The sequence below is a fragment of the Pseudomonas sp. WS 5011 genome, assembly GCF_012985775.1.
GTDB lineage: Bacteria > Pseudomonadota > Gammaproteobacteria > Pseudomonadales > Pseudomonadaceae > Aquipseudomonas > Aquipseudomonas peli.
In genome coordinates, this window is record NZ_JAAQXA010000005.1 from 1 (window position 1) to 54,785 (window position 54,785).

The following is a 54,785-nucleotide window of genomic DNA, read 5'->3' on the forward strand; positions in this document are numbered from 1 at the left end:
GAGGAAAAACACGGAGGAAGAAGCCGCATCGTGACCGATGCGGTTAGAATTTAAACCCCGCGCAATCGGGTGAAGCCACCGGTCACGTTGTTAGCGAAATGAGCGGTCACGTTCACCGAAATCCGCATATGTGGATAGCGAATACCATTACGGGTACGCAAAAGGAGATTACAAGACGGCAACTCGTTATCCGCCTGCCCCAAGCAAAAAGCCTCGATGAATCGAACTAACCGCTCAGCGTCATGAAGCCATGACGCGTCAGCGATATTACTGTGCGGTTGCTGCACTCCATCAAGGTCAAGATGATTACTACCTAGCACAAAACGCGCGCCTGACCGGTTGCCCACGTCGACCATCACAGCAACCGCGTCAGAACAGGCAAAGCAATCATCCGCATCCAACCGCGCGACCCAGACTGCCTCAGGCAGGTACTCATCCACCCAATCCAGCAACGCATTGCGGGCTTTGGCTGCAGTGCCGCAGTTAGCAGAAAGCACAACCACTTTCGGATCAGCTAGCAGAGATTCGATGCCTGATTGCCAGTTATCGCTGGAGCCGTCATCAAGGATCACAACCACTGCTCGCCCCTGCTGAACGACCTGCTGTGACAATGCCGAGTTGAGCGCCCTAGGCAGCTTACTGGCCTGGTTGTGCACGCAGATACCGATGACTACCTCAGCGACAATGGCGCTGGCAGATAACTCACCCGAGAAGCGAATTGCGCGCGAACAAAGGATGCGCGAAAGGCTGCGCGGCGCACTAAAGTGCATGGCCCAATTCCTTCAGGTGTTGCAGTATCAAGTCGCGGGGAAGACCGAATAGTTCTTTCGCACGGGCAAAGAAGCGCCGTTCATGTTCCGAAGTCATCCGCCAGCCATGCAGCTGATAGAACCGCGTCAGACCGCTCAGCTTGTCATCTGACCCAACAGAGGAAAGGCAGGCACGCCCACGCTCATGAAACCAATTCACCGTATGGCGCGCAGTGAATGCAGAGCGAAGACCCTCGAGGCTTAACACCCGAATGGCAAGATCGCGGTCATTGCAACTCGCGAGCCCGGGAGTAAAACACCCGGCACGCAGCAATGTAGCGATACGAATGAAGGTATTGGAACCCTGCCACCCAGGATTGCCCACCAGGAAATCGCTCACAAGCAAAGAGCGGATCGGCTCGCGAGGCTGCTCGATGCCATCCACCCAGGCACGGATACCAGAGATCACCAGATCCGGCCAGTCCCCCCGCGCCGCAATGCTCAGGCATCCCGCGAGATGCTCCGAATCCCAGGTGTCATCGTCATCCAGAATGGCCAGGTAATCGTCTGGCCAGTGCTTTGCTATGTAGTCAATGCCCGTGTTCCACGCGTTTGCCGCGCCGGACGGACCTTGATTCATTAACCAATGCGGATCCTCAAGCACCAGATCAATCGTCGCCATGGCATCTGCTGGTTTCAAGCCGCGGTCACAAACGATCACTACGGAGTTTGGCGCCATAGTCTGAGCGCAGACTGATGCCAATGCGCGGCGAAGCAGTCCCATTCTCTCTGGTACGGTGGCAATCAAAACCCTAATCCCTGGCATCAGCGCTCCAAATTCAAGTCAAAACTGCTGTTCGAGGTGATCCTCGCGACAGAGACTCGCAGAAAAGCATACTCCAGACACGTCATGCACTCCGAGGAGCCGGAGCTAAGGGTGCTAATAGGGAGCAGACCGCTAGCAGGTCTAATCACTCAACAGCAGAAAAATCTCGGTGGCACAAAAAGTGGCACAAAATTTCGTCCACAGACAAAACACTCGACCATAAAAAAATCCAGTCACCGCTAAGTGGCTGGATTTTCTAGGGTTTTTTGGTCGGGACGGAGTGATTCGAACACTCGACCCCTAGCACCCCATGCTAGTGCGCTACCGGACTGCGCTACGCCCCGACTAGGCGTGAATCAGTTTTCTTGTACCAGAAAACGTCGCGGACTATACATTAAGCTCCTGAAATGTGGAAACTTTTTTGAATAGGACGACTATTTTCTAAGCACCAACAACACGTCTTCAAGCTCGGTAATCATTTGCTTGATCAGCTGCTTGTACTGCGTGCTGTCATCTTTAGCTTCATCACCCGAAAGACGCTGACGCGCTCCGCCGATGGTAAAGCCTTGGTCGTACAAGAGCGCGCGAATCTGCCGAATCATCAACACATCTTGGCGCTGATAATAGCGTCGATTACCACGCCGCTTAACCGGGTTAAGTTGTGGGAACTCCTGCTCCCAGTAACGCAACACGTGCGGTTTTACAGCACAGAGTTCGCTAACTTCACCGATGGTGAAGTACCGCTTGCCGGGTATGACGGGCAGTTCGTCGTTATGACTTGGTTCCAGCATACGCCTCGACCCTGGCTTTAAGTTTTTGGCCTGGACGGAAAGTCACGACACGGCGGGCCGTAATCGGAATTTCCTCTCCTGTTTTTGGATTGCGACCGGGGCGCTGACGCTTATCGCGCAGATCAAAGTTACCGAACCCCGAGAGCTTGACCTGTTCGTTGAGCTCCAGCGCTTGGCGGATCTCCTCAAAGAACAGCTCCACCAACTCCTTGGCTTCCCGTTTATTCAGGCCCAGCTCTTCATACAGACGTTCCGCCATCTCAGCTTTCGTCAGAGCCCCCATACGCTACTTCCTTAACGTGGCGTTGAACCTTTGTTCCAGGGAGGTGAGAATATTTTGCATTGTGGTGCTCACCTCATCGTCATTAAGAGTGCGCGATGGATGCTGCCAGGTCAAGCCAACGGCAAGGCTTTTTCTATGAGGATCAATACCTTTACCGTGATACACGTCAAATAGCTTGAGGTCGGTCATCCATTCGCCTGCAGCCTCACGAATTGCACCGAGCAAATCCTGCGCAGGCACGTCACGGTCAACCAGCACAGCCAAGTCACGCCGCACTTCGGGGAACTTAGACAACTCCTGAAACTTTGGCATGACGCCTTGAGTGATCTCAGCCAGCACCAACTCAAACATAAAGACGGTTTGATCTAGGCCGAGTGCTTTCGACAGCTCGGGATGCATCGCACCCAAGAAACCGACCACTCGCCCTTCGCGCTCGATACACGCTGTTTGCCCTGGGTGCAGCGCAGCATGTTCACCTGGCACGAAGGTGAAGCTACCGCCCGCTCCTGCACCGGCCAGCAAGGCTTCGACATCGGCTTTCACATCATAGAAGTCGACATCATCTCGACTGTGCGCCCAACCCTCAGCAAGACGACCGCCACAAATTACGCCCGCCAGCATCGGCTCTTGCTTCAAACCTTCGAGCTGCCCAACAAAACGCAAGCCACTTTCGAACAGGCGCACACGCGATTGTTGACGATTCAAGTTGTGTTCAAGTGCCTTGATCAGACCAGGCCACAAGGAAGAGCGCATTGCTGCCATATCGGCAGAAATCGGGTTCGCCAACATCAGCGGCGCAACACCTGGATTGAACAGCTCGAACAACTTGGGATCAATGAAGCTGTAGGTAATCGCTTCCTGATAACCGCGGGCAACCAACAAACGACGCAGTGCAGGCAGGTCGACTGCAGCCTCGGCTTTAGCTTGCGGAGCCAAACGTGCTTGCGGATAGCGAACCGGCAAACGGTTATACCCATACAAACGACCCAACTCCTCAATCAAATCGACTTCGAGACTGATGTCGAAGCGATGACTCGGGACATCGACTAGCCACTCACCAGCGCCTTGAGCGATCACACCGAGCCCCAACGCTGTGAGCAGACGCTCAACTTCAGCGCCCTCCATGTCCATACCCAACATTTGGCTGATGCGTTCGGCTCGCAAGGTAATTGGCGCAATATTGGGCAAGTCGGTGGCACTGGCCACTTCAATGACAGGACCAGCTTCACCACCGACGATATCCAACAGCAGTGCGGTTGCACGCTCCATGGCATGGCGCGCCAGCTGCGAGTCAACACCGCGCTCGAACCGATGCGATGAATCAGTGTGCAGCCCATAGGAACGGGCTTTGCCAGCTACCGCAATGGTGTCGAAGAAAGCACTTTCCAAGAACAGATCATGCGTTTTAGCGCTTACACCGCTATGTTCACCGCCCATTACACCGGCAATAGCCAAAGCGCGATTATGGTCAGCAATCACCAGGGTGTCTGCTCGCAGGCTGACTTCTTGCCCATCCAGCAGAACCAGCTTTTCACCCTCTTCTGCCATACGCACGCGGATACCACCATTGATCTCAGCAAGATCAAAAGCATGCATAGGCTGACCGAGCTCAAGCATTACGTAGTTTGTAATATCAACGACAGCATCAATGCTACGAATATCGGAGCGACGCAGACGCTCGACCATCCACAGCGGCGTAGGCTGGGACAAGTCGACGTTGCGCACAACCCGCCCCAAGTAGCGCGGGCATGCTTGAGGGACCAAGACATCAACCGAGCGTACTTCGTCATGGGAAGCCGCAACCGGAGCGACAGACACAGGTGCCACAGTCGCGCCGTAGATCGCGCCCACTTCACGAGCCAAGCCGGCCAGCGACAGACAATCACCACGATTTGGGGTCAAGCCGATTTCGATGCTGGCATCGTCCAAGCCCAGATAAATACGTATGTCTTGACCAACAGGTGCATCCGCCGCCAGCTCCATGAGCCCACTGTTGTCATCACTGACCTGCAGCTCGGAAGCCGAACAGAGCATCCCCTGAGACTCCACGCCACGCAACTTGGCCTGTTTGATCTTGAAATCACCAGGCAACTCAGCGCCGATCATGGCGAAGGGAATTTTGATACCGGCGCGAGCGTTTGGCGCACCACAAACGACTTGGAATGTTTCATTGCCGTTACTGACTTGGCAGACACGCAGCTTGTCAGCATCAGGGTGCTGTTCAGCGCTAAGAATCTCGCCCACCACAACGCCACTGAACTGACCTGCCACAGGCGTAACCGCATCGACTTCCAGACCGACCATCGATAGGCGGGCCACCAACTCATCGCGCGCAACATCCGGATTTACCCAGCTACGCAGCCATTGTTCACTGAATTTCATACTGTCTGTTCTCCTGAATCAATTCGATTACGGAATGCGAGGGCGCTAGCGAAATTGCGCCAGGAACCGCAGGTCGTTATCAAAGAACAGCCGTAGATCGTTAACGCCGTAACGCAGCATGGCCAGACGCTCAACCCCCATGCCGAAGGCGAAGCCGGAGTATTTCTCTGGATCAATGCCAGACATGCGCAGCACATTCGGGTGCACCATGCCGCAGCCCATGACTTCCAGCCAACCGGTCTGCTTGCACACGCGGCAGCCTTTGCCGCTGCACATCACACACTGCATATCGACTTCAGCCGATGGTTCGGTGAAGGGGAAGAATGAGGGACGGAAACGTACGCCCAGCGGCTTCTCGAAGAACACTCGAAGGAACTCTTCGATGGTGCCCTTGAGGTCAGCAAAGCTCACACCTTCATCGACCAGCAGGCCTTCTACCTGGTGGAACATCGGCGAATGAGTGATATCGGAATCGCAGCGATAAACACGGCCGGGGCAAACGATGCGGATCGGCGGCTGCTGCGATTCCATGGTGCGCACCTGGACCGGAGAGGTGTGGGTGCGCAGCAACATATTCGCATTGAAATAAAAGGTGTCATGCATCGCCCGAGCCGGGTGATGGCCCGGGATATTGAGTGCTTCAAAGTTGTGATAGTCGTTTTCCACTTCCGGGCCTTCGGCAATGCCGTAGCCAATACGGGTGAAAAACCGCTCAACGCGTTCCAGCGTCCGGGTGACTGGATGCAGACCACCAGAAGTCTGACCACGACCTGGCAGTGTCACGTCGATTTTTTCGGCGGCGAGCTTGGCGCTCAGCGCGGCCTGTTCCAGAGTTGCCTTACGGCTGTTCAGCGCATCCTGAACCTGATCCTTGGCGGCATTGATCAATGCACCGGCTTGCGGGCGTTCTTCTGCCGACAGATTGCCCAGGGTCTTCATCACCTGAGTCAATTCGCCTTTCTTGCCCAGATAGTGAACCCGCAGTTGTTCCAGGGCATTCACATCGTCGGTGTGGCTAACGGCCTCAAGCGCTTGCGAGACCAGCACATCCAGATTTTCCATTTACAGACTCCAGATACGAAATAGGGGAAGAGCTTGAAGGCTCTTCCCCTATTGGTGACGTTTAGCACCGGGCGAGCCCGGTGATTGTCGGGGACTTAAGCCAGTACGGCTTTCGCTTTCTCGACAATCGCAGCAAACGCCGCTTTTTCGTTCACTGCCAGATCAGCCAGAACCTTACGATCGATCTCGATGGACGCTTTTTTCAGGCCGGCAATGAAACGGCTGTAGGACAGACCGTTAACACGAGCACCAGCGTTGATACGAGCGATCCACAGAGCGCGGAACTGACGTTTTTTCTGGCGACGGTCGCGGTAGGCGTACTGGCCTGCCTTGATCACCGCTTGCTTGGCAACACGGAATACGCGTGAGCGTGCGCCGTAGTAGCCTTTAGCGAGTTTCAGAATTTTTTTGTGACGCTTGCGAGCGATAACGCCGCGCTTAACACGAGCCATGAGTAATTTCCTCTATCTTGACCGATTAACGAACGCGCAGCATGCGCGCCACTTTTGCTACGTCAGACGGATGCACCATGGTGCTACCGCGCAGTTGACGCTTACGCTTAGTGGACATCTTGGTCAGGATGTGGCTCTTGAAAGCGTGCTTGTGCTTGAAGCCGTTAGCGGTTTTGAGAAAACGCTTGGCTGCACCACTCTTAGTTTTCATCTTTGGCATGTTCGGATACTCCGCATTCAGTTGATAAACATAACCGCAAGGCCTGCCGTGCCCTGGTGGTTATTTCTTCTTTTTGGGGGCGATGACCATTATCAGCTGGCGTCCTTCCATCTTTGGATGCTGTTCAACGGTGCCGTATTCAGCAAGGTCACCTTCAACCCGCTTCAACAACTCCATACCCAGCTCCTGATGCGCCATCTCACGGCCGCGGAATCGAAGCGATACCTTGGCCCTGTCCCCATCACTAAGGAAACGTACCAGGTTGCGTAGTTTTACCTGGTAATCCCCTTCCTCCGTCCCTGGACGAAACTTAATTTCTTTAACCTGAATCTGCTTCTGGTTTTTCTTTGCAGCAGCAATCTGCTTCTTCTTTTCGAAGATCGATTTACCGTAGTCCATCAGCTTGCAAACAGGTGGCACTGCATCGGCAGAAATCTCTACCAGATCCAGCTTGGCCTCTTCGGCCTTAAGAAGCGCGTCTTCAATTGACACAATCCCAAGCTGCTCACCTTCAGCGCCAATTAACCGAACCTCGCGTGCCGAGATATTCTCGTTGATCGGGGCCTTCGGTGCAGCTCGTTTATCTTGTCTCATTTCACGCTTAATAATGATTACTCCAAATCTTGGCGACCACGCCGGGAAACCGCCTGCGCAAGAAATTCAGCGAATTGAGTGACGGGCATTGAGCCCAGATCAGCACCTTCACGGGTACGCACGGCGACAGTTTTCGTCTCAACCTCCCGATCTCCGATGACCAAGAGATAAGGAACCTTGAGCAAAGTATGCTCGCGGATTTTAAAGCCTATCTTCTCGTTCCTCAAGTCAGACTTGGCACGAAATCCGCTTTGATTGAGCGTTTTTTCTACTTCGAGGGCAAAATCGGCCTGTTTATCCGTGATATTCATCACCACAGCCTGAGTCGGCGCCAACCAAGCAGGGAACGCCCCTTCGTAGTGCTCGATCAAAATCCCGATGAATCGCTCGAACGAACCGAGAATCGCACGGTGCAACATAACCGGCACTTTACGGCTGTTGTCTTCGGAAACGTAGCTCGCTTCCAGGCGCTGCGGCATGTTCGGATCGTACTGCAGCGTACCGCACTGCCAGGCGCGACCCAGGCAATCAAGCAGTGTGAACTCGATCTTCGGACCGTAGAAGGCACCCTCGCCCGGCAGGTACTCCCAAGGCAGGCCGGCTTCATTCAGCGCATTGGCCAGCGCCTCTTCGGCGCGATCCCAGAACGCATCATCACCCACACGCTTGGCTGGGCGCGTGGAGAGCTTCATCTTGACGTCGCTGAAACCGAAGTCAGCGTAAACCTGCAAGGTCAGCTTGATGAAATCCGCCGCTTCTTTCTTGACCTGCTCCTCTGTACAGAAGATGTGCGCATCATCCTGCGTGAAACCACGCACACGCATGATGCCATGCAGGGCACCAGAGGCCTCATTGCGGTGACAGGAGCCAAACTCAGCCAGACGCAGCGGCAGCTCGCGGTAGCTCTTGAGCCCCTGATTGAATATCTGTACGTGACACGGGCAGTTCATCGGTTTAATTGCGTAATCGCGACTTTCCGACTGAGTGGTGAACATGTTGTCGGCGTAATTACCCCAGTGCCCGGATTTCTCCCACAGCACACGGTCAACCACCTGCGGCGTGCGCACCTCCTGATAGCCATTCTCGCGCTGCACGCCACGCATATACTGCTCAAGCACCTGATAAATGGTCCAACCATTCGGATGCCAGAACACCATGCCCGGCGCTTCTTCCTGGGTATGGAACAGATCGAGGCGCTTACCGATCTTGCGATGATCACGCTTCTCGGCCTCTTCGATTCGTTGGATATAAGCCGCCAACTGCTTCTTATCAGCCCAGGCCGTGCCATACACGCGCTGCAACTGCTCGTTCTTGGCATCGCCGCGCCAATAAGCACCGGACAATTTGGTCAGCTTGAACGCTTTGAGGAAGCGCGTATTCGGCACGTGCGGACCGCGGCACATGTCGACGTATTCTTCGTGGTAGTACAGACCCATAGCCTGTTCATCCGGCATGTCTTCAACCAGACGCAGCTTGTACTCTTCACCACGAGCGGTGAAGACATCAATAACTTCAGCACGTGGCGTCACTTTCTTAATGACGTCGTAGTCCTTCTCGATTAGCTGCTGCATGCGCTGCTCGATTGCTGCCACATCATCTAGAGTAAAAGGACGCTCAGAGGCGATGTCGTAGTAGAAACCTTCGTCAATGACCGGACCGATCACCATCTTGGCAGTGGGAAACAGCTGCTTGACCGCATGACCAATCAAATGCGCGCAGGAGTGGCGAATGATTTCCAGGCCTTCCTGATCTTTTGGCGTAATGATTTGCAGAGTTGCGTCGCTATCAATCAGATCACAGGCATCAACCAACTTGCCATTGACCTTGCCAGCTACCGTGGCCTTAGCCAGGCCAGCACCAATAGATTGCGCCACCTCGAGTACGGATACCGGGTGATCGAACGAACGCTGACTGCCGTCGGGAAGAGTAATGATGGGCATGGCGCCTCCTCTCCTAGTGGTGACCTCTACCAAAGGCCACATGGGTTGGGATGAGCCAGTAAGCGATGCGGCGGTAAACCTGCCTTACAATGGCAGGAGCTTTTCAGCCAACCAAAACCGAACCGGGGTCACTGGAGGTTTGAAACAACGATTAACCGCACGAATGCTTGCAGAAAGCCGGACTTGCTGGCAAGAACCCAATAAAAAAGGGCCGCCTAAGCGACCCTTCTTCTACCAAATTTGGTAGGCACGATTGGACTCGAACCAACGACCCCCACCATGTCAAGGTGGTGCTCTAACCAACTGAGCTACGTGCCTACGATGGGTGCGCATTCTACGGCCGCGCAAAAAACTGTCAACCTATTTTTTTACGCTAACTGTCTGAATAACTGAATTTTTTACTGTTCTACAGCGCGTTTAATATTTCGCACAGGCCACTAGCCGGGCATTTTCAACTCAGGTAGCATCTGCCCATTCGTAAAAAATAAAGAACAGAGGTTGCAAAATGGCGCACACAGCTTATCCACAATCCTATTACGCGGCCTCCGCCAATCCGGTACCGGAGCGCCCAGAATTGAATGGTGAAGTCGAGACTGACGTGTGCATCGTCGGCGCGGGCTACACCGGTCTATCCACCGCCATCGCCCTGCTTGAGAGTGGCTTCAAGGTCAGCATCGTCGAGGCGGCCAAGGTCGGTTTTGGCGCATCGGGTCGTAATGGCGGACAGATCGTTAACAGCTACAGCCGCGATATCGACGTAATCGAACGCAGTGTCGGCCCCAAGCAGGCGAAACTGCTGGGCGATATGGCGTTCGAAGGCGGCCGTATCATTCGCGAGCGCATCGCCAAGTACAACATCCAGTGCGACCTCAAGGACGGTGGTGTCTTCGCTGCTAACACCCCGAAGCACATGAAACACCTGGAATCGCAGAAAAAGCTTTGGGAACGCTACGGCCATACTCAGTTGGAACTGATGGACGCCAAGCGCATCCGTGAAGTGGTGGACAGCGACGCCTATGTCGGCGGCATGCTCGACATGAGTGGCGGCCACATACACCCGCTCAATCTGGCCCTGGGTGAAGCGGCTGCCGTTGAGTCGCTGGGCGGCGTGATCTATGAACAATCCCCCGCTATCCGCATTGACCGCGGCGCCAACCCTGTTGTGCACACGCCTAACGGCCGGATCAAAGCCAAGTTCGTGGTCGTCGCCGGTAACGCCTATCTGGGCAACCTGATTCCAGAGCTGTCGGCCAAGTCGATGCCGTGCGGCACCCAGGTGATCACCACCGAACCCCTGTCCGCTGAGCTGGCGAAAAGCTTGCTGCCGCAGGATTACTGCGTCGAAGATTGCAACTACCTGCTCGACTACTACCGCCTGACCAGCGACAAGCGCCTGATCTTCGGCGGCGGCGTGGTCTACGGCGCACGCGATCCGGCGAACATCGAGGCGATTATTCGCCCGAAAATGCTTAAAGCCTTCCCACAGCTGAAGGATGTGAAGATCGACTACGCCTGGACCGGCAACTTCCTGCTGACCTTGTCGCGCCTACCGCAGGTCGGCCGCCTGGGTGACAACATCTACTACTCGCAGGGCTGCAGCGGCCACGGCGTGACCTACACACACTTAGCCGGCAAAGTGCTGGCTGAAGCCCTGCGCGGCCAAGCAGAACGCTTCGACGCCTTCGCCGATCTGCCGCATTACCCCTTCCCCGGCGGCCGCCTGTTCCAAGTGCCATTCAGCGCTCTGGGTGCCTGGTACTACACCCTGCGTGACAAGCTGGGCGTCTAAAGCACAGCCCGCAAACAGAAACGGCACCTCAAGAGGTGCCGTTTTGCATTCTATCTTTCGACGGTTTTACAACTGTGCATCCGGCCAGACCTGACGCGCCGAGCGCAACGCCCGCTGCGCCGCAGTCGCACGACCTTGCTTTTGCAATTCCTGCGCGGCCGCCATCCACGTCTGTTTGCGTGGTTGCGCAGGCAACTGATCGGTAGGCATGACCAATACAGCCCAGCGCCCCGCCTCACCCCACGCATCGTCGAAGCTGGCAAAGCTGGTGTACCAACGCCGGGTGTTGCCAGAGCGCAGCACCAGTGTGCGCTCACGCTGGTCATAGCCAACCAGCAGCGCAAACTGCGCGCCCGGCCCGCCAAATAAACGATCCTGCATCACCAGCACTGGATGCCCTGCCGACACTTGCTGCATCAGCGCATCCAGGTTGCCAGGCAAGGGGTAGACCAGCAGATCATAAGAGCGAGCCGCCGCTTCAAGGCCGACTTGCGCGCTTTGTCCCTTGGCCAATTGCTGAATGCGCTCATCCACCAGGCCGGGGCTACTGATCACACCATGATGATTGAGTAACGCCGCCAACGCCGAAGGCCCGCCCTGCGCATCACTGAGTTGAAAAAACGGCACATCGGCCAACTCGACCCGCTCGGGCAAGCGCTTGGTCTCAGGCTGCAGCTGCGGCCCACCAGCGCAGGCAGCGAGCAGAAAAAACAGGGCTACTGGTAGAAGCTTTACTACGCGCACAGACTGAAACATCACTCACCCACTGGCTTGTTTGTGGCGCAGAGCATAACGATGAAGTGCCGATGCCCCAACCTATCTGCGCAAAATGCCGAGTTTCCGGCAGACAGTGACCGAGTCATACAAGCAAACGAAAAACCTCTCCAGGCCGATAATCTGCCCGGTATTGCATCCAACGCTGCCTTTAACCGGCACACCATCGAATTACGACCGCCGCCCTTGCGCTCGCCGTCAAACAAACAGCCCCCTATGCCCAATAACTTTGCACCTGCCAGCACGCCTCTAACCGCGCTTTCTCGGCGCTTCTCCGTTTTTGAGGTTCAGAGGCGTCCTCAAAACCTGGGGCGACTCACTATTCACTTTTCTGTGAACTAAGAGCGGCGCAAAGCAAGCACAGTGAAGGTCTACTTTCGGACGCTTTCAGCCATTCACGACTTGCTAAAAACAAGTAAGAACTGCGTGTTATTAATTACCGAAGAACTCACAGCCACAAGCGGACGTGGCATAGCGTAGGCTGATAAAATCACCTGATACTTCTTTACCGGCATCTTCAATGCAGCAATCTACTCCCCTTTCCCGCCGTTTTTCCTGTGCCCCCATGATGGATTGGACGGACCGTCACTGCCGCTTTTTCCTACGCCAGTTGTCCAAGCACGCCTTGCTGTATACCGAGATGGTCACCACAGGGGCGATCCTGCACGGAGATACCGCACGCTTTCTGCGCCACAGCGTGGCGGAGTACCCGCTGGCTCTGCAGCTGGGCGGCAGCGTAGCGGCAGATCTGGCGGCCTGCGCCAAGCAGGGTGAGGCTGTCGGCTACAGCGAAATCAATCTGAACGTAGGCTGCCCCAGCGACCGCGTGCAGAACAACATGATCGGCGCCTGCCTTATGGGTCATCCACAACTGGTCGCCGACTGCGTGAAAGCCATGCAGGATGCGGTGGATATCCCGGTAACGGTGAAGCACCGCATTGGCATCAACGGCCGCGACAGCTATGCCGAGCTGTGCGATTTCGTCGGCACCGTGCGTGATGCAGGCTGTCGCAGTTTTACTGTGCATGCGCGGATCGCCATCCTGGAGGGCCTCTCGCCCAAGGAGAACCGCGAAGTGCCGCCGCTACGCTACGAGGTGGCGGCGCAGCTCAAGCAGGACTTCCCTGAGCTGGAAATCATCCTCAATGGCGGCATCAAGACCCTTGAGGATTGCCAGCAGCACCTGCAAACCTTCGATGGCGTCATGCTGGGCCGCGAGGCGTACCACAACCCTTACCTGCTGGCCCAAGTGGACCAGCAGCTGTTTGGCTCAACGAGCGCAGTGCTGAGTCGTTTTGAGGCCATGCAGAGCATGCGTGGCTATATAGCCGCGCACCTGGCCGAAGGTGGCAGCATGCACCATATCACCCGCCATATGCTCGGCCTGGGCCAGGGCTTTAATGGCGCGCGGCGCTTTCGCCAGCTGCTCTCTGTGGACATTCACAAGACCAACGAACCACTGGCGCTGTTCGATCAAGCGGCGCAATTGCTGCAAGGCCGCTGACTCGGGTAAGGTCGGTGCATCTGCAACGACAAGGCTGTGTCATGACCTCCAAGCTGGATCAACTCAAGCAGTTCACCACAGTGGTCGCCGATACCGGCGACCTCGACGCCATCGCCCGCCTGAAGCCGGTTGATGCCACCACCAACCCTTCCCTGCTGCTTAAAGCCGCTGCCATGCCTGGTTACAGCGCACTGCTGAAAAGCGCAGTGACTGCCGGCAAAGGCGATCTAGGCCTGGCCTGTGACCATTTTGGCGTCGCTGTGGGCGGTGAAATCCTCAAGATCATCCCAGGCCGCATCTCTACCGAGGTGGATGCCCGGCTGTCCTTCGACACCCAGGCCACACGGCAGCGTGCCGAGCGCTTGATTGGTCTGTACGAAGAAGCTGGTATTGGACGTGAACGCGTACTGATCAAGATCGCCTCGACCTGGGAAGGCATCCGCGCCGCCGAGCAGCTGGAAAAGGCTGGTATTCAGTGCAACCTGACGCTGCTGTTCTCTTTCGCCCAAGCTCAGGCCTGTGCCGATGCCGGCGTGTACCTGATTTCGCCCTTCGTCGGGCGTATCTACGACTGGTACAAGAAGGCCGAAGGCCGTGATTTTGTCGGCGCAGAAGACCCCGGCGTGCAGTCGGTTACGCGCATCTACAACTACTACAAAGCCAACGCCTACCAGACCGTGGTGATGGGCGCGAGCTTCCGCAATATCGGCCAGATCGAACAACTGGCTGGCTGTGATCGCCTGACCATCAGCCCCGAGCTGCTGCAGCAACTGGCCGATGATCAGCAACCACTGGCGCGCCTGCTCAGCCCTGGCAAAGCTGCCGAAGCCAAGCAGAGCCTGAGCGAAAGCCAATTCCGCTGGGCGATGAATGAAGACGCCATGGGCACCGAAAAGCTGGCCGAAGGCATTCGTCTGTTTGCCCGCGATCAGGAAAAGCTGGAAAAACTGCTCATCGCTCAAGCCTGAATGGCCTGAAAGCAAACGGGGCGCTCAATGAGCGCCCCGTTTGTTTAGCCACTCGAATCAATGATGCTCGAGGGCATTGACCAGGTCATGGAAGGCTTCGCGGTTGGACTCATTCAACCCCATGAGAATCCGATGGGCTTCCAGCACCTTGGCACGCACCAGCTCTTCAGACTGATCCTGAGACGGCAGGTCGTCCAGACAATCCGGGCATGGCACCGGCGTATCGACAATATTGAAAACCTGATCAAACCCCATCGACTGCAGCAGGCGTGTGATATCGGCGTGCGTCGTTACCACTGTTGGCAACAGGCCAATTTTCTGCCGCGAGAGTATCGACAACTTGGCCAACAGCCCGAGGGTCGTACTGTCGATACTGCGAGTTTCGGTGAGATCAATCACGATGGCTGAGAAATTCAGCGCCGTGAAAATTTTCTCAATGGTTGCATCCAGTGCCGAACACAGCGTCAGGCGCACTTCACCGACAAACTTCAGGATGAAGGTACCGTTTTGTTCGGCAAACTGGATTCGACCGGGGCTTATCCCAGGGTTCATGCAAGGTTCCTGCTTAACACCAGCAAGGCGATATCATCCGGCATATCCCCCAGATTGGCCAGCCCAAAAGCCTTGCGCAAGCCATCCAGGGTTCCGCCCGCAGAACTGATCAGCTGCGGCAACAGCGTTTCCTTGTCTTTCAAGGTATCGCCCGGGAGTAGATCGAGGATGCCGTCGGAGAGCAGCGTCAAGCTGAAGGCCTCCGGCAGTTCAAGTTCCAGATCGTTATATTCGGCCTCGACAAACAGCCCAACCGGCAGGCCGCGGCCTTCCAGGTAACGCGCCTGACCGTCGCTGTAGAGCACCGGCAGCGGTAGATGGCCGCCAATGCTATAGGTCAGACGGTTGTTGGCCTGGTCAATCACACCGCCAAGCATGGTCACGTGCTTGCCCAGCTTGCAGTTGAGCAGACCACGGTTGATATGACCGAGCACTTCAGAGGGCTTGAAATCCGGCAGGTTGCCGCCGCGTCGCGACTCATAGAGCAAGCGTGTGGTCATAAACTTCAACAGCACGGTGATAAATGCCGAAGAAGCGCCATGCCCGGAAACATCGGCCAGATAAAAAGCGATACGGCTGTCATCGACGCGGAAATAGTCGACAAAGTCGCCCGACAGGTACAGCGACGGAATGATCTGATGCGCGAAGCTCAAGCCATCGGCCTGCCACGGCGTCACCGGCAGCATGTTCATCTGCACCTGGCGACCGGCGTTCTGATCCTCCTGCAGCAGGTGCAGACTGGCTTGCAGTTCGCGGTTGGCGGTTTCCAGCTCGTCGCGGTAGCGCTGGTTTTCCAGGCGCAGGTTGGCGCGGTCCAGCGCACGACGCACTGAATGCTCAAGCACAGCGAGATCCGCCAGCGGCTTAATCAGGTAATCGGCAGCGCCTAGACGCAGGGCCTCTACGGCATCGCTCATCACGCCTGCACCGGACACCACGATCACCGGGGTTTCAACCTGCAGGGCGTTGATGCGGCGGATCAGTTCAAGACCGTCGACTTGCGGCATGCGCAGATCGCAGATCACCAGATCCGGCGACTCGGCATGAAAGACTTCCAGCCCCTGCAAGCCATTAGCGGCCTGCAGCACATGAAAACCACTGTCTTCCAAGTAGGCTGCGAGGCTCGCACGCACTACGTCGTCGTCATCGATAATCAGCAGCGTGGCACTGGTTTTGTGCATGAGGTATCCAGGCAAACTGCGCCGGGTATGGGTTGGGTTTAGTGCGTGAGGGCCGGAGCTTACACGCGCGAACTCGGCTTGCTTTAAGGCGCAGACGGTACTCCCATCCGTTATGCGATTCAAGCGTACGCCGGTCGTCGCAACACGACTTTACACCTCAAATCGGCCAAGGTTATAAGAGCTGCAGGACAACCCCCATAACAAGAGGAAAAAGCCCCATGAGTCAGAATGATCGTGCCTACAGTGAGAAACGCGATTACATCCGCATGCGGCTAGAAGCACCTGTGACCCTGCACCACGATGGCAAGGAGATTCCTGCCCTGTGCCTCGACCTTTCCAGCACCGGCATGCAGCTGGAGGCCGAAAGCGCAGTGAAGACGGGCGACAAAGTGCGTGTACACATCGCGTCGGAGCATAACGAACTGCGCGGCCTGGACGCGCAAGCCGAAGTGATGCGCGTCAGCACCCTGGAAGATGGCCGCCAGGCATTAGGCTTGGCGATTATTTCCATGAACTGACACGTTAAAACAACAAAAAGGCGGCCCTCAGTGGCCGCCTTTTTGTTGTTTGCCATTCATGCATGGGCGTTGCAGAGAGCGCTGAGCAATAAGGAACGGCTTCAGGCCGTTTGCATGCACATCAGCGACTCAGAAGTCGTCCTCGACCTCGCCATCGCGTACTTTGAATTCGCGATTCTGCAGATAGGCATTACGAATAAAGATGTACTTGTCGCCGCTGACCATACGCTCGGCTTTTAGCAAGTTGGCCCGCAGGCTCACGGCTTCAACCCCAGTCACCACATTACGGGTCGGGACGTGGTCGATGTGCATCGGCGCAGTCACCATCGAATCAGGAACACGGCCAAACGTATCACGCACGGTACTTGGCCCCAGTAGCGGTAGCACCACGTAAGGGCCACTACTCAGCCCCCAAGCGCCTAGCGTTTGGCCGAAGTCCTCATCGCTACGCTGCAGCCCCATCGGGGTCGCTACGTCGAAGAAACCCAACAGGCCGAAGGTGGTATTGAAGATCAAGCGACCGCTGTCCACGCCGGCGTTATGCAACTTTCCCTGCAACAGATTGTTAGCCAGATTGCGTAAATCCCCGATATTGCGGAAGACATTACTGACACCGTCTTCAACAAGTTGCGGCGCCACAGCCTGATATCCCTGGGCCAATGGTTTGAGGGTATAGGCATCAACGTTGTCGTTGACCTTGAACATAAAGCGGTTGTAGCCCTGCCAAGGGTCTTCTTCGTTGGCTTGCGCCAGTGCAGGCAGCAAGAGCACGCCGGTACAGGCAATCAACAGGCTCAGTCGTTCAATCCAACTCGCACCGGTTACACGCATCACAGTCGCTCCTTGAAAATTCTTAGGCGGCCACAGACCGTCAAATCAGGCCGAGCAGTATAAGGCGGCAGCCCACTAAATAGGCAGCATAGCGGACGATCAAATAGCTGAAAATCTTACTGGCTGTTGCCATACAACTCAGCATTCAGCGACAACACGCAAAGAAATAAAGCCTTCATCTGCTTGTAACCTGGGACCGTTAACCTGGACTAGACCATTTTCAAGGACGGCCCATGCAAACGCCCACCACCTCGCCCGCCTTCAATGCCATTTTGTTTAGCCTGTCCGGCTGCCTGGTGGACTTTGGCGCTCGCACGGCCCCTCTCACCTTGCAACGCCTGTACCCGACCGCGGTAAACCTGTCGAACCTGCCAAACGCTCTGGGTCGCGAACCGGAGCCAGCAGAGTGGCTGACATACCAGCAAGCACTGTGCGAGACCGCACGCGCACATGCTGAAGCCACAGCATCTGCCCTGCCCTTGCTTGAACAGCTGCACCAGCAAGCGGTGCCCTGTGCCTGGTTAGATGAACTGCCGCGCGATGCCAGCATCAGCCTGGCGGGTGCACTCCCAGAATGGCTTCCTGGTTTCCCGCCACACCGCCATCGCCCATGGCCAGCTCCAGATGCCATCTGGCTCAGCCTGATGGCCATGCACGTTGATCAGGTTGAAGGCTGCGTACTTGTCAGTGGTGAACCGCGCCTGCTGCAAGCTGCGCTAAATGCCGGCATCTGGACCATAGGTTTGGCCATCAGTGGCCCATTGTGTGGCCTGGCACTGGCTGACTGGCAAAGCCTGCCAATGGGCGAGCGCGATCGCCTGCGCAGCCAAGCCACCCTGAGTCTTTACCGCCTTGGCGTACACTCGGTCATTGATCAACTCAGTGACCTACCCACCTGCCTGGCGGACCTCAGCCTACGTCGGCACAAAGGTGAAAAACCTTGAAACAGCGCGCTAGGCCTGTATTGCCCGGCGCTTGATCCAAAGCAAGCAAAGCCTTCCGGCTTGGATTAACCTGAATACATGCCGAACCTTTCGCCCCCGCGCAAGGTCAGTCAATCAGTTGATCATCAAAGGGAGAACCTCATGCCTGCAAGCCGCCTGCAGCAACAACTGCAAGACCTGCGCGACCAACTGGCCGAGCAACCACCACTGACTGAAGAAGAACGTGCTGAACTGTTTGTACTGACTCAGGAAATTGAACTGCAGTTAGCCCGCCAGGCTGCAGCTGCCCCTGACGCAACCCTGATCGATGGGGTAAACCTCGCGGTGGAGCGCTTCGAAGCCAGCCACCCGACCCTCGCCGGCACCCTGCGTAATATCGTGCAGAGCCTGGCCAATATGGGTATTTAAACGCATGTAGCACTAACGAAAACCCCAGCACTTAGCTGGGGTTTTGCATTACTGGCGCACCAACCGCTGATTATCTGGGCTGATGGGCCCGCTGCTGCGATAGGGGTTGATATCCAACCCGCCACGGCGCACATAACGCGCATACACCGTCAGGTGCTCAGGCTTGAGCAGGCGCTGCAGGTCGAGAAAGATTCGCTCCACGCACTGCTCGTGAAAATCCGCATGCTGGCGAAAGCTCACTAAGTAAGCCAACAGGCTGGTGTGATCCAGCGCCAAGCCACAGTACTGCACCACCAGCGTGCCCCAATCCGGCTGGCCGGTGACCGGGCAGTTGGATTTGAGCAGGTGACTGTGCAGACTTTCCTCGACCACTCGATCCGTATCGCAGCGCAGCAGCTCAGGCTGCGGCTGCGCATAGCTGCTGATGGCTACATCCAGTTCGTCAATGCAGGTCCCAGGCGCAGCCTGCATACCGTCGGCCGTCACCTCGGCCAGGCTGCGCACACGCACTCCAACCGGTTTGCCGGCAGCTGCCGAGAGGTCCTGTACCAGTACCGTCACCAGTTCGTCAGCGCTACTGAACACTGACTGGTTCAGCGAGTTGAGGTACAGCTTGAAGGATTTCGACTCGATGATATTCGGCGAGTCGGCGGGAATAGCGAACTCGCCCATGGCCACCACCGGTTTGCCCGACGGCAACAGCCAGGACAACTCGAAACAGTTCCAGAAATCCACGCCCTGATACGGCAGCGTCTCGGCGCTCAGGCCCAGCTCGGCCCATTTCGCGGCACGCGGAATCGGGAACAACAAAGACGGGGTGTAAGTAGCGATGTATTCGCTGGATTTGCCCAGAGGCGAATCTTCGGCGGCGGGATGCATGGAGAAAACCTGGCTAGTCGAAATGCAGCGATTGTATACAATTTTTAAAGCAGATTCAGTGCGGCAAGACCGAGGCCGGCCTTGCCGCAGCAGCTTCAGGCCAGCTCAGCTACCACCGCAGCCAGCGCCTGGGCGGGATTGGCAGCCTGGCTAATCGGGCGGCCGATCACGAGATAATCCGAACCTACATCCAACGCCTGACGCGGAGTCAGAATACGGCGCTGGTCATCCTGGGCGCTGCCGGCCGGACGAATCCCCGGCGTCACCAGTTGCAACGCCGGGTAAGCGAGCTTCAACGCTTGCGCTTCCTGAGCCGAACACACCAGGCCATCCAGACCGGCCTGTGCGGCCAACCCAGCCAGCCGCAGCACCTGCGTCTGCGGTTCGAGATCCAGGCCAACGCCCGCAAGGTCTTCGCGCTCCATGCTGGTCAGCACGGTCACCCCGATCAGCAACGGCTTGGCCCCAGCGAGCTTGTCCAAGGTTTCACGGCAAGCCGCCATCATGCGCAGGCCGCCCGAGCAGTGCACATTGACCATCCACACGCCCATCTCGGCCGCTGCCTTAACGGCCATGGCAGTGGTATTGGGGATGTCGTGAAATTTCAGGTCGAGGAACACCTCGAAGCCTTTGCCGGCCAGCACGTTGACGATCTCCGGCCCGCAACGGGTAAACAGCTCTTTGCCCACTTTTACCCGGCACAACTTGGGATCTAGCTGATCAGCCAACGCCAACGCGGCATCACGGGTCGGGAAATCCAGGGCAACGATGATCGGGGTCTGGCAGGCGGACATGGGCGGGCTCTCGGGCAAGACAAATTCGGCGCGCATTGTAGCGGATGCGCCGCAGGCTTGCCGCTCCGGTGATCCGCCCGCGTCGATATGCTAGGACAATGCCTAAACCACAAACGGCTAGCAGCGACTTGGCAGGCGCCACTGCCTCTTATCGAGCGTAAATAGCGTCTGCCCGTTGGTCCACAAGCGCGACTGCGCTCGAACAGCACGCTGTGGACGATTCATAGCCACCGGAACTCAAGCCCATCCGTTCACAGCCTCGGCATGTAGCGTCCACCAATCAGCGCACCAGCGGGTCATCCCAGAATGAACGCTCGCTTTCCTGGATAACATCCGCACGGCTTAAACCCAGATCCTTCAACGCTGCATCATCAAGCATCGCAAGGCGCCGCCTCTGCTCGGCCAACTGCCACCAGCGGGCAAACTGGCGACCAAGCGCACGCAGTATTCCAGTCGGCCGACGGCTCTTTAAGCGCCCAGCACTGGCTATTGCATAACCTTTTTGACCTTTCATCTCGTCGCCCTCCTTGTGGGGTTGGCGACAGTCTCGCGCTCGACATATGATCAATCCAACGAATGTTACTTATGCAATACATCTTGGAGATTGATGTATGGCCAGTTACCCGAGCATCGACAGCGAACTGCTGCGTACCTTTGTCGCGATTGCAGATCACGGTGGTTTTACACGCGCAGCGGAAATGGTCAACCGCACCCAATCAGCGGTCAGCATGCAAATGAAGCGCCTGGAAGAAGACGTGATGCAGCGTCCACTGTTCATTCGCGACGGCCGCCAGTTCAGCCTCACAGCCGAGGGCCAGCTGTTGCTGAGCTATGCACGGCGTATTCTCAAGTTGCACGCCGAGGTGATGAGCAGCATGCGCGAGCCGCATATGGTCGGCACCGTGCGCATCGGCACCCCGGACGACTATGTGATGCGCTTTATGCAGGGCATTTTGGTGCGGTTCGCCCAGTCCTATCCGCTGGTGCAGGTCGAGCTGCACTGCGAACCGTCCTTCCAACTGCTGCAGCGCCAGGACCTCGACTTGACCATCGTCACCCGCGAGCCAGGCACCGAAATCGGCCAGCTGTTGCGCCAGGAACACCTGGCCTGGGCGCAAGCGCGCAACGCCAACCTACATGAGCTAGAAACCCTGCCGCTGGCGATGTTCAACTCGCAGTGTTTCTGCCGTTCCTGGGCCTGCAACGGCCTGGAAGCGCTGGGGCGTAACTTCCGCATTGCCTACACCAGCCCCAGTCTGTCGGCGATCATGGCAGCGGTCAGCGCCGGCCTGGCGATTACCGCCCAGCTGCAAAGCCTGATCACCCCAGACTTGCAAATTATTGGCGAGGCTGAAGGCATGCCGGCCCTGCCCTCTGCCAGCATCGTGCTGCTGCGCAACAGCAATACGCAAACCCAGGTCACCGAGACTCTGGCCGAACAAATCGTCGAAGGTTTCAGACTTTAAGCGCGAGCAATACCGCGCAAAGCAGCAGAAAACCGGCAAATAGGCCGCGCAATACCCGCTCCGGCAACGCATGCGCGAACTTCACCCCCCAGCTGATGCTCAACAACCCGCCCAGCGCCAAAGGGGCGCCCAGCAACCAGTCGACGTGATCATGCGCGGCATAAGTGGCCAGGGTGACCGCAGTGCTCGGCGCCGCCAGCGCCAGAGACAGCCCTTGCGCGACCACCTGGCTGGTGCCGAATACGGTGGTCAACACAGGCGTTGCTAAGACAGCTCCGCCCACACCGAACAACCCACCAAGCAAACCGGCGCCGCTGCCCAATAGCGTCAACCAAGGCCAGGGATAACGCATGCCCACAAACACCATGACAGGCTTGCTGTATAGCCGAGAGAGGTTGTAGGCCGCCAGTAACACCAGGAAGACCACAAACCCCAGGCGCATGCGTTCGGCGTCCACAGTGACTGCCCAGCCCGCCCCCAGTACGGCAAATATCAGGCTGGGCACCGCCAGGGCCAACGCATGCCGCCAGTCGATACGGTTGCGCTGGTGATAACGCCACAGCGCCAACAGCACATTCGGCACCACCATCACCAGCCCCGTACCCTGAGCCAGCTGTTGATCCAGGCCAAACAACACGCCGAGCGCCGGAATGGCGATCAGCCCACCGCCAATCCCAAACAGCCCGCCCAGAGTACCGAGGGCCAGTCCAAGCAGAAGGTTCAAGGCAAAATCAAGCAATGTCATCGGTAGGCTCCAGAGTGAAGTTGCACAGCCTAGTTATTCGACACTAGCCACGAAACGCTCAGCAACGCAAAATGGCTATGCACATAACGCACAGCAGACCTTGACCATGAACCCCGATAGCCTGACCGACCAGCTCAGCCTGTTTCTCGATGTGCTGGAAACCGGCAGCTTTTCCGCCGCAGCCCGGCGCCACCCGCTGACGCCCTCGGCTGTGGCCCGGCGCATCGATGCATTGGAACGTTCGCTGGGCAGCAACCTGTTCAGCCGCAGCACCCATGCCGTACGCGCCACCTCCGCCGGCCTGGCGTTTGCCGAACGAGCCAGACGTATTCTTGCCGAGTTACATCTGGCCCGTGCCGAAGCCGTATCGCTGAGCAGCGCACCGGAAGGGCTGATCCGCATCGACGCCCCGGCACCGTTCGGCCGGCGCCATCTGGCCCCCGCGATAGCCGAGTTCCTGGTCGCCTATCCAGGGCTGGATGTGCAACTTCGCCTGATCGACAGCTTCGTCGACCTGCATGGCACGCACCTGGGTGAGGTCGACCTGGTGCTGCGCATCGGCCCCCTTGCCGACACCCGCCTGGTTGCCACGGCGCTGTCGCCGATGGTTCGGGTCGTCTGCGCCAGCCCTGACTACCTGGCACACCGCGGGGTACCACGCAGCCCCGGCGAACTGATGGAGCATGACGGCCTCGACTGGGACAGCCTGGCACCACCCTACGCCTGGCGCTTTGAACAGGATGGCAAGCTGCAACTGTGCCGCCCCAAGCGCCTGCGCATGACTGCCAACAATGCCGAAGCGCTGTTGTTCAGCGCCCTCGCCGGCTTGGGTATTGCCCATCTGCCAACCTGGTTGATAAGCGACTATTTATTGCGTGGTGAATTACGACCGCTGTTCTGTGAAAACGGCCTGCCGGCGCCCGAACCCAGCGGTATCTACGCCCTGCGTCTGGAGCGTGAAACCGACTCGCGCAGCCGCTTGTTGCTGGAGTTTCTCAAGGCCCGCTTCGGTCCAGTAGCGCCATGGGACCTGGCACTGCAAAGTGGCCTTCAACGTGGCTAAAGGCTGATACAGCAAGCATAAAAAATGATCCGGAATCTAGTTCAGCGTCGCGCAGCGACGACCCAAAGGCTGGCCGCCGTGGATGGCTGGCCATAAAAAAGCCCGACGCTAGGTCGGGCTCTTTCTTCTCGTCATTAAAGCCGATCTTAGACCGGGGCTTTAGCGCGGGATTTGTACTCACCGGTACGGGTATCGATTTCGATCCAGTCGTCGATGTTGCAGAAGTCAGCGACTTTGATCTCGGTGCCGTTGCTCAGCTTGGCTGGCTTCATCACTTTGCCAGAAGTGTCGCCACGGGCGGAGCCTTCGGTGTAGGTGATCTGGCGAACGATGGTGGTCGGCAGGTCAACCGAAACCACTTTACCTTCAAAGAATACGGCTTCGCAGACGTCAGTCATGCCATCGACGATGTAAGGCATTACGCTTTCCAGATCGTCTTTGTTCAGCTCGTACTGGTTGAACTCTTGGTCCATAAAGACGTAGTTCGGCTCGCTGTAGTACGAGTAGGTCACGTCTACGCGATCAAGGATCACCGGCTCCATTTTGTCGTCGGCTTTGTAAACAGTTTCAGTCGAAGAGCCGCTCAGCAGGTTCTTCAGCTTCATTTTAACGATGGCGCTGTTACGACCGGACTTGGTGAATTCGGCCTTCTGGATCAGCCAAGGTTGGCCGTCAATCAGGGCCACACTGTTGGGCTTCATTTCTTGTGCGGTTTTCATACGAATATCCGGGTTTGGATGGAATTACAAAATTCTTGGCCGCGTATCATAGCCAATTTAGGTAAAACTTCACCAGCGCCTCGGCAAGATCAGCCTGAGAAGCCCGTTGCAGACACCACTGTTCGGCGTGCGCCTGCTGCTCGGGCCAGCGTTGCAGCAGCTGACTCCAGCTTTCTTTGACCGATTGACCGGTATTCCAGGCATGCCACAGCTCGACCAAGGCACGCTGCCCATCCGCTGATAAACCCGCTTTATAGTGCGCAAGAAATGCATCGAGCTTTTCCAAGTGGATGTCATCAGCCTGCTGGTAGATGTGCCAGAGCAGCGGCCGGCCAGCCCATTGCGCACGCACAAAGGAGTCCTCGCCGCGCACCGCATTGAAATCACAACTCCACAACAACCGGTCGTACTGATCCTGCTGGATAAACGGCAGCACCTGGATATGCAGCTGACCGCGCTGTTGCATATCGCCAGTGCGCAAGGCTGAGCAATCGAGCCACGTTTGTAGGTCCTGCAGAATGCGCCCTTCCGGCACAAGCAGCTGATTGATCTGGATATCGGCAGCCAGCACGTCCAGCCAGCTGGCCAGCGCGGCGTTCTCATAGGCAAACAGCGAAATCATCCGCGCACCGGGCAATGGCGCTACGCCGATACTGCGCAGAAATACCTCGCGAGCACCGCTGTCCGCCTGAAACGCACGACGCTGCTCAAGCAAATCACGTTCGCGCAACAAACCGCCGCTGCCGGCTGTAAAACCAGGAAAGAAGAAGAACTTCGACAAGCCGTTGGACTGCAGGGATGGCAAACCGTGGCAGCCCTCAACCCACTCCTCGGCACTCAGGTATTCAAGGTTGAGCCAAAGCGGTTTCTGCGCACGCCTTGCCATCGCAGCTATATATGAAGCGGGCAACTCACACGCAAAAGCTTCGATCACCACATCAGCGGGGTCTACGGCCTGCCAATCATCGCCCCACCAACAGACTTCGACGCCCTGCTGGTGTTGTCGAAGTGCAGCTACATCGGCCTGCGGGCACAGCCGCACAAACGCACTCAAATCATCCACCCACAGCCGCACAGCCAAACCATGCTCGGCCACTAACTGTCGAGCCAAGCGCCAGGTCACCCCGATATCACCGTAGTTATCGACAACGCTGCAGAAAATATCCCACGTGGGGCGCATGGGTGGCTCCGTTATGTAGTGCACTCACCTTAAAGACAGCCAAGCCTTCAGCAAATGCCAGAAACGAAAAAGCCCGACACAAGGTCGGGCTTTTCGTCAATCAATCTGGCGGTGAAGGTGGGATTCGAACCCACGATACGATTTCTCGTATACACACTTTCCAGGCGTGCTCCTTCAACCGCTCGGACACTTCACCGGGTATCGACACACATTGCTGTCTGCCGAGGCGCGCAAATGTAGCCGAACAGCCCGCCAAAGGCAAAATCTTTTTTCAAAAGATTCATGTGCTTATGCCAAATGCTGGTCCTTGGGGGAGGACTTAGCGGGATTGGGTTCAAATCGGTGTTGGCCGAACAGAATAAAGCCAAGCGAGACAAACAGGCTGAAAGCAAACAAGCCCAGCACGCCGACAGGGTTTTGGCTACGCGGCTCGGTGGCCAGCCAGAGCAGCCCGAGCAATAGCAGCAAGGCCAATGCAACGCGCCAGCACCTGAAACAGAGGGTTAAACCACGCATAGCGTCATCGCTCATGAATAAAGCGCCGACGGTAGCGGTGCATCCGCACAGCCGACCAATTGCCGATATTGATCAAGGTCATAGCTGAAGCAGCCGCACACGCTGACCAGCCAGTCAGCCATCGTGCTTTACCTGGCCAGTGCGGATGAGTAACGTCTGCTGCACTTCAGCACAAGGAACCCGACCATGAGCGACCTGATCAGCTACCAACTCGACGATGGCATTGCCACCCTGACCCTGTGTAATGGCAAGGTGAATGCCATCTCGCCGGATGTGATCACTGCCTTCAATGCAGCCCTGGATCGCGCCGTACAGGACAAGGCCATCGTTATCATCACCGGCCAGCCGGGCATTCTGTCGGGCGGCTATGACCTCAAAGTGATGACCTCCAGCCCACAGAATGCCATCAATCTAGTGGCTTCCGGCTCCACCCTGGCGCGCCGCATGCTTGCTCACCCCTTTCCGATCATCGTCGCTTGCCCAGGTCATGCGGTCGCCAAGGGTGCCTTTATTTTGCTCTCGTCCGACTACCGTATCGGCGTTGAAGGCGCGTTCAGCATCGGTCTCAACGAAGTGCAGATCGGCATGACCATGCACCACGCTGGCATCGAGCTGGCCCGTGACCGCCTGCGCAAATCAGCCTTCCACCGTTCGGTGATCAATGGCGAGATGTTTGACCCGCAAAGCGCTGTGGATGCTGGTTTCCTCGACAAAGTAGTACCAGCCGAACAGCTGCACGCCACGGCCCTGGCAGTTGCCCAGCAGATGAAGAAAATCAACATGACGGCGCACAAGAACACCAAGCTGAAAGTGCGCAAGGCGCTGCTCGAAGCCCTCGACCAAGCTGTCGAGCTGGACAAACAGCACATGGTGTAAACGCATCGTGCAGCACCAAGAGCCCGGCCTTTGCGCCGGGCTTTTTGCATTTAATGGCTAAACAGTGGCAAACCGGCAAGCAATCTGCCCAGGCTGTATTACTTTTAATGAGTATGGCCAAGGAGCAGAGGCACTCACCAATCGATTCGAAATTGCCGCCGGGAGCGTGTTATGAAGATTGCCCACAAGGTTGGTCTGGCCGCGGCCATCGTGTTGTTCCTCACCACCAGCCTGCTGTCGCTGGCGCAAGTCACCCAGGTTCGCGCCACCCTCCAAAGCCAGGTGGCAGCCAGCATCGCAGAGTCAAGTAATGCACTCGCCAGGCAGATCGAGAACTGGCTCAACGCCAAGCTCAAGCTGATGGATCTGATGGCGCAAAGCATCGACAGCAACTACAGCCCTGAAGAAACCCAGCGCATCGTCAACACACCAATGTTGAAGAACGAATTCATCCTGGTCTTTGGTGCCCTGCAAGGCGATGGCAAGCCGATCAAGAACAGCGATGAATGGAAGCCCGCCCCTGAATGGGATGGTCGTCAACGGCCCTGGTACGCGACGGGTAAAGACGGCACACAAGCCGTACTGACCGAACCCTATGTGGATTCCACTACGGGTGAAATCCTGATTTCTGCCGTTACGCGCATCACCAATGCCGGCGAATTTCTGGGGGTAATGGGCGGTGATATCCGCTTGAAAACTGTGGCCGACGCGGTAAACACGCTGGATTTCAACGGTGCCGGCTACGCGTTTCTACTCACCCGCAATGGCAACATCATTTCCCACCCCAATACTGAGCTGAACGGCAAAAGCTACAGCGAACTATTCGACGGTCAGAGTCCTGCGCTGAACAAGGAGCTGCAGGAAACCAGTGGCGGCGATAAGGACCTGCTGGTGTCTTTCACCCCGCTGCCTAACCTAAAGGGCATGGATTGGTACATCGGCGTGGTGCTGGATAAAGGCATCGTTATGGCCGAAGCCAATGCCCTGAGTTGGCGCGCGGTGATCGGCACCATACTGGGGGTGATCATCAGCCTGATCGTGCTCGGTGTGCTGATGAACAATCTGCTCAAGCCCCTCGACCATCTGCACAACTCTCTGCATGAGGTAAACAGCGGTGAAGGCGACCTGACTCGTCGCCTGCCCGCCACCGGCAACGATGAAATCGCCCTGGTATCCAAGGAGTTCAACAGCTTCCTGCAAAGCCTGCAGAGCTTGATCAGCGAGGTGATGGGCAGTTCCAGGCAGGTGCGTGAAAGCACCACACTGACCTCCAGCGAAGCCAACCAGGCGGCCAATCGCTTGCAGCAACAGCTGCAGGAGCTTGATCAGCTGGCCACCGCCATGCAGGAAATGGCCTCCACCGCCGAAGAAGTGGCGCGTAATGCACAGGCTGCGGCACAAGCCGCGCTGGCGGCCAACGAGGAGACTGAAAATGGCGTACGCGTAGTGTCGCGCTCTACCGAGGCGATCAAACACCTGGCCGATGAAATGGACGAGACCAGCCACGCGATTAACGAATTGGCCAAGCTTAGCCACAACATCGAATCGATCCTGTCGGTGATTACCAGCATTGCCGACCAGACCAACCTGCTTGCCCTTAACGCCGCTATTGAAGCGGCACGCGCCGGTGAATCCGGCCGTGGCTTTGCCGTGGTGGCTGATGAAGTACGCTCGCTGGCCTCACGTACCCAGCAGTCGACCCAGGAAATCCGCCAGATGATCGACCAGCTGCAATCCGGGGTGAAACAGGCCGAATCGCGCATGCAGCAGAGCCGCGACACTGCCAGCAAAACCGCCGAAGAGGCCGGCGCGGCCAACGACATGCTTGGGCGCATCAGCGATGCCATCACCCGTATCAACGACATGAACCTGCAAATCGCCACCGCTGCCGAACAGCAGAGCGCTACTACCGAGGAGATCAACCGCAACACCACCAATATCCGCGACATCAGCCATGAAGTGGCCGCCGGCGCCGAAGAACAGGTGCGTCAGTGCGCCGTGATGGTCGAGCAGGTCGGCCAGCAAGATCATCTGCTCGGGCGTTTCAAGGTCTGAGTTTCCCGACATCGGGCGGCACCTTCGCGTGCTGCCAGCGCTAATCGATAAAGCGATTGGGCATACTCGTCGCGTGGCTCCTTTGCCTGGCCTTGCTTAGCAAGCCCAAGGCACAAGCGCACTGATGTGTATATCAATGATCGCCTGTCGATTCTCTGGAAGCTGCAGCAGATGCGCAGCGAAGACATCTTTGTCAGCAGTGGGCTGAACTGGTTGGTTGAAAGCCCTACTCTGTCCAGTGAACACGGGTCACATGGGCTATACACGTATCAATGAGCAGGCCTAACCCTATAGACAGGACTTTATGCAGCAGCTGGATAAAGCCCTGCTAGCTCTTGAGCAAGATGGCAACATCATCCGCATGGCACAGGGTTACGGCTCGGTTGACCTGCCACATGCCACTGGCAGCGGCTCTAACAATGGCGCAACAAGCGGTAACGACCTCCGATCAGCATCAATTGCCGAAAGCAGTGCACGCCCGTACACTGCGCGCCTTTTTCCTATGACGGGCGTACCAAATGCTTTTTCTTCTGCGCATGCTGGCGATGGGCGTGCACTTTATCCTCGCCGGCATCCTGGGCCTGCTGCTTGGCATCTGCCGCCCGTTCAATCCGGATAACAGCCGCTTGTGCGCACGCCTGTACAGCATTCCAGCGCAGTGGCTATTGCGCTGGAAGTTGAAGACCGATGTACAGCCACTGCTCGACCATCAGCGTTCCTGCGTGATCGTCGCCAACCACCAGTCCAACTATGACCTGTATGTGCTCGGCCGCGTGGTGCCCAAACGCACCGTAAGCATCGGCAAAAAGAGCCTGAAGTGGGTGCCATTCTTTGGTCAACTGTACTGGCTGGCGGGCAATGTCTTGCTCGATCGCGGTAATGCCGTGCGCGCCAAGCAGGCCATGCTCACCACTACTGAGACGCTCAAGCACAAAGACACCTCGATCTGGGTGTTCGCCGAAGGCACCCGCAACCTGGGCAAAGGGCTACTGCCATTCAAGAAAGGCGCGTTTCAGATGGCCATTGCCGCTGGTGTACCGATTATTCCGGTGTGCGTCAGTACCTACGTTAACCACCTGCACCTCAACCGCTGGAACAGCGGCGAAATCATGATTCGCTCACTGCCTGCCATTCCTACGGCAGGCCTGACGCAGGATGATCTGCCACAGCTGATCGACACTTGCCGCACGCAAATGCAACAGTGCATCGACGCCATGGATCAGCAACTCAGCCAACACGCCTGAGACTGCTCGCTGCACCTACATAGCCCAGCCATGTGCTGGGCTTTTTCTTGCCGGCAGTACTTCACATCGTCCACTGGCAGAGACTAAGCCGCTAAGCTGCGTGCTGAGTTCACCACCAATAAGAGAGATTTTATGGGTCGCGTTGTGGCTGCCGCCGTGTACAGCAAGGGCAAAAAAGTCACCACTATCAGCCTCGACGAAGGTAAACCGTGGTCGAAAAAACCGGGGCACTTCGTCTGGATTGGCCTGCATGATCCCTGCTCCGAAGAGCTGACCAGCCTGCAGCAGCAATTCGACCTGCATGAACTGGCGCTGGAAGACGCCCTGCAGCGGCACACCCGGCCCAAGCTGGAAACCTTCGGCGATGCGCTGTTTCTGGTGCTCTACTCGCCCATCCTGGTCAACGACGAACTGACCTTTGTCGAAACCCAGCTGTTCGCTGGCAGCGGTTACATCATCAGCGCCCGTTACGGCGAGTCCGCGCCCTACTCGCAGGTGCGCCAACGCTGCGAGGCGCGCCCGCTGCTGCTCGAGCACGGCGAAGATTTCGTGCTCTATGCCCTGCTCAGCTTCGTGATCGAGAACTACCGCCCGCTGATGGACAGCTACCACAGCGAGCTTGAGGAGGTGGAGCAGCACGTGCTGAAAAACCCGCTGAGCCAGGCCGATGTCGAGCGCATTCAGGGTTTGCGCCGTGATCTGCTCCGCCTGCGTCGCTACATCGGGCCGCTGGCGGAAATCTGCCAGGAGTTGCAGCGCCTAGAGTTTCCCTTTATCGACAAGAACATGCGGCCCTACTTTCGCGACGTGGCGATTCACGTCAACCGCCTGCTGGAAGACCTAACCGCCCTGCGCGAAATGGCTGATCACGCCATCGAAATTGGCTTGCTGCTGGAGTCCTCACGGCAAAGCGTTACCCAGCGCAAGTTCGCCGCCTGGGCCGCGATTCTGGCCTTCCCCACGGCGGTAGCCGGAATCTACGGAATGAACTTCCAAAACATGCCGGAACTGACCTGGCACTACGGCTACTTCGGGGTACTCGGACTGATCACCACCGGTTGTGCTGGACTCTTCATCAGCTTCAAACGCTCCGGCTGGCTGTAATCATCGTCTGGAAGGATTTTTAACGCTGCGCAACGGCGGCCCGCACGGTGGCGCTCATGGATGACACGCCATAAAAAAGCCCGGTCACTGACCGGGCTTTTTTACACAAACGTCGCTTATTCGGCCAAACCGGCACGGCCCTGGGCGACAAAGCGCATCATCCATTCAGCCACGGTGTGGCCCTGATGATCGCGCTGCAGGCTGTCGACGCCCTTGGAGTAGGTCGGCTCACCAATGTGCTGCTGACGCAGATCGAGCAACGCGCGCGAATAGTCATGCACGAACTCGGGGTGGCCCTGGAAGCACAGCACCTGATCACCGATGCAGTAGGAAGCAATCGGGCAGAACTCGCTGCTAGCTAGCAACGTGGCTTTTTCCGGTAGTTGGGTCACTTGGTCTTGATGGCTGATCAGCAGAGTCAGGTCTTCCAGATCTGGGCTCATCCAGGTTGGCTTGTTCGCCATACGGTACTGATGAATGCCCACACCCCAGCCCTGCACCGCCCGCTCAGCCTTGCCGCCCAGCAACAGCGCCAGCAGCTGATGGCCGAAACACACGCCGAGCAGCTTGTCGCCCCGGTTGTAGCGCTCCAGCAGGTAGGTTTTAAGCGTCTGGATCCAGGCATCGCTGCCGAAGGAGTCTGCCTTGCTGCCCGTCACCAGATAGGCATCGTAGCGCTCGCTGTCCGGCGGGTAATGCCCCTCCATCACGTTGTACACCTTGAACTCGGCAGCAATCGGCTGACGGGCGAACAATTGTTCGAACATACGGCCATAACTGTCGTATTGGTCGACCAATTCAGGGCGAAGAACATCGGTTTCCAGGATGCAGATCTGCAGCGGCATATGGGCGGTTACCTAGGGCGCAGGAGGGTTGTTTTTCCAGCGCGCAAGCGTGCCTGCTGACAGGCTGCAAGGCAATAGCCACGGGGCAAACCCGACCAATTACCCGGGTCCTATCAGCGCCCTCGATAGTCACCATAAGCACCATTCACTTCTGTCGATAGCGGTACGCGCAGATGATCTGGCCATCGGGCACTGCGCCCACCCCACCAGAGGACATCAACATGACCAGTTTTTCCGCCATCGCCAGCCTGCTTGCCGCCTCGGCCTTCAACAGCAATACGAGCGCGAGCAACCAACGCCAAGCCGAGAAAGTGCAAGCCGCACAACTCAAGGCCGACCAGAACGCCGCTAGATAACTGCGCCCCGCAATCAGGAGAACGCCATGAGCATCGCCCAATCGCTGAGCAACCAGAACGTCTATGGCGTGACCTACGCCACTGTCGACGGCAGCGGCATCCACTTCGAGTCCGAGCTGGCCATCCAGCTTAGCGACGGCACCTTAACCACCCTGCGCATGCCCACTCACCTGAGCGAGCGTCAGGCTATCCAGCAGCTCGTTTGCGGCCGCCAGGCCTGCTGACAGTTATTGCGCTGGCATCGGGCAGCTGAGGTCGCCTTCTTCACAGACGGCCAGCTGCTCCAGTTCCTTGACCCGTGCGGCAGTCTTTTGCGTCAGGCAACCATTTAGCACCATCGGATAGGCCGAGCCGCCCTCCACCGACGCTGACTCAAACGCGCAGGCCAGGTCGCGGAACTTGATCCAGGCCAGCTGGACGTCTTTGAGTTGCTGCTTCTGCCCATCATCCAGACGCTTGCGGTAATCGCCATAGAGCTGATTTAGGCGCTTGTCCTGAGTGGCGTAGTCCGCCGCCGCGCACTGGTTAAGGGTGAACTGATCCATGGCATTGGCGCAGTCATCCGCCCAAGACGGAGCTACCCAAAAGCCAGCCAGCACTAAAGCGAATACTTTCAAAACCTGCATACAACGCCCCTTATTCGTGTTGACCTGATTTTTAGTCCAACACGTTACTGCTCAGCCAACAGTTTCTGGTTGGCCTTAGCGCAGTATGCTTGCTGACGCTGAGCCTGCGGCATACTTTGCAGAGTGCTAGTACACTGCGCCAAGCTTGTTGTTTGCCGCAGGCGCATACGTGCATCCGCGTCAACTTCTACTAGGTATGCGTAATCGTACCTGGCCTTGTCATACCAGGAGTCGATAGGTTGCTCACTGACCACACAGCGGTACTGTAACTGCACGGTATAGCCCTTCATACGGTGGCTCATAAAGATATGGTGATAACGTGTCCAATCACGCTCACGTATACCCTTCAATCGAGCCTCTTCGCAGACATCAAGCTGGGTAATCTCCGGCTCATAGAGAAACACCACTTGTGCTAGGTTCGAGCCACCGAGATTAGCCAGGGCAACGAGATACACGTGTTCACCATTAGCCTGCGCAGTACCGAGCAATGCCATCAACAGCCCACCGATTAGTCCCTGTTTCATCTTTTTGCTCCTTAAAAACCACAGCCTAAACAAGCCAACTGCAACTGGCTATCAACTAGAACAAAAAAGCCAGCTCATAGAGCTGGCTTCGATGTGTCACAGGCCGTGTTTAGAACAGCTCGTTCTTCGCAGCCTTCTCCAGCAGCAACGCCGGCGGTAGGAAGCGCTCGCCATACTGCTCAGCCAGGTACTGGGCACGGGCGACGAAGTCCTTCACCCCGTACTGGTTAATAAACTGCAACGCCCCACCGGTCCAGGCCGCAAAACCGATGCCGAAGATCGAACCTATGTTGGCGTCAGCAACCGACTTGAGCACACCCTCTTCCACGCAGCGCACGGTTTCGATGGCCTGGATAAACAGAATGCGATCACGTACGTCGATCTGCGAGATCTGCGCATCGCGCTTCTCAAAGCGCGCCTTGAGTTCCGGCCACAGGTGCTTCTTGCCACCCGCCGGGTAATCGTAGAAGCCCGCACCCGCTGCTTTGCCCGGACGTTTGTATTCATTGAGCATCATGTCGATCACGGCAAATGCCGGGTGCTCGGGAATCTGCTTGCCTTCGGCTGCGAGGTCCTTGATGGTCTGCTGACGGATATGGTTCATCAGGCTCATCGACACTTCGTCGCTGATCGCCAGCGGGCCAACCGGCATCCCGGCTTTGCGCGCTTCGTTCTCGATCATCGCCGCGCTCACGCCCTCGCCCAATATGGCCAAGCCTTCGTTGGTGAAGGTGCCAAACACCCGCGAGGTGAAGAAGCCACGGCTGTCGTTGACCACGATCGGGGTCTTCTTGATCTGCATGACGTAGTCGAAGCCGCGCGCCAGGGTTTCGTCGCTGGTGTGCTCGCCCTTGATGATTTCCACCAGCGGCATTTTGTCCACCGGGCTGAAGAAATGCAGGCCGATAAACTTATCCTGCTTCTGCACCGCCGTGGCCAAGCCGGTAATCGGCAGGGTTGAGGTGTTGGAGGCGATCACCGCGTCAGCCAGCGCCGCGCGCTCAGCAGCTGCGGTGACGTTGGCCTTGAGGTCACGATCCTCAAACACGGCTTCGATGATCAGGTCGCAGCCTTCAAAGTCAGCGTCACTGACCGTGGGTTTGATCCGCGCCAGAATGCCATCGCGCTTCTCAGCGCTCATCTGGCCACGGCCAACTTTCTTCTCCAGCAGCTTGGCCGAGTAGTCCTTGCCCTTCTCAGCGGCCTCGATGGAGATGTCCTTGAGCACTACGTCGATACCGGCGACCGCGGACACATAGGCAATACCGGCGCCCATCATGCCTGCTCCGAGCACACCGACCTTCTTGGTCACATAGGGCTCGAAGCCTTGCGGACGGGAGCCGCCGGCGTTGATTTCATTGAGCTGGAACCAGAAGGTGCCAATCATGTTCTTCGCCACCTGGCCGGTGGTCAGCTCGGTGAAGTAGCGTGCTTCAATGATTTGCGCGGTGTCGAAGTCAACCTGCGCGCCCTCAACGGCGGCGCACATGATCTTCTCCGGCGCCGGGAAGCAGCCCTTGGTTTTGTCACGCAGCACGCTCGGGGCGATTGCCAGCATTTGCGCCACATTCGGGCTGGACGGCGTGCCGCCGGGAATCTTGTAGCCTTTCACGTCCCACGGCTGCACAGCGGTCGGGTTGGCGGCAATAAAGGCGCGTGCCTTGGCTAGCAAGTCATCGCTATCGCTGGCCAGTTCATGGATCAGGCCGGCCTTGAGCGCCGCATCGGGACGCACTTTCTTGCCTTCGGCCAGGTACGGCAGGGCTTTTTCCAGGCCGAGGATGCGCACCATGCGCACCACCCCGCCGCCGCCCGGCAGCAGCCCGAGGGTCACTTCCGGCAAACCGAGCTGGATGCTGGAGTTGTTCAGGGCGATACGGTGGTGGCAGGCCAGGGCAATTTCCCAGCCGCCGCCCAGGGCCGCGCCATTGATCGCAGCAACCACCGGCTTGCCGAGGCACTCCAGGCGGCGCAGTTGGCCCTTGATATTGAGGATCATCTGGTAGAAGGCCGGCGCATCGACCTTGGTGACCTTAATCAGTTCATTCAGGTCACCGCCAGCGAAGAAGGTCTTCTTCGCCGAAGTGAGGATGACCCCGGCAATGGAATCCTTCTCGGCCTCCAGGCGGTCAACAATCTTGCCCATGGCTTCGCGGTACACCGCGTTCATGGTGTTGGCGCTCTGGCCAGGCATGTCCATGGTCAGAACGACGATATTGTCCTGGCCTTTTTCGTAACGGATGGCGTCAGTCATTTTTCTTATCTCCGCCTCAAACTCGTTCAATGATGGTGGCGATGCCCATGCCACCACCTACGCACAGGGTGGCCAGGCCGTAGCGCAGCTTGCGCTTCTCCAGCTCGTCGATCAGGGTGCCGAGAATGGCGCAGCCGGTTGCACCCAGCGGGTGGCCCATGGCAATGGAGCCGCCGTTGACATTGACCTTGTCCTCGCTGACGCCCATGTCCTTCATAAACTTCATCACCACCGAGGCAAACGCCTCGTTGACCTCAAACAGGTCGATGTCGTTGACGTTCAACCCGGCCTTGGCCAGCGCCTTGCGCGTGGCCGGCGCCGGGCCGGTGAGCATGATGGTCGGGTCGGTGCTGGTCACGGCAGTGGCGACGATGCGCGCACGCGGCTTCAAGCCCAGTTCTTTGCCTTTGGCCTCGGAGCCGATCAACATCAGGGCAGAGCCATCGACGATGCCGGAACTGTTGCCCGGGGTGTGCACGTGGTTGATCTGCTCAACATGGCTGTAGACGCGCAGCGCGGTGCTGTCGAAGCCCATCTGGCCCATCATCTCGAAGCTTGGCTTGAGCTTGCCCAGGCCTTCGAGGGTGGATTCGCCACGGATAAATTCGTCGTGGTCGAGCAGCACGATGCCGTTCTGATCGGCCACCGGAATCAGCGATTTACTGAATGAGCCGTCTTTGCTGGCGCGGGCGGCTTTTTGCTGCGAGCGCAGGGCAAAGCTGTCGACGTCGGTGCGGCTAAAACCTTCAAGGGTGGCGATCAGATCGGCGCCAATACCCTGCGGAGTGAAGTGGGTGTGCATATTGGTCGCCGGGTCCATCACCCAAGCGCCGCCATCGGAGCCCATGGGAATGCGCGACATCGACTCGACGCCGCCAACCACCACCAGGTCCTCAAAACCGGAACGCACCTTCATCGCACCGAGGTTCACCGCTTCCAGGCCCGAGGCGCAGAAACGGTTGAGTTGCACGCCCGACACGCTGACATCCCAATCAGCGACCATAGCCGCAGTCTTGGCGATGTCCGCGCCCTGATCACCCACCGGCGTTACGCAGCCGAGCACGATGTCATCGACCTGGCTGGTGTCCAGGTTATTGCGCGCTTGCAGCGCCTTGAGCAGGCCGGCGATCAGGTCGACAGGCTTGACGCTGTAAAGCGCGCCGTCCTTCTTGCCCTTGCCGCGGGGCGTGCGCACGGCATCGAAAATATATGCTTCGGTCATGGCGTCCTCAGACCTCCAATGGAGGGTGGCTGATGGCGCAGGTGAGGCCCGCGCCTGTTTTTGTTGAGTGGGACTACCATACGCCGAGCCGAAGTAGTCTCAATGACCGAAGTGCTCAGGCCTATTGACCGCTCAGCTCAGACAAACGGTCAATCACTGGACGAAGGCCCACAAGCGCGTCTAGCTCAAGGGGCGCTTGCCTGTTGCAGGCCGCGCGTCATAACCGCTGGCAACTAGCCCACGCATCTTAGTAATCAAGGCGTCTATAGCCAGGTGCTGCACGCCCCTACAGTTGAACCAAGCCACCGGCAAATAGAGCGCAGGTCGGCTGTAGTAGGCGTCGTCGCCGGGTTTTGCCGGGACGGCTTGAATGATCAACACGAGGCGTGGCGTCGCATCCGCACATTACGCAGGACAGCGACGACCACCCGCAAAAAACAACAAGGCCAACCGCCATGTTCAATCCAGTGAAAATGCGTCAGGCAGGCATGATCGTGTTTGCCACCACCGTCATTCTGATTCTTCCCAACCTGACCCGTTTGGTCAGCTAACCCCCTGATTTCCTGCCCTGCCTGCCACCGTGGAGTGAGCCGGCAGCGGCAGCGCTAACTCAACAAACACGTGCAAAGCAGCGCCTGTGCTAGGGTGATTTCAATCAACCCAAGGAGCACACCATGCGCACCCTATTTGCCACCCTCGGCCTGCTGGTCAGCCTGCCTCTGCTGGCCGGCGAAGCCGAACTCAGCGCCGCCGTTGTCGCCCTGCAATCACCGGAAAGCGTGCTGATCGATGTCCGCACCGCCGAAGAATTCGCCGCTGGCGCACTGCCCGGTGCAGAGCAGATCGAACACGAACAGATCGCCAGCCGCATCAGCGCTCTTGCCCCGGACAAGGACACCCCCATCGTGCTGTATTGCCGCAGCGGCCGCCGCTCCAGCATCGCCGAAGAAAGCCTGCGCGCCATGGGCTACAGCAACCTGATCAACGCGGGCGGCTATGACGAACTGAAACTTGCCCTGGAGTCGCAGGATTGAATAAACGCGCTCTCGGTATCGTCCTGTTCGCCCTCCTACCCTTCAGCCACCTGCATGCCGCTGAACTGACCCTGGAACTGGGCAACGGCAGCCAGCGCCTGAGCAGCGCGCAACTGCTCGCCCACCCGCAGGCGCAAAGCATCGAGATCAGTGACGACGTCAGCTACAAACGCAGCATGCGCTACCGCGCCGTGCCGCTGGCCGCGCTGCTGGAAGGCGTGCAGCCGGGTGATCACCTGCAACTGGTGGCCAGCGACGGCTTTGCCGCCGAACTCTCCGCTGCCCCCGCGCTAAGCCAAACCGGCAGCCAGGCCTGGCTGGCCATCGAAGACCCGGCGCAACCCTGGCCGGCCCTCGGCAACGGCAAACCCAGCGCCGGGCCGTTCTACCTGGTCTGGCAAAACCCCGCCGCCAGCCAGATCGGCCCGGAACAATGGCCCTTCCAGCTCGCCACCATCCGCAAACTGGCCCCGGTGGCGCAGCGCTTTCCGCAACTACTGCCAGCGGCCTACGCTAGCCCGGCGGTGCAGGCCGGCTTTGCCCAGTACCAGAAAAACTGCATGGCCTGTCATCACCTGAATGGCGCAGGCGACTCACAATTCGGCCCCGACCTGAATATTCCGCACAACCCGACCGAGTATTTCAGCGGCGACTTTCTAACCCGCTATATCCGCGATCCACAAAGCTTACGGCGCTGGCCGCAGGGCAAGATGCCGGGATTTTCGGTTGAAGTGTTGAGTGACAAGGAATTGGGGGAGTTGGTTGAGTATTTGCGGCACATGGCGGGGCGCAAAGTGCAGCCTTTGTAGGTGCTGGCTAGCCCGCTAACCAATGTGAATACAAGAACATCGCGGCCAATAACTAGGCGTTCCCACCGCTGCTACAGGTTTCGCAGAGCCCGCCAGTTCGTAGGATGGGTCGGGCCGCGCAGGTTGAGCAACGTGATACTCATCAAATCGTCTGGGTGGCAGGCATCTGCTTTGGCTTTTAGTCAATCCGCACAAAACGTGCAGACGACGCCAAACGCCCCTTCAGGAGGGTGAACAGAATCGTTGTGGAAGGGGTTGAGCGACATGGATGTCGCGAGAGCCGCGATGGGCCAGGGATGGCCCTTCGCGGCGGGCCCCTAGAGCAATGATTCTGTTCACGAACCCTGCCGCAGGCAGGGCCGGATGTCGGGGCTAGACCTTTTGGTTCCTTTTGGGGCAATTGCCAAAAGGGACTCGCCCGTAAGGGGCGAAACCAAAACTAGAGCCGACCGCCAAAACTAAACTGCACAGCGACCGCTAAAAGCGCCAGCAGGCGCAACCGTGACCACCGCTTGGTGGGTTACATGGCGCTCAAGCACCGAGCTGAACCATCAATCTCGGATCAGCGCCACTAACCCACCCTACGAAGCAGGCTTCATTTAATACCGGCGTCCTACGCCATTGAAAAACCCTCTCCCCAACCCTCTCCCGCAAGCGGGCAGAGGGACTTTAAGCGCCTACTGCTGTTGCACTCGCACCAGCGGTGCAACCTCAACCTGCGCATGCATCTGTTCGATGCCGCCACCCCGGCGCATACCACGCACCGGGCAGGCGTCGAGATAATCCAGGCCCACGGCCAACTTCAAATGCCGTTCCGGCTTGGCCAGGCAGTTGGTCACGTCAAAGCTGTACCAGGCGTCGTCCAGCCAGGCTTCGGCCCAGGCGTGGCTGGCCAGATGGTCTTCGCTGTCGGTAAACAAATAGCCCGAGACATAGCGCGCCGGAACGCCCAGGCTGCGCGCGCAGGCGAGGAAGGCGTGAGCGTGATCCTGGCAAACGCCCTTGCCGCCGGCGAAGGCCTCACTGGCGCTGGTTTCCACGGCAGTGCTGCCCGGCTGGTAGCGGATATGCGCATTCAACGCATGCATCAGGTCGATAAGACCGCTGCGGTCCGGGCGGCTGCGGCTCTGCAGTTTGGCGAATTCGCGCAGGGCTTCGTCGGCTTCAGTCAGGCGGGTAAAGCGCAGAAACGGCAAGGCCGACTGGCTTTCGTGTTCGGCTTCGCGCGCTTCGTCGATCTCCACCTGGCCACGGGCGCCGATGACGATGGATTCGTGCGGTTCATCCATGGTCAGCACATGCAGGATATTGCCGTAGGGGTCGAGCTGCGCACGCACCGGGCGCGGCAGGGTCAACTCCCAGCTGAGCACCTGCTGGCGCTCGCTGTCGTGCGGGGTCATGCGCAGGTACTGGATGCTGGTGCGCACCTGGTCTTCATAGTGATAGGTAGTGTCGTGGCTGATTGACAGTCTCATGCGACCTCCAGGTAGGAGCTTTGGATGGCTTGGCCTAGCTGGCGAACCAGCAGGATGAAATCGGTGAGCCAGGCGTGCAGGCCCTCGTCGAGTACTTCTTCGATGCTGGTGTAGCGCAGTCGTGCTTCTAGTTCGGCGGCCAGGCGCTGGGCCGGGCGGCCGTTGTCGCCGGGCAGGCTGGCGAGCATCAGGCTGAGTTCGTCCATGCAGGCGCGCAGCGAGCGCGGTACATCGGCACGTAGCAGCAGCAGTTCGGAGACTTTGCGCGTACCCGGTGAGCCGCGGTAGATCTCGGCAAAGGCCTCGAATGATGACAAAGCACGGAGCAGCGCAGTCCACTGGTAGTAGCTGCGTGCGGGGCGCCCGTCGACTTCGTCGATATCCTCGCCGAGCATTTCATAGCGCGCATCGAGCAGACGCAGGGTGTTGTCAGCGCGCTCGATAAAGGTGCCCAGACGGATAAAGCGGTACGGGTCGCCGCGCATGATGGTGCCGAAGGTGGCGCCACGGAACAGGTGCGAGCGCTCCTTGACCCATTCGCAGAAACGGCTGATGCCGTAGCGACTCAGGCCTTGCTGCGCGATGCCATGGATTTCCAGCCAAGTGGCGTTGATGTTTTCCCACATGTCAGCAGTGATCCGCCCGCGCACGGCGTGGGCGTTGCTGCGCGCGGCCTGCAGGCAGCAGTAGATGCTCGCCGGGTTGGTCGCATCGAGGGCGAAGAAGTGCAGCATGCGTTCGGCGTGCAGCGGGCCGTGACGCTCGAGGTAATCATCCAGGGTGCCGGTAATCAGCAGCGGCAAAGCCAGTTCTTCCAAACCATCGCCGCGCCCGTCCTGCGGCATCAGCGACAGCGAATAGCTGACTTCAAGCATGCGCGCGAGGTTTTCCGCGCGCTCCAGGTAGCGCGACATCCAGTACAGATCAGAGGCAGTTCTTGAAAGCATGGTTAGTCCTCCACCACCCAGGTGTCTTTGGTGCCGCCACCCTGGGACGAGTTGACCACCAGCGAGCCTTCGCGCAGCGCGACGCGGGTAAGGCCGCCGGGGACGATGCGGGTTTCCTTGCCGGACAGGACAAACGGCCGCAGGTCGATATGGCGTGGCGCGATGCCGCGCTCAACAAAGGTCGGGCAGGTCGACAGGCACAGGGTCGGCTGAGCGATATAGGCCTCGGGGCGAGCAATCAGGCGGGCGCGGAAGTCTTCGATCTCGGCTTTGGTGGCTGCCGGACCGACCAGCATGCCGTAGCCGCCGGAGCCTTGGGTTTCCTTGACCACCAGGTGTTCCAGGTTGGCCAGCACGTGAGACAGCTCGGCCGGTTTGCGGCACTGGAAGGTCGGCACGTTCTTCAGGATCGGCTCTTCACTGAGGTAGAAGCGGATCATGTCGTCGACATAGGGGTAGATCGATTTGTCGTCCGCCACCCCGGTGCCGATGGCATTGGCCAGCACCACATTGCCGCTGCGGTAGCAGGCCAGCAGGCCAGGCACGCCGAGCATGGAGTCCGGGTTAAAGGCCAGCGGGTCGAGGAAGGCGTCGTCGAGGCGGCGGTAGACCACGTCCACCTGCTTTGCTCCGGACGTGGTGCGCATAAACAGTTTGTCGTCGCGCACAAACAGGTCGGCGCCTTCGACCAGCTCTACACCCATTTCCCGGGAGAGGAAGGCGTGCTCGAAATAAGCGCTGTTGAAGCGACCCGGCGTCAGCACCACCACATTGGGGTTATCCAGCGGACTGGAGGATTTGAGCGTGTCGAGCAGCAGGTTCGGGTAGTGATCGATCGGCGCCACGCGCTGGGCGGCGAACAGCTCGGGGAACAGACGCATCATCATCTTGCGGTCTTCGAGCATGTAGCTGACGCCGCTCGGGGTGCGCAGGTTGTCTTCCAGCACGTAGTAGCTGCCGTCGCCATCGCGCACCAGGTCGACCCCGGCGATATGGGCGTAGAGGTCGCGGTGCAGGTTGAGGCCCTGCATGGCGATCTGGTAACCCTCGTTGGCCAGCACCTGCTCGGCGGGCACGATGCCGGCCTTGATGATGCGCTGGTCGTGGTAGAGGTCGGCGAGGAACATGTTCAGCGCCTGCACGCGCTGGATACAGCCGCGTTCGACGATGCGCCATTCGCTGGCAGGGATGCTACGCGGGATGATGTCGAACGGGATCAGCCGCTCGGTGCCCTGGTCGTCGCCGTACAAGGTGAAGGTGATACCGGCGCGGTGGAACAGCAAGTCGGCTTCCCGGCGGCGCTGGGCCAGCAGTTCATCCGGCGTATCCGCTAACCAGCGGGCAAACGCTTGGTAGTGCGGGCGGACAGCGCCACTCGCGTCGTACATCTCGTCATAAAAGGTGCGGACCATGCCGTACTCCTTGTCACCCGGACATGGAGACAGCTTTGCAAGGCTCGCGCCATACAATAAAAATGTTTTAAATCAGTAACTTGAGTATTTACGACACAAGCAACGCACCAAGCCAGGGCGCAATCGTGACCGCCGAGTTGCAGGGCGCGCCATTTTAAGGCGGCCAGTCCGTAGGGTGGATAACGCTCTTTTTATCAACCGCACGGCAACCACTGGTGGATGGGAAAGCGTCATCCACCCTAGCCGAGCATCAGAACCCGGCCAATTGCAGCCAGTGGCGATAGAAGCCTTCTGCTACGCGGTTCAGTTCGGCAACTTTGGCGGGCAGTTGGTCGAGCATCTGCGCCCTGCTCTGCTGGCTGGGCTGGCTTTCATCCAGCAGGTGGTGCCAGTCGCCGAGCCACTGGCGCACCAGGGCTTCGTCCATTTCCGGGTGGCCTTGCAGGGCCAAGACTTTATCGCCCCAGGCAAACGCCTGGTTACTGCACCAGGGGCTGCTGAGCAAAGGCTGTGCGCCCTCGGGAATAGCAAAGCTGTCGCCATGCCACTGGAAGATCGGGAACTGCTCAGGCACATGCTGTAACCAGGGGCTGGGCGCCGCCTGGTCAAGACGGGTCAGCGGCTGCCAGCCACTTTCGGTGTAAGGCATGCGGCTGATGTCCGCGCCTAGCGCCTTGGCCAACAGCTGGCCGCCCAGACAGTGGCCGATCAACGGAATATTGCGGCGGATAAAGTGCTGCAGCGCGGCGACCTCGGTGGCCAGCCAGGGCAGCTGATCATTGACGCTCATTGGTCCGCCCATGATGGCCACGGCCTTGGGTCGGTCCAGATCAATGCCGTCCAGCTCACCGAGGTCAGCACGTAACACGGTATAGGGGTGGCCAGCCTGCTCAAGCACCTTGCCCAGGTGGGCCGGCGGGCAGTAATCAATATGGGTAAGAATCAGGATGTCAGTCATGCGCCAAGTCTGAAGCAAAGCACGGGCTGGGGTCGAGGGGCGATTGGCTGGGCGCGCGCAGGCGAGGTAGAAATGAAACGGGCCAGCTTATGGCCGGCCCGTGTTTGGATTGCAGAACCTGTTTACGATCTCGCGAGCTAGAGCCTGTTTTTAACGCAGCAGGGCCGACGCGCAGCAGACCGTAGACAGGTTCTCAGGGCTGCCTTACCTCCTGGGTAACACCCCACCCATCCAGTTTGCCGCCAAGCGGCGCCACGACTGACTCCAGGTCATGCTCGAAGTCGTCGATGCCGTGGTATGTCGCGAACATTACTTTACTGACTTGCAGGTGCCAGACACCGTCATCACGCTCGGTCACCAGGGCGTGTAAAGACTCACCTCGAAATTTGCGGGTGGCCATGCGGGCCCGCTCTTCATCAGGGAAAAGGGCGTAGAACTCGATGGGATGGAAGCTGGCAAAGTCGAAGCCACCCTCCTTCATCCGCCGTAAAACCCCGTTACTGACATCATCGTGCAAGGCTGTGCTCATGAAGTGACCTCCTCAGGCGATGGACAAATTTACAGGACGCTAAAGAACCAACTAGGTGTCGATACTGCAGTGCTACGACCTGGTAAACGCTTTCCCATTGCTACCGCCAGAGCCTCAGCGGTGTTGCGGCACCGATTGCAGTGCCGCCCGAGAATCAAGCGATGTGCTGCTTGATATGTCATAAGCCAGACCTGAAACCAGGGCTGGTCAACGCAGGCTTGTTCAGAGCGAACAAGTCAGAAGCGTTAGTTGCAGACTAGTCCCATCAACGCGCATTTGCCCAGCGAAAGTTGTTTCAGCCATACAGCCAATCCATCAGTCGCGACTAAGCCAGGCCATGATGCGCCGGGTCAGCCAGGCGGGCGTCAGCTGGCCGGACCAGTACAGCAGCTTGAATTGTCGGCTGATAGGCCGGTGTACTGCACGACTATGGCTTTGCGCCAAAGCGGCCTGAGCCACGGCTTCAGCCTCAAGATTGACGCCCAGACGGCGCAATACCGGGGCCTGGAAGCGTTGGTTGTTAAGCATCGGCGTGCTGACAAACGGCGGCATCAGGTCGCCGACGCGGATGCCGTGCTTGGCCCACTCGAGGTCCAGCGCCTCGGTCAGCCCGCGCACGGCGAACTTGGAGGCCGAATAGCTGGCCAGATGCGGCACGCCATATAGCCCGGAGGCCGAGCCCATATTGATCACCTGGGCGTCGGGCGTGGCTTTCAGATAAGGAAAGGCCGCGTGGGTCATATTTAGCAGCCCCTGCACGTTGATCTGCAGAATGCGCGCATGCTCGCTCAATTCGATGTCCTCGAAGTGCCCGCACCGCAGAATCCCCGCGCTGTTGAACAGCAGGCGCAACTGACCGCCATGCAGGGCGCAGAAGTCCGCCAGGGCGACCTTGACTGCCGCCGGGTCGGCCACATCCAGCTCGGCATGCCAGACGTTACCCAACTCACCGGCCAACTGAGTCAGCGCCTGGTGGTTGACATCCAGCAGCCCAACCTGCCAGCCGTGTTGATGAAACAACCTCGCGGTGGCGGCGCCGATCCCTGACGCGGCGCCGGTAATCAGAATATTGTTCACTCAGCAGCCCCGCTCGCGCAGAAAGCTCACCACTTCGGCAAGGGCAAAATCAGCGGCCTTGAGCATGCCCGCGTGGGCCTGGAACACGTGCCACAGGTTCGGATAACGCTGCAGGCGCACATCCACACCCGCCGCCTGGGCCTTGTCGGCAAAGCGCAGGCTGTCGTTACGCAAAATCTCGTCTTCACCGACCTGAATCAATACAGGGGCCAGGCCATGCAGATCAGCAAACTGCGGCGACAAGCCAGGGTCGTCGTGGGCCAAACCCGCCGGGCAATACAGCGCCAGCGCCTGCTCCACCCATTTGCGGTGGATGAGCGGGTCACCGGCTGGCGGCTCGTGCAGCTGCGTACCGGTAAAGTCAGTGACCGGAGAGAAGCACACCAACGCTGCCGGTTGCGGCAGATCCAGATCACGCAAACGCAAACTGGTAATCAGCGCCAAGTTGCCACCGGCCGAATCGCCGCCAATCACGATCTGCTCGGGCGTATACCCCAGCGTCAACAGCTCCTGAAACGCGGCCAACGCATCCTCGCGAGCTGCCGGATATTGATGCTCAGGTGCCAGGCGGTAATCCAGCGCGCACACATCCATCTGTCCGCGTTTGGCCAGGGTCGAGCAGATCGTGCGGTGGGTGTTCGGCCCGCCAATCAGATAAGCCCCGCCATGCAGGTACAGCAGCACCGTGCCGCGACCACTCTGTGGTTTATGCCACTCACAGGATCGCCCGCCCAAGGTGCCGGCGCTACGGGTAACGCCACTCGGCGCCGGGCTGGCTGCTGTCAGCAGGCGCAACACCGCGCGCTGCCCGGCAATCGGCATCGGTGGGCGCACCAGGCTACGAAACAGCAGACGCAGGCCGGTACGCAGCACGCTGCGCAGCAACGCTTGGTCAGCTGCGGGTGCGGTGAATTCAACGGGTGCATTCATAGTCATCGGGCTCCGGTGCGCGGGTCTGCAGGCGATAGGTAAAGGTATAGCCCGGCCAGTTATTGGTGCTTTTGCCGGAGGCGGTTTTGTACCAGCTTGAGCAGCCCTGCTCCCATATCGTTCGATGTGAGCTGGCCTGAATCTGTTGGTTGTAGCGCTGCTGTACTGCGGCTTTTACGTCGACATAGCGGGCGCCTTGCTGGCGCAGCAAATCGATGCAGCCGAGCACATAACGGAACTGACTTTCGAGCATATAAATGATCGAGTTATGCCCCAGGTTGGTATTCGGCCCGTAAAGAATAAACAGATTGGGAAAACCGCTGACGCTGATGCCCTTGTAGGCTTCGGCGCCGTCGCGCCAGGCCTGGTTCAGCTCCTGCCCGTCGAGCCCGCGAATTTGCATCGGCGCGAGAAAATCCGTGGCAGCAAATCCGGTGCCGTAGATCAGTACATCGCACGGGTGCTCGCGGCCATCGGCGGTGATGATGGCGCGCTCGCCGACGCGGCTGATCGCCTCGCTGATAACCGTCACATTGGGCTTCGCCAGGGCCGGGAAGTAGTCATTGCTGATCAGGATGCGCTTGCAGCCCATGGGGTAATTCGGCTGCAGCTGGGTGCGCAGCAGCGGATCACTGATGTGCTGATTAAGGTGGCGTTCGAAGCTGAAGCGAAACAGCTTCATCAGCCACGGCATGCTGATAAACGCCAGGCCGCGCACTTCATGTTGCAGGTACTTGAGGCCGCGGTCGATGCGTTGCAGCCAGGGCAGCCGGCGCATTACCGCTAGCTCCCACGGCCGATAGGCACGATCCGGCTTGGCTAGCACATAGGCCGGCGAGCGCTGAAACAGCTGCAGTTGCGCGACCTTGGACTGGATTTGCGGAACAAACTGGATCGCCGAGGCGCCGGTGCCGATCACCGCCACGCGCTTGCCGGTCAGGTCCAGGTCATGCCGCCAGCGCGCCGAGTGAAAGGCCTCCCCGGCGAACTGCTCAATTCCAGGCAACGCTGGATAGGCCGGCTGGTTGAGCTGACCGCAGGCGCTGATCAGTACCTCGGCGCAGAGTTCTTCGCCAGTGCTCAGGGTTACCCGCCACAGCGCTGCGGCCGCATCGAAAGCGGCAGACGCCACCTCAGCATTGCAACGAATACGCGGCCGCAGCTGGTACTTGGCCACGCAGTGCAGCATGTAGCCATGGATTTCCGCCTGGGGCGCGAACTTGCGGCTCCAGTCGGTTTTCGGCTCGAAGGAAAACGAATACAGGTGCGACGGCACATCGCAGGCCGCCCCCGGGTAGCTGTTGTCACGCCAGGTGCCGCCGACTTCTGCGGCCTTTTCCAGGATCAGAAAATCTTCGATCCCGGCTTTCTGTAACTGGATGGCCATGCCCAGGCCGCCAAAGCCGCTGCCGATAATCAGCACGCGCAACGGGGCCTGGTTCTGGGAAGTGTTGTGCATTGTTATATCCCCAACCGCAAACAGTGCGGATACCAAGATGCTACTTGCCCGGCACGTGAGAGGTTATGGCATAGTCGGCCAATCAGTTGTGACTTTCGGACAAATCCGCGGATAACTGCATGTCGGCCATTCCTTACAGCCTGCCACGGCGCAGCATCACCAGTGTGCAACTGCTGACCCAGCTGGGCCTCGACCATGGTTTGAGTGTCGAACACTGCCTGCGCGACACCGGACTCAGCCCCCTGCAACTGGCCGAGCTGCACAGTGAAATCGAAGGTGCGCAGGAGCTGCAGCTGATCCGCAACTTGATCGAGGCCCTGCCTGGTCGGGATGACCTCGGCCTGCAAGCCGGTTTGCGCTATCAACTGACCACCTATGGCATCTGGGGTTACGCCCTGCTCAGCAGTCAGAGCTTCCGCCAGGCTGCCGACCTCGGACTGCGCTACCTGGATCTGACCTTTGCCTTTAACCGCATCAGCTTGCGTGAAGACGCCGACCAGGCGCATCTGCAGCTGGACGGCAGCCATTTGCCGGATCAGGTGCGCGACTTTCTCCTGCTGCGCGACACCGTGGCAGTGATGGTGATTCAGCGCGAACTGACCGGCAACCGCATGCCACTGGATCGCGTACAACTGAGCATGCCGGCGCCGGCTGACACTGCACGCTTTATCGAGCAATTCGGCCTGCTGCCGGAGTTTGCCTGCGCAGAGAACCGCATCAGCTTTTCCCGTCACCTGCTTGATCTGCCACTGCCCCGCGCCAATCCGCACAGCGCTCAGCTCTGCGAGCAGCAATGCCAGGCCCTGCTGGCCAAACGTCAGGTGCGCAGCGGCCTGGCCGGACAAATTCGTGATCGCCTGCTGAGCACACCGGGACGGCTGGCGGACATGGAAGTCATCGCCTGCGAACTGAACATCAGCAGCCGTACCCTGCGTCGCCGCCTGGAAGAGCAAGGCAGCAGCTTTCGCCAGTTACAGGAAGAAGTGCGTCAGGCCCTGGCCGAGGAATTGCTGGCCATCGCCAGCCTGAGCCAGGAGGAGATTGCCGAACGCCTGGGCTACAGCGAGGTGTCGAATTTCCTGCATGCCTTCAAACGCTGGAAAGGCCTCACGCCTGGGCAGTACCGCCAAGGATTGGTGTGAAAGAGCGACTGACAAGTCGTCGGCGCAGATGGCACTTTGCTATTTCATCCGCCAAATTGGCACTTTCCACCCTCAAGCTGGCGACCATTTGCGCCGATACTGCTGAACAACCTACAGACTGGAGTTTTCATGCGACAGGGTTTCCTTGGGCAGTTCCTGCCACATGATTTGACCGACCAGGCCAGCATCCTGTTGGCCCGCACCCTCGCCTTCAGTGCCCTGTGCAGCGTGGTCATTGGCCTGTACAGCTGCATCAAGTGGGGCCGCCTGGGCAACGATGCATTGATGTATGGCTCGTTGCTGCTGGTGCTCGGCATGCCACTGATGTTGCTGGTACTGCGCAGCGCCATGCTGCCGCTGGCTGTGCCAGCCAATATGGCGCTGGCCAGCATGGCCAGTTACTCGATGCTGCTGATCTACCAGCTGGGCGGCCTGCATTCGGCGCATATCTACTGGCCGGCGGTGATTATCGTATTCGCCTACCTGCTGGCCGGCACCCGCAGCGCCATGGTCTGGAGCCTGGTTCAGGTGCTGTTCGTGTTCTGGCTGATCCGCCTGGAACGCAGTGGCGCCAGCCTGCCGGTGTTCGAACTGAGCCCACGGGATGCTGCCGTCAACACCTACTCGGGTTACATCCTGCCCGTACTGACCGTCTGGTTGGCGCAGTGGTACAGCGCGCAACTGCGTAATCAGGCCCTGGCCGATGCCGAACAGGCTCTCAATGAATCCCGCGAGTTCGGTCAGCGCGCCGCGCGTAATCAGGATCAACTCGGTGGCATCGTCGATGACGTGCGCAGCACCGCCAGCGACTTGCTACAGATGGCCGGCAAGCTGCAACAGACCCTCGGTGGTATCCGCCAGCGCTGCCAGAGCATCGATACCGATGTGCAACAGCAGGCCGATGCCATGCACCAGCTGGATCTGGCGCTGCATGAAGTGCTCGACAGCCTCGCCGCTAGCACCGGCCATATGCAGCAGCTCAGCAAGGACACCCAGCACAGTAGCAGCCAGGTGAATGTCTGCGCGCAGCGCATGGCAGATGCCCAAGCCAGCATGCAGGCCATTCAGCAGAGCAACCAGCGCATCGCCGAATCCATGCAGATGATCAGCGCCATCGCCCAGCAAACCAACCTGCTGGCGCTTAACGCCGCCATCGAAGCGGCGCGGGCTGGCGAGCATGGCCGCGGCTTTGCGGTGGTGGCCGATGAAGTACGTAACCTCTCACAGCGCAGCAATGAAACCGCCGACACCGTACAGAACGTACTGGGCCAGTCGCAGCAGATCATCGACACCGGGGCGATGCAGGTCAGTGAAGTAGGCAGCGCGCTGAGCAGCAACGCCGGGCTGACTGACAACCTCTCCAGCTCGATCCTGCAACACAGCCAGGCACTTACCCAGGCGCACCAGCAACTGTTGCACGTGCGCGACAACAGCGCCGCGCAACGCGATGCCAGCCAGCGCCAGCGTGCCGCCAGCGCCGAACTGCTGGATGCCCAGGAGTCGCTGGTGCACCTGGGCCAACAGCTGGAGCAGCTGTCGCATCAGTTGCATCAGCGCGTGGCCAGCGCTTAGCTAGCACGCACCCTCTCCCAAGCCTGGGAGAGGGTAAACGCCAGTTTGAAAGTCAGTTCTGCGCTGACAGCCAGCCGAACGGCGGTTATTGTTCGGCCATGAGCCAATCACCCCACACTCTGCTTCTGAGCTATCAACCGCCCTGGCAGTGGCAACAATTCCACGCGCACTTTGCCCTCCGTGCCCTGGCTGGGGTGGAAAGCTTGCAAGCGCACAGTTACGCGCGCAGCGTGCACCTGGATGGCCAACGTGGTTGGTTCCGCGTGCAACCCCTGGCTGATCAGCACGCGCTGCAGCTGCACTACAGCGAATCGCTGCAGACCTGTCTGGCGACGCTTACTGCGCGGGTGCGCAAAATGTTTGATCTGGACTGCCAGCCGCAGCAGATCAGCGCGCACTTTGCTAACGATACGCAGCTCGGCCCGCTAGTGGCGCGTAATCCCGGTTTGCGTTTGCCGACTGCTTTCGAGCCCTTCGAGCAGGCCGTGCGCGCCATTGTGGGTCAGCAGGTTACGGTCAAGGCGGCAGTGACCATCACCGGTCGCCTGGTTACGCGTCTGTGTGAATCACTGCAGTTTGCCGATGCGACCGATATTCAACGGCTGTTCCCCGCAGCCGCAGCCATTGCTGAAGCCAATCTGGACGGCATCGGCATGCCCGGCAAACGCGTGCAGACCTTGCAGCACTTCGCTGCGCAGGTAGCCAGCGGTGCTCTGCGTCTGGATTTGCAAGACGGTTACACGGCCTTTGTCGAGCAGCTGTGCGCCCTGCCCGGCATCGGCCCGTGGACGGCGGAATACATTGCCCTGCGCGCCTTTGGCGAGGTCGATGCATTTCCCGCCAGCGACCTGGGCCTGCTCAAGGCGCCGGTGTGGGGGCCAGAAGGCATCGACGCTAAACAGCTCAAGACCCGCGCCGAAGCCTGGCGACCTTGGCGCGCTTATGCCGCGGCACACCTGTGGCACAACTACTCGGAGGGTTGAAGCGATGTTCTACCGCTACCACGACAGCCCAATCGGTCGCCTGCTATTGGCCGCTGACGAAACCGGCCTGCAACAACTGCTGATGGATATCGATGACAAGCCCTGGCATATCGGCGAACACTGGCGCAGCGCCGCCGATGAACTGGATGAAGTGTGCCGACAGCTGGATGAGTATTTCACCGGGCGTAGACAGCGCTTCGATCTGCCACTCGCGCCGCAGGGCACGGCATTTCAGCAAGCCGTTTGGCAGGCGCTGCAGACCATACCGTTTGGCCAAACCAGCAGCTACAGCGCCCTCGCCGCCGAGATCGCGCGGCCCAAGGCGGTGCGTGCCGTCGGCGCAGCCAATGGCGCAAACCCAATTGCCATCATCATTCCCTGTCACCGAGTAATCGGTCGTGACGGCAGCCTCACCGGTTATGCCGGCGGTCTGCCGCGCAAGGCGCTGCTGCTCAAATTGGAAGGGGCGCAGCTGCCGGAACAGCGCTTGCTGAGCATTTAGCCTAGGGTTGAACCCGCGCCAGCACGCGCGCCGGAGCCCCTAGCGGCAACGCCAGAATCAGACCCTCGCCAGACGCAGGGTAGATGCCAGTCAGCGCAGTGATATTGACCTGATGGGAGACCAGCACCAACGACGCACCACGCGGTTGTGCATTGATCTGTTCGATCAGCGCGGCGGTTTGCTCACGGGCGGTGTTGGGTGTTTGAAAGAATGAATCCAAGACAGGCAGCGCTTCGACTGCGCCCAAGCCCATTTCGCGGGCCGTATCCTGAGCGCGGCACCAGCGGCTGCTGAGCAGACGCGGCTCGATCCACTGACTACGCAACAACTGTCCCCAGCGCTGCGCCTGCTCACGGCCAACTTGATTGAGGTTGCGCTGGGTGCGGCAATCATTCAGCTGGAAATTCGCCGGATCACCCGTACCGGGCGCTGTGGCATGGCGCAACAGCAGCACAGCGCGACCTTCACGCAGCGCAGCCCAGGCGTGCTTATCGCTGGCCTGAACCGCGCCACTCAACAGGCAAAGCGCCAACCACCAAACGCCGGCCCGCCGCATGACTAGAACTTGACCGTACCGCGAGGCCCCAACAGCGCCCAGATGATCAGACCGATCACCGGCAACAGTACGATTAGCAAGATCCACAACACCTTGATGCCCGTTTCGGCGTTGCTTTTGATGACGCTGAGAATCGCCCAGATATCCAGCGCCAGAATGACCAGACCCAGTAAACCGTTGAACATTGAACCCATATGGTGTTGCTCCTATGCGAAGGGATCGCTTAAGTAGGATAGACGCTGGCCAGAAGAGTTCAGCCGCTTTACCTATCAGCAGTCATCCAGCCCCGCAAAGGCGGCGGCAAACTCACCCGCGACAGGCACAAAATCAGGCACCTTCGCGCTGTCAAACAGACGCAGCACGGCAAACCGTGGATGCTCGCCGCCATCGAACCAATGCGCCGTAGTGGCGGGCAACAGCAGCAGATCACCCTTCTCGCACAACAGGCTGTAGACGTACTCGCCGATATGCAGCGCCAGCAGGCCACGCCCGGCCAGGTAGTAATGCAGCTGGGCCGGCTGACAAGATTGCTCTGCGCGCAGGCGGCGAGCCAGCTCACTGCCCTCACCGCGCTCATCACACAGGCTCAAAACCTCGGCAGTGGCGTAGCCATACGCGGTCATCAGCTGGTCGACCTGTACGCGGCTGGCCGCCAGCAGTTCGTCACTGGCTGTACCAGCCGTGACCGCCTGCTGAACCGGCACCTGACTGAATTGCACGCCAACAGCCGCCAGAGTGCTGGCGATGTCCTCGGCGTGAGTCAGCAGCTTGTTCGGGTACTCGGGCGAAGACTGGTGGTAGACGGTCAGGCTGCTCATGCTCAAGGCTCTCGTACAGTCGGTTTCAAGTCAGCGGTTCAATTCAACAGCTAAAGGTTCAGGGCCGCTCATCGCGCATATAGCGCGCGGTAATCACCGCAGCCGCCAGGGCAATCAGGCTGGCGATGGCAAAGGTCCAGGCCGCACCGAGGCTGTGCCAGCTATAGCCCGAATACAACGCGCCCAATGCGCCGCCCACGCCCGCCAGCGCGGCATACAAGGCTTGGCCTTGCCCCTGCTGGCGATCGGCAAAGCTACGCTGAACAAAATGCATGGCCGCCGCATGGAAGCTGCCAAAAGTCGCCGCATGCATCAGCTGAGCGAACAGCAGTACCGGCAAGTGCCCAGCCAGATTACCCAGCAACAGCCAGCGCACGGCAGTAATCAGAAAGCTCGCCAGCAGCACGGTACGCAGGGAATAGCGCGCCAGCAACCGGGCCATGACCATAAACAGCACGATTTCGGCCAATACGCCCAGCGCCCACAACTGGCCGATCACCCCGCGCGAATAGCCGAGTGCTTCCAGGTGCAAACTGAGAAAGGTGTAGTACGGGCCATTGCTCAACTGCATCAGCCCGGCGCTGAGGTAGAAGGCGAGAATCCCCGGCCGCCGTAGTTGCTGGAGAAAGCCGCCCTGCTCCAGGGTGTTAGGGCGCAACTGCGGCTGTGCATTAGGCACCCACCAACTGCTCAAGACGATACCGCTCATGATCAGAATCAGCGCCCAGGGATAGGCATCCAGGCTGAGCAACTCGAACAGCTTGCCGAGGCCCACCACTGCTACGATAAAGCCGATGCTGCCCCACAGACGGATCTGACTGTAGCGCGCCGCCTGCTCTTTGAGATGGGCAAAGGTGATGACTTCAAACTGCGGCAGCACCGCGTGCCAGAAGAACGCATGCAGCGCCATGATCAGCGCCAGCCAGGCGTAGCTCTGGCTGATAAAGATGCCGGCAAAGCACAGCAGCGTGCAGAGCGCGCCAAAGCGCACAATGGCCAAGCGCTGGCCCGTGTGATCGCCCAGCCAACCCCAGATATTCGGCGCAATGCAGCGCATCAGCATGGGAATGGCGATCAGCTCACCGATCCGCGCCGCGGAAAACCCCAGGTGATCGAAATACAGCGCGAGAAAGGGCGCGGTGGCGCCGAGCAGCGAGAAATAGAAGAAATAGAAACCGGACAGGCGCCAGTACGGCAAAACCGGGCTCATGCTGGGCACAAACCCGGTAGCGTGCTGCGAAGCGCACGTGGCCGCGCAGCAGCGTTAATCACAGCTGTGGCAGCACCGGCGTGCTGACCCGCACATCGGCATTCTGCGCGCGGTGGCGCAGCAGGTGGTCCATCAG

The 54,785-nt window shown here is 58.8% G+C and carries 59 protein-coding genes and 3 tRNA genes (1 of these 62 running past the window's edge); 20 read left to right on the top strand and 42 right to left on the bottom strand.

Annotated features, from left to right (window positions below):
• Window positions 1-50 precede the first annotated feature (50 nt).
• The 12 genes from HBN63_RS06915 to HBN63_RS06970 all read right to left on the bottom strand — a co-directional run bounded on the left by HBN63_RS06915 (window position 51) and on the right by HBN63_RS06970 (window position 9,617).
• Window positions 51-770, bottom strand: coding sequence for a glycosyltransferase (locus HBN63_RS06915; RefSeq protein WP_170048893.1), 720 nt, complete (start codon window positions 768-770; stop codon window positions 51-53).
• On the bottom strand, window positions 760-1,575 hold the full coding sequence (locus HBN63_RS06920) for a glycosyltransferase (RefSeq protein ID WP_345940474.1): 816 nt from the start codon (window positions 1,573-1,575) through the stop codon (window positions 760-762). The genes HBN63_RS06915 and HBN63_RS06920 overlap by 11 nt, the downstream gene beginning before the upstream one ends.
• A 267-nt stretch (window positions 1,576-1,842) precedes the next feature.
• A tRNA-Pro gene (locus HBN63_RS06925) sits at window positions 1,843-1,919 on the bottom strand.
• A 90-nt stretch (window positions 1,920-2,009) separates the two neighbouring features.
• Window positions 2,010-2,366 (bottom strand): MerR family transcriptional regulator, encoded by a 357-nt coding sequence (locus HBN63_RS06930; protein WP_090256190.1) that lies wholly within the window; start codon window positions 2,364-2,366, stop codon window positions 2,010-2,012.
• Window positions 2,347-2,649 (bottom strand): integration host factor subunit alpha, encoded by a 303-nt coding sequence (gene ihfA, locus HBN63_RS06935; RefSeq protein ID WP_003243414.1) that lies wholly within the window; start codon window positions 2,647-2,649, stop codon window positions 2,347-2,349. Before ihfA ends, HBN63_RS06930 begins: the two co-directional genes overlap by 20 nt.
• A 3-nt stretch (window positions 2,650-2,652) precedes the next feature.
• Window positions 2,653-5,031 (bottom strand): phenylalanine--tRNA ligase subunit beta, encoded by a 2,379-nt coding sequence (gene pheT, locus HBN63_RS06940; protein ID WP_170048895.1) that lies wholly within the window; start codon window positions 5,029-5,031, stop codon window positions 2,653-2,655.
• Between the two features lie 45 nt (window positions 5,032-5,076).
• Window positions 5,077-6,093: a phenylalanine--tRNA ligase subunit alpha gene (pheS, locus tag HBN63_RS06945; protein ID WP_170048896.1), complete on the bottom strand. Its 1,017-nt coding sequence runs from the start codon at window positions 6,091-6,093 to the stop codon at window positions 5,077-5,079.
• A 95-nt stretch (window positions 6,094-6,188) separates the two neighbouring features.
• Entirely contained in the window at window positions 6,189-6,545 is a 357-nt protein-coding gene (gene rplT / locus HBN63_RS06950; protein WP_040069108.1) for a 50S ribosomal protein L20, read from the bottom strand.
• Window positions 6,546-6,570: 25 nt separating this feature from the next.
• Window positions 6,571-6,765: a 50S ribosomal protein L35 gene (rpmI, locus tag HBN63_RS06955; protein WP_079202156.1), complete on the bottom strand. Its 195-nt coding sequence runs from the start codon at window positions 6,763-6,765 to the stop codon at window positions 6,571-6,573.
• A gap of 60 nt (window positions 6,766-6,825) precedes the next feature.
• Window positions 6,826-7,377, bottom strand: a complete 552-nt coding sequence (gene infC / locus HBN63_RS06960; protein WP_169852835.1) for a translation initiation factor IF-3 — start codon at window positions 7,375-7,377, stop codon at window positions 6,826-6,828.
• A complete protein-coding gene (gene thrS / locus HBN63_RS06965) occupies window positions 7,377-9,299 on the bottom strand; it encodes a threonine--tRNA ligase (RefSeq protein WP_170048897.1) in 1,923 nt (640 codons plus the stop codon). Before thrS ends, infC begins: the two co-directional genes overlap by 1 nt.
• Before the next feature lie 241 nt (window positions 9,300-9,540).
• Window positions 9,541-9,617: transfer RNA gene (locus tag HBN63_RS06970), tRNA-Val, on the bottom strand.
• A gap of 187 nt (window positions 9,618-9,804) precedes the next feature.
• Between HBN63_RS06970 and HBN63_RS06975 the strand changes: the two genes are divergently transcribed.
• The gene (locus HBN63_RS06975; protein ID WP_090256185.1) at window positions 9,805-11,088 is read left to right on the top strand and encodes an FAD-binding oxidoreductase; all 1,284 of its coding nucleotides are present in this window, start codon (window positions 9,805-9,807) and stop codon (window positions 11,086-11,088) included.
• Window positions 11,089-11,154: 66 nt separating this feature from the next.
• Here the strand turns inward: HBN63_RS06975 and HBN63_RS06980 are convergent, their stop codons facing one another.
• The gene (locus HBN63_RS06980) at window positions 11,155-11,844 is read right to left on the bottom strand and encodes a PA2778 family cysteine peptidase (RefSeq protein WP_170048898.1); all 690 of its coding nucleotides are present in this window, start codon (window positions 11,842-11,844) and stop codon (window positions 11,155-11,157) included.
• 538 nt (window positions 11,845-12,382) lie between these two features.
• On the opposite strand from HBN63_RS06980, the gene dusA reads away from it, so the two are divergent.
• Both dusA and tal read left to right on the top strand, forming a co-directional pair.
• A complete protein-coding gene (gene dusA / locus HBN63_RS06985) occupies window positions 12,383-13,366 on the top strand; it encodes a tRNA dihydrouridine(20/20a) synthase DusA (protein WP_170048899.1) in 984 nt (327 codons plus the stop codon).
• A gap of 41 nt (window positions 13,367-13,407) precedes the next feature.
• Entirely contained in the window at window positions 13,408-14,334 is a 927-nt protein-coding gene (tal, locus tag HBN63_RS06990) for a transaldolase (protein ID WP_170048900.1), read from the top strand.
• 57 nt (window positions 14,335-14,391) lie between these two features.
• Here the strand turns inward: tal and rssC are convergent, their stop codons facing one another.
• Window positions 14,392-14,874: an anti-sigma factor antagonist RssC gene (gene rssC / locus HBN63_RS06995; RefSeq protein WP_090251069.1), complete on the bottom strand. Its 483-nt coding sequence runs from the start codon at window positions 14,872-14,874 to the stop codon at window positions 14,392-14,394.
• Window positions 14,875-14,882: 8 nt separating this feature from the next.
• Window positions 14,883-16,067 carry a two-component system response regulator RssB gene (gene rssB / locus HBN63_RS07000; protein WP_170048901.1) on the bottom strand — a complete coding sequence of 395 codons (1,185 nt, stop codon included), beginning with the start codon at window positions 16,065-16,067 and terminating at the stop codon, window positions 14,883-14,885.
• Between the two features lie 218 nt (window positions 16,068-16,285).
• Here rssB and HBN63_RS07005 point away from each other — a divergent pair, with 218 nt between their 5' ends.
• A complete protein-coding gene (locus tag HBN63_RS07005; RefSeq protein ID WP_090247735.1) occupies window positions 16,286-16,585 on the top strand; it encodes a PilZ domain-containing protein in 300 nt (99 codons plus the stop codon).
• A gap of 129 nt (window positions 16,586-16,714) precedes the next feature.
• Here the strand turns inward: HBN63_RS07005 and HBN63_RS07010 are convergent, their stop codons facing one another.
• Entirely contained in the window at window positions 16,715-17,416 is a 702-nt protein-coding gene (locus HBN63_RS07010; protein WP_170048902.1) for a VacJ family lipoprotein, read from the bottom strand.
• 233 nt (window positions 17,417-17,649) lie between these two features.
• Here HBN63_RS07010 and HBN63_RS07015 point away from each other — a divergent pair, with 233 nt between their 5' ends.
• A complete protein-coding gene (locus HBN63_RS07015) occupies window positions 17,650-18,360 on the top strand; it encodes an HAD family phosphatase (protein WP_170048903.1) in 711 nt (236 codons plus the stop codon).
• Window positions 18,361-18,501: 141 nt separating this feature from the next.
• The gene (locus HBN63_RS07020) at window positions 18,502-18,768 is read left to right on the top strand and encodes a DUF4404 family protein (protein ID WP_090247740.1); all 267 of its coding nucleotides are present in this window, start codon (window positions 18,502-18,504) and stop codon (window positions 18,766-18,768) included.
• A 48-nt stretch (window positions 18,769-18,816) separates the two neighbouring features.
• Here HBN63_RS07020 and queF read toward each other — a convergent pair whose 3' ends face one another.
• From queF to HBN63_RS07035, 3 genes are all read right to left on the bottom strand, one after another.
• The gene (gene queF, locus HBN63_RS07025) at window positions 18,817-19,647 is read right to left on the bottom strand and encodes an NADPH-dependent 7-cyano-7-deazaguanine reductase QueF (protein ID WP_170048904.1); all 831 of its coding nucleotides are present in this window, start codon (window positions 19,645-19,647) and stop codon (window positions 18,817-18,819) included.
• Window positions 19,648-19,742: 95 nt separating this feature from the next.
• The gene (gene pyrF, locus HBN63_RS07030) at window positions 19,743-20,441 is read right to left on the bottom strand and encodes an orotidine-5'-phosphate decarboxylase (protein WP_170048905.1); all 699 of its coding nucleotides are present in this window, start codon (window positions 20,439-20,441) and stop codon (window positions 19,743-19,745) included.
• Window positions 20,442-20,721: 280 nt separating this feature from the next.
• Window positions 20,722-20,955: a DUF1127 domain-containing protein gene (locus HBN63_RS07035; RefSeq protein ID WP_170048906.1), complete on the bottom strand. Its 234-nt coding sequence runs from the start codon at window positions 20,953-20,955 to the stop codon at window positions 20,722-20,724.
• Window positions 20,956-21,052: 97 nt separating this feature from the next.
• Here HBN63_RS07035 and HBN63_RS07040 point away from each other — a divergent pair, with 97 nt between their 5' ends.
• Window positions 21,053-21,907, top strand: coding sequence for a LysR family transcriptional regulator (locus tag HBN63_RS07040; RefSeq protein WP_170048907.1), 855 nt, complete (start codon window positions 21,053-21,055; stop codon window positions 21,905-21,907).
• On the opposite strand, the gene HBN63_RS07045 is transcribed toward HBN63_RS07040, so the two are convergent.
• Entirely contained in the window at window positions 21,897-22,652 is a 756-nt protein-coding gene (locus tag HBN63_RS07045) for a sulfite exporter TauE/SafE family protein (RefSeq protein ID WP_170048908.1), read from the bottom strand. The genes HBN63_RS07040 and HBN63_RS07045 overlap by 11 nt on opposite strands.
• 106 nt (window positions 22,653-22,758) lie before the next feature.
• Between HBN63_RS07045 and HBN63_RS07050 the strand changes: the two genes are divergently transcribed.
• The gene (locus HBN63_RS07050; protein ID WP_170048909.1) at window positions 22,759-23,715 is read left to right on the top strand and encodes a LysR family transcriptional regulator; all 957 of its coding nucleotides are present in this window, start codon (window positions 22,759-22,761) and stop codon (window positions 23,713-23,715) included.
• A 146-nt stretch (window positions 23,716-23,861) separates the two neighbouring features.
• On the opposite strand, the gene efp is transcribed toward HBN63_RS07050, so the two are convergent.
• From efp to HBN63_RS07070, 4 genes are all read right to left on the bottom strand, one after another.
• On the bottom strand, window positions 23,862-24,434 hold the full coding sequence (efp, locus tag HBN63_RS07055; RefSeq protein WP_090247751.1) for an elongation factor P: 573 nt from the start codon (window positions 24,432-24,434) through the stop codon (window positions 23,862-23,864).
• 46 nt (window positions 24,435-24,480) lie between these two features.
• Window positions 24,481-25,614, bottom strand: a complete 1,134-nt coding sequence (gene earP, locus HBN63_RS07060; RefSeq protein WP_170048910.1) for an elongation factor P maturation arginine rhamnosyltransferase EarP — start codon at window positions 25,612-25,614, stop codon at window positions 24,481-24,483.
• A gap of 106 nt (window positions 25,615-25,720) precedes the next feature.
• Window positions 25,721-25,810: transfer RNA gene (locus HBN63_RS07065), tRNA-Ser, on the bottom strand.
• Between the two features lie 92 nt (window positions 25,811-25,902).
• On the bottom strand, window positions 25,903-26,145 hold the full coding sequence (locus tag HBN63_RS07070) for a hypothetical protein (RefSeq protein ID WP_170048911.1): 243 nt from the start codon (window positions 26,143-26,145) through the stop codon (window positions 25,903-25,905).
• Between the two features lie 171 nt (window positions 26,146-26,316).
• Between HBN63_RS07070 and HBN63_RS07075 the strand changes: the two genes are divergently transcribed.
• The 4 genes from HBN63_RS07075 (at window position 26,317) to HBN63_RS07090 (ending at window position 31,409) form a co-directional block, all read left to right on the top strand.
• Complete coding sequence (locus HBN63_RS07075) at window positions 26,317-27,006, top strand: crotonase/enoyl-CoA hydratase family protein (protein ID WP_090247784.1); 690 nt, start codon at window positions 26,317-26,319, stop codon at window positions 27,004-27,006.
• Between the two features lie 171 nt (window positions 27,007-27,177).
• The gene (locus HBN63_RS07080) at window positions 27,178-29,061 is read left to right on the top strand and encodes a methyl-accepting chemotaxis protein (protein ID WP_170048912.1); all 1,884 of its coding nucleotides are present in this window, start codon (window positions 27,178-27,180) and stop codon (window positions 29,059-29,061) included.
• Window positions 29,062-29,579: 518 nt separating this feature from the next.
• Entirely contained in the window at window positions 29,580-30,305 is a 726-nt protein-coding gene (locus HBN63_RS07085) for a 1-acylglycerol-3-phosphate O-acyltransferase (RefSeq protein WP_170048913.1), read from the top strand.
• Between the two features lie 132 nt (window positions 30,306-30,437).
• Window positions 30,438-31,409 carry a magnesium and cobalt transport protein CorA gene (locus tag HBN63_RS07090; RefSeq protein WP_170048914.1) on the top strand — a complete coding sequence of 324 codons (972 nt, stop codon included), beginning with the start codon at window positions 30,438-30,440 and terminating at the stop codon, window positions 31,407-31,409.
• 116 nt (window positions 31,410-31,525) lie between these two features.
• Here HBN63_RS07090 and HBN63_RS07095 read toward each other — a convergent pair whose 3' ends face one another.
• Window positions 31,526-32,254: an amidotransferase gene (locus HBN63_RS07095; protein ID WP_090247794.1), complete on the bottom strand. Its 729-nt coding sequence runs from the start codon at window positions 32,252-32,254 to the stop codon at window positions 31,526-31,528.
• Between the two features lie 221 nt (window positions 32,255-32,475).
• Between HBN63_RS07095 and HBN63_RS21855 the strand changes: the two genes are divergently transcribed.
• Window positions 32,476-32,610, top strand: coding sequence for a hypothetical protein (locus HBN63_RS21855; protein ID WP_262498906.1), 135 nt, complete (start codon window positions 32,476-32,478; stop codon window positions 32,608-32,610).
• 26 nt (window positions 32,611-32,636) lie between these two features.
• The gene (gene ptrC, locus HBN63_RS07100) at window positions 32,637-32,834 is read left to right on the top strand and encodes a type III secretion system co-regulatory protein PtrC (protein ID WP_090385536.1); all 198 of its coding nucleotides are present in this window, start codon (window positions 32,637-32,639) and stop codon (window positions 32,832-32,834) included.
• A 3-nt stretch (window positions 32,835-32,837) separates the two neighbouring features.
• On the opposite strand, the gene HBN63_RS07105 is transcribed toward ptrC, so the two are convergent.
• The 4 genes from HBN63_RS07105 to HBN63_RS07120 all read right to left on the bottom strand — a co-directional run bounded on the left by HBN63_RS07105 (window position 32,838) and on the right by HBN63_RS07120 (window position 37,236).
• Entirely contained in the window at window positions 32,838-33,236 is a 399-nt protein-coding gene (locus HBN63_RS07105; protein WP_170048915.1) for a lysozyme inhibitor LprI family protein, read from the bottom strand.
• 44 nt (window positions 33,237-33,280) lie between these two features.
• On the bottom strand, window positions 33,281-33,760 hold the full coding sequence (locus HBN63_RS07110) for a hypothetical protein (RefSeq protein ID WP_262498909.1): 480 nt from the start codon (window positions 33,758-33,760) through the stop codon (window positions 33,281-33,283).
• 109 nt (window positions 33,761-33,869) lie between these two features.
• Complete coding sequence (locus HBN63_RS07115) at window positions 33,870-36,014, bottom strand: 3-hydroxyacyl-CoA dehydrogenase NAD-binding domain-containing protein (protein ID WP_170048916.1); 2,145 nt, start codon at window positions 36,012-36,014, stop codon at window positions 33,870-33,872.
• 16 nt (window positions 36,015-36,030) lie between these two features.
• Entirely contained in the window at window positions 36,031-37,236 is a 1,206-nt protein-coding gene (locus tag HBN63_RS07120; RefSeq protein WP_170048917.1) for an acetyl-CoA C-acetyltransferase, read from the bottom strand.
• Between the two features lie 674 nt (window positions 37,237-37,910).
• Between HBN63_RS07120 and HBN63_RS07125 the strand changes: the two genes are divergently transcribed.
• Together HBN63_RS07125 and HBN63_RS07130 are read left to right on the top strand one after the other, a co-directional pair.
• Window positions 37,911-38,270 (top strand): rhodanese-like domain-containing protein, encoded by a 360-nt coding sequence (locus HBN63_RS07125; RefSeq protein ID WP_170048918.1) that lies wholly within the window; start codon window positions 37,911-37,913, stop codon window positions 38,268-38,270.
• Complete coding sequence (locus HBN63_RS07130) at window positions 38,267-39,079, top strand: cytochrome c (protein ID WP_170048919.1); 813 nt, start codon at window positions 38,267-38,269, stop codon at window positions 39,077-39,079. Before HBN63_RS07125 ends, HBN63_RS07130 begins: the two co-directional genes overlap by 4 nt.
• Window positions 39,080-39,756: 677 nt before the next feature.
• On the opposite strand, the gene HBN63_RS07135 is transcribed toward HBN63_RS07130, so the two are convergent.
• The 8 genes from HBN63_RS07135 to HBN63_RS07170 all read right to left on the bottom strand — a co-directional run bounded on the left by HBN63_RS07135 (window position 39,757) and on the right by HBN63_RS07170 (window position 47,866).
• Window positions 39,757-40,554, bottom strand: a complete 798-nt coding sequence (locus HBN63_RS07135; protein WP_167140970.1) for a transglutaminase family protein — start codon at window positions 40,552-40,554, stop codon at window positions 39,757-39,759.
• Window positions 40,551-41,501 carry an alpha-E domain-containing protein gene (locus HBN63_RS07140; protein WP_160084806.1) on the bottom strand — a complete coding sequence of 317 codons (951 nt, stop codon included), beginning with the start codon at window positions 41,499-41,501 and terminating at the stop codon, window positions 40,551-40,553. The genes HBN63_RS07135 and HBN63_RS07140 overlap by 4 nt, the downstream gene beginning before the upstream one ends.
• Before the next feature lie 2 nt (window positions 41,502-41,503).
• Entirely contained in the window at window positions 41,504-42,913 is a 1,410-nt protein-coding gene (locus HBN63_RS07145) for a circularly permuted type 2 ATP-grasp protein (protein ID WP_170048920.1), read from the bottom strand.
• 250 nt (window positions 42,914-43,163) lie between these two features.
• Window positions 43,164-43,871 (bottom strand): type 1 glutamine amidotransferase, encoded by a 708-nt coding sequence (locus tag HBN63_RS07150; RefSeq protein WP_170048921.1) that lies wholly within the window; start codon window positions 43,869-43,871, stop codon window positions 43,164-43,166.
• A gap of 193 nt (window positions 43,872-44,064) precedes the next feature.
• Window positions 44,065-44,400, bottom strand: coding sequence for a ribonuclease E inhibitor RraB (locus HBN63_RS07155; RefSeq protein ID WP_108490342.1), 336 nt, complete (start codon window positions 44,398-44,400; stop codon window positions 44,065-44,067).
• 315 nt (window positions 44,401-44,715) lie between these two features.
• Complete coding sequence (locus HBN63_RS07160; protein WP_170048922.1) at window positions 44,716-45,477, bottom strand: SDR family oxidoreductase; 762 nt, start codon at window positions 45,475-45,477, stop codon at window positions 44,716-44,718.
• A complete protein-coding gene (locus HBN63_RS07165; RefSeq protein WP_170048923.1) occupies window positions 45,478-46,407 on the bottom strand; it encodes an alpha/beta hydrolase in 930 nt (309 codons plus the stop codon).
• The gene (locus tag HBN63_RS07170) at window positions 46,391-47,866 is read right to left on the bottom strand and encodes an NAD(P)/FAD-dependent oxidoreductase (RefSeq protein ID WP_170048924.1); all 1,476 of its coding nucleotides are present in this window, start codon (window positions 47,864-47,866) and stop codon (window positions 46,391-46,393) included. The genes HBN63_RS07165 and HBN63_RS07170 overlap by 17 nt, the downstream gene beginning before the upstream one ends.
• A gap of 119 nt (window positions 47,867-47,985) precedes the next feature.
• Between HBN63_RS07170 and HBN63_RS07175 the strand changes: the two genes are divergently transcribed.
• The 4 genes from HBN63_RS07175 to HBN63_RS07190 all read left to right on the top strand — a co-directional run bounded on the left by HBN63_RS07175 (window position 47,986) and on the right by HBN63_RS07190 (window position 52,065).
• Window positions 47,986-49,008: an AraC family transcriptional regulator gene (locus HBN63_RS07175; protein WP_170048925.1), complete on the top strand. Its 1,023-nt coding sequence runs from the start codon at window positions 47,986-47,988 to the stop codon at window positions 49,006-49,008.
• Between the two features lie 129 nt (window positions 49,009-49,137).
• Window positions 49,138-50,580, top strand: a complete 1,443-nt coding sequence (locus HBN63_RS07180) for a methyl-accepting chemotaxis protein (RefSeq protein ID WP_170048926.1) — start codon at window positions 49,138-49,140, stop codon at window positions 50,578-50,580.
• 98 nt (window positions 50,581-50,678) lie between these two features.
• On the top strand, window positions 50,679-51,563 hold the full coding sequence (locus HBN63_RS07185; RefSeq protein ID WP_170048927.1) for a DNA-3-methyladenine glycosylase: 885 nt from the start codon (window positions 50,679-50,681) through the stop codon (window positions 51,561-51,563).
• A gap of 4 nt (window positions 51,564-51,567) precedes the next feature.
• Entirely contained in the window at window positions 51,568-52,065 is a 498-nt protein-coding gene (locus tag HBN63_RS07190; RefSeq protein ID WP_170048928.1) for a methylated-DNA--[protein]-cysteine S-methyltransferase, read from the top strand.
• 1 nt (window position 52,066) lies between these two features.
• On the opposite strand, the gene HBN63_RS07195 is transcribed toward HBN63_RS07190, so the two are convergent.
• The 5 genes from HBN63_RS07195 to aroC form a co-directional block, all read right to left on the bottom strand.
• Window positions 52,067-52,621, bottom strand: coding sequence for a histidine phosphatase family protein (locus HBN63_RS07195; RefSeq protein ID WP_170048929.1), 555 nt, complete (start codon window positions 52,619-52,621; stop codon window positions 52,067-52,069).
• Window positions 52,622-52,623: 2 nt separating this feature from the next.
• Window positions 52,624-52,815 carry a PLDc N-terminal domain-containing protein gene (locus HBN63_RS07200; RefSeq protein ID WP_090247827.1) on the bottom strand — a complete coding sequence of 64 codons (192 nt, stop codon included), beginning with the start codon at window positions 52,813-52,815 and terminating at the stop codon, window positions 52,624-52,626.
• Between the two features lie 75 nt (window positions 52,816-52,890).
• A complete protein-coding gene (locus HBN63_RS07205; RefSeq protein ID WP_170048930.1) occupies window positions 52,891-53,439 on the bottom strand; it encodes an acireductone dioxygenase in 549 nt (182 codons plus the stop codon).
• 58 nt (window positions 53,440-53,497) lie between these two features.
• Complete coding sequence (locus HBN63_RS07210; RefSeq protein WP_160084817.1) at window positions 53,498-54,649, bottom strand: MFS transporter; 1,152 nt, start codon at window positions 54,647-54,649, stop codon at window positions 53,498-53,500.
• 58 nt (window positions 54,650-54,707) lie between these two features.
• Window positions 54,708-54,785 carry the final stretch of a chorismate synthase gene (gene aroC, locus HBN63_RS07215; protein ID WP_170048931.1) on the bottom strand. It continues 1,014 nt past the right edge of the window, so the window shows 78 of its 1,092 coding nt (coding positions 1,015-1,092); the start codon falls outside the window, past its right edge — the gene reads right to left on this strand; its stop codon occupies window positions 54,708-54,710.

What these genes read in the sequence shown, in the direction of transcription:
- HBN63_RS06915 (WP_170048893.1), bottom strand. Translation starts at nt 770, where the DNA reads ATGCACTTTAGTGCGCCGCGCAGCCTTTCGCGCATCCTTTGTTCGCGC.
- HBN63_RS06920 (WP_345940474.1), bottom strand. Translation starts at nt 1,575, where the DNA reads ATGCCAGGGATTAGGGTTTTGATTGCCACCGTACCAGAGAGAATGGGA.
- HBN63_RS06930 (WP_090256190.1), bottom strand. Translation starts at nt 2,366, where the DNA reads ATGCTGGAACCAAGTCATAACGACGAACTGCCCGTCATACCCGGCAAG.
- ihfA (WP_003243414.1), bottom strand. Translation starts at nt 2,649, where the DNA reads ATGGGGGCTCTGACGAAAGCTGAGATGGCGGAACGTCTGTATGAAGAG.
- pheT (WP_170048895.1), bottom strand. Translation starts at nt 5,031, where the DNA reads ATGAAATTCAGTGAACAATGGCTGCGTAGCTGGGTAAATCCGGATGTT.
- pheS (WP_170048896.1), bottom strand. Translation starts at nt 6,093, where the DNA reads ATGGAAAATCTGGATGTGCTGGTCTCGCAAGCGCTTGAGGCCGTTAGC.
- rplT (WP_040069108.1), bottom strand. Translation starts at nt 6,545, where the DNA reads ATGGCTCGTGTTAAGCGCGGCGTTATCGCTCGCAAGCGTCACAAAAAA.
- rpmI (WP_079202156.1), bottom strand. Translation starts at nt 6,765, where the DNA reads ATGCCAAAGATGAAAACTAAGAGTGGTGCAGCCAAGCGTTTTCTCAAA.
- thrS (WP_170048897.1), bottom strand. Translation starts at nt 9,299, where the DNA reads ATGCCCATCATTACTCTTCCCGACGGCAGTCAGCGTTCGTTCGATCAC.
- HBN63_RS06975 (WP_090256185.1), top strand. Translation starts at nt 9,805, where the DNA reads ATGGCGCACACAGCTTATCCACAATCCTATTACGCGGCCTCCGCCAAT.
- HBN63_RS06980 (WP_170048898.1), bottom strand. Translation starts at nt 11,844, where the DNA reads ATGTTTCAGTCTGTGCGCGTAGTAAAGCTTCTACCAGTAGCCCTGTTT.
- dusA (WP_170048899.1), top strand. Translation starts at nt 12,383, where the DNA reads ATGCAGCAATCTACTCCCCTTTCCCGCCGTTTTTCCTGTGCCCCCATG.
- tal (WP_170048900.1), top strand. Translation starts at nt 13,408, where the DNA reads ATGACCTCCAAGCTGGATCAACTCAAGCAGTTCACCACAGTGGTCGCC.
- rssB (WP_170048901.1), bottom strand. Translation starts at nt 16,067, where the DNA reads ATGCACAAAACCAGTGCCACGCTGCTGATTATCGATGACGACGACGTA.
- HBN63_RS07005 (WP_090247735.1), top strand. Translation starts at nt 16,286, where the DNA reads ATGAGTCAGAATGATCGTGCCTACAGTGAGAAACGCGATTACATCCGC.
- HBN63_RS07010 (WP_170048902.1), bottom strand. Translation starts at nt 17,416, where the DNA reads ATGCGTGTAACCGGTGCGAGTTGGATTGAACGACTGAGCCTGTTGATT.
- HBN63_RS07015 (WP_170048903.1), top strand. Translation starts at nt 17,650, where the DNA reads ATGCAAACGCCCACCACCTCGCCCGCCTTCAATGCCATTTTGTTTAGC.
- HBN63_RS07020 (WP_090247740.1), top strand. Translation starts at nt 18,502, where the DNA reads ATGCCTGCAAGCCGCCTGCAGCAACAACTGCAAGACCTGCGCGACCAA.
- queF (WP_170048904.1), bottom strand. Translation starts at nt 19,647, where the DNA reads ATGCATCCCGCCGCCGAAGATTCGCCTCTGGGCAAATCCAGCGAATAC.
- pyrF (WP_170048905.1), bottom strand. Translation starts at nt 20,441, where the DNA reads ATGTCCGCCTGCCAGACCCCGATCATCGTTGCCCTGGATTTCCCGACC.
- HBN63_RS07035 (WP_170048906.1), bottom strand. Translation starts at nt 20,955, where the DNA reads ATGAAAGGTCAAAAAGGTTATGCAATAGCCAGTGCTGGGCGCTTAAAG.
- HBN63_RS07040 (WP_170048907.1), top strand. Translation starts at nt 21,053, where the DNA reads ATGGCCAGTTACCCGAGCATCGACAGCGAACTGCTGCGTACCTTTGTC.
- HBN63_RS07045 (WP_170048908.1), bottom strand. Translation starts at nt 22,652, where the DNA reads ATGACATTGCTTGATTTTGCCTTGAACCTTCTGCTTGGACTGGCCCTC.
- HBN63_RS07050 (WP_170048909.1), top strand. Translation starts at nt 22,759, where the DNA reads ATGAACCCCGATAGCCTGACCGACCAGCTCAGCCTGTTTCTCGATGTG.
- efp (WP_090247751.1), bottom strand. Translation starts at nt 24,434, where the DNA reads ATGAAAACCGCACAAGAAATGAAGCCCAACAGTGTGGCCCTGATTGAC.
- earP (WP_170048910.1), bottom strand. Translation starts at nt 25,614, where the DNA reads ATGCGCCCCACGTGGGATATTTTCTGCAGCGTTGTCGATAACTACGGT.
- HBN63_RS07070 (WP_170048911.1), bottom strand. Translation starts at nt 26,145, where the DNA reads ATGAGCGATGACGCTATGCGTGGTTTAACCCTCTGTTTCAGGTGCTGG.
- HBN63_RS07075 (WP_090247784.1), top strand. Translation starts at nt 26,317, where the DNA reads ATGAGCGACCTGATCAGCTACCAACTCGACGATGGCATTGCCACCCTG.
- HBN63_RS07080 (WP_170048912.1), top strand. Translation starts at nt 27,178, where the DNA reads ATGAAGATTGCCCACAAGGTTGGTCTGGCCGCGGCCATCGTGTTGTTC.
- HBN63_RS07085 (WP_170048913.1), top strand. Translation starts at nt 29,580, where the DNA reads ATGCTTTTTCTTCTGCGCATGCTGGCGATGGGCGTGCACTTTATCCTC.
- HBN63_RS07090 (WP_170048914.1), top strand. Translation starts at nt 30,438, where the DNA reads ATGGGTCGCGTTGTGGCTGCCGCCGTGTACAGCAAGGGCAAAAAAGTC.
- HBN63_RS07095 (WP_090247794.1), bottom strand. Translation starts at nt 32,254, where the DNA reads ATGCCGCTGCAGATCTGCATCCTGGAAACCGATGTTCTTCGCCCTGAA.
- HBN63_RS21855 (WP_262498906.1), top strand. Translation starts at nt 32,476, where the DNA reads ATGACCAGTTTTTCCGCCATCGCCAGCCTGCTTGCCGCCTCGGCCTTC.
- ptrC (WP_090385536.1), top strand. Translation starts at nt 32,637, where the DNA reads ATGAGCATCGCCCAATCGCTGAGCAACCAGAACGTCTATGGCGTGACC.
- HBN63_RS07105 (WP_170048915.1), bottom strand. Translation starts at nt 33,236, where the DNA reads ATGCAGGTTTTGAAAGTATTCGCTTTAGTGCTGGCTGGCTTTTGGGTA.
- HBN63_RS07110 (WP_262498909.1), bottom strand. Translation starts at nt 33,760, where the DNA reads ATGAAACAGGGACTAATCGGTGGGCTGTTGATGGCATTGCTCGGTACT.
- HBN63_RS07115 (WP_170048916.1), bottom strand. Translation starts at nt 36,014, where the DNA reads ATGACTGACGCCATCCGTTACGAAAAAGGCCAGGACAATATCGTCGTT.
- HBN63_RS07120 (WP_170048917.1), bottom strand. Translation starts at nt 37,236, where the DNA reads ATGACCGAAGCATATATTTTCGATGCCGTGCGCACGCCCCGCGGCAAG.
- HBN63_RS07125 (WP_170048918.1), top strand. Translation starts at nt 37,911, where the DNA reads ATGCGCACCCTATTTGCCACCCTCGGCCTGCTGGTCAGCCTGCCTCTG.
- HBN63_RS07135 (WP_167140970.1), bottom strand. Translation starts at nt 40,554, where the DNA reads ATGAGACTGTCAATCAGCCACGACACTACCTATCACTATGAAGACCAG.
- HBN63_RS07140 (WP_160084806.1), bottom strand. Translation starts at nt 41,501, where the DNA reads ATGCTTTCAAGAACTGCCTCTGATCTGTACTGGATGTCGCGCTACCTG.
- HBN63_RS07145 (WP_170048920.1), bottom strand. Translation starts at nt 42,913, where the DNA reads ATGGTCCGCACCTTTTATGACGAGATGTACGACGCGAGTGGCGCTGTC.
- HBN63_RS07150 (WP_170048921.1), bottom strand. Translation starts at nt 43,871, where the DNA reads ATGACTGACATCCTGATTCTTACCCATATTGATTACTGCCCGCCGGCC.
- HBN63_RS07155 (WP_108490342.1), bottom strand. Translation starts at nt 44,400, where the DNA reads ATGAGCACAGCCTTGCACGATGATGTCAGTAACGGGGTTTTACGGCGG.
- HBN63_RS07165 (WP_170048923.1), bottom strand. Translation starts at nt 46,407, where the DNA reads ATGAATGCACCCGTTGAATTCACCGCACCCGCAGCTGACCAAGCGTTG.
- HBN63_RS07170 (WP_170048924.1), bottom strand. Translation starts at nt 47,866, where the DNA reads ATGCACAACACTTCCCAGAACCAGGCCCCGTTGCGCGTGCTGATTATC.
- HBN63_RS07175 (WP_170048925.1), top strand. Translation starts at nt 47,986, where the DNA reads ATGTCGGCCATTCCTTACAGCCTGCCACGGCGCAGCATCACCAGTGTG.
- HBN63_RS07180 (WP_170048926.1), top strand. Translation starts at nt 49,138, where the DNA reads ATGCGACAGGGTTTCCTTGGGCAGTTCCTGCCACATGATTTGACCGAC.
- HBN63_RS07185 (WP_170048927.1), top strand. Translation starts at nt 50,679, where the DNA reads ATGAGCCAATCACCCCACACTCTGCTTCTGAGCTATCAACCGCCCTGG.
- HBN63_RS07190 (WP_170048928.1), top strand. Translation starts at nt 51,568, where the DNA reads ATGTTCTACCGCTACCACGACAGCCCAATCGGTCGCCTGCTATTGGCC.
- HBN63_RS07195 (WP_170048929.1), bottom strand. Translation starts at nt 52,621, where the DNA reads ATGCGGCGGGCCGGCGTTTGGTGGTTGGCGCTTTGCCTGTTGAGTGGC.
- HBN63_RS07200 (WP_090247827.1), bottom strand. Translation starts at nt 52,815, where the DNA reads ATGGGTTCAATGTTCAACGGTTTACTGGGTCTGGTCATTCTGGCGCTG.
- HBN63_RS07205 (WP_170048930.1), bottom strand. Translation starts at nt 53,439, where the DNA reads ATGAGCAGCCTGACCGTCTACCACCAGTCTTCGCCCGAGTACCCGAAC.
- HBN63_RS07210 (WP_160084817.1), bottom strand. Translation starts at nt 54,649, where the DNA reads ATGAGCCCGGTTTTGCCGTACTGGCGCCTGTCCGGTTTCTATTTCTTC.